The sequence below is a fragment of the Dysgonomonas sp. PF1-14 genome (genome assembly GCF_029892965.1).
Lineage (GTDB): Bacteria > Bacteroidota > Bacteroidia > Bacteroidales > Dysgonomonadaceae > Dysgonomonas.
Map to the genome: position 1 here is coordinate 115,344 of NZ_JARXWN010000007.1, position 57,671 is coordinate 173,014.

The window sequence follows — 57,671 nt, forward strand, 5'->3', positions numbered from 1 at the left end:
GGTCTGTTAGCCGCTTCATTATCGAACATGGGGGAACGCTTCGGTTTCTATATCATGATGGCTATATTAGTTTTATTTCTGATGGGTAAGTACGGTTTAGATCTTAAGACAGCCGGAGGAATCTATTCAGGATTCTATTTTGCAATATATGCATTAGCTCTTGCCGGGGGGATTATTGCAGATAAAACCAAGCAATATAAGAATACAATCGCTATAGGAATTGTACTTATGGCTGTTGGATACCTTATTATAGCCATACCAACAGACACACCAGTAACAAATTTTCCTTTGATGTTAGGGCTTACTTGTTTTGGCTTATTTGTTATTGCGTTTGGTAATGGGTTATTTAAAGGAAACTTACAAGCATTGGTGGGTCAATTATATGATCAAAATCCAGAATATGCAAACAAGCGTGATGAGGGTTTTTCTCTTTTCTATATGTTCATCAACGTGGGGGCTATTTTTGCGCCTGTTATAGCAGTATTGATAAGAAATCTTTGGTTGAAAGTGAATGGTTTTTTATACGATTCAACACTCCCTGCTCTTTGTCACCAACATCTTGGAGGTACTATTAATGCGGAAGGAGCAGAGAATTTGTCAAAATTAGCCACTGAAGTTTCTCTCAATGGCACTCCCGTAGATATGACTACTTTTGCAAACGAATATCTTAACGTATTTACTACAGGATTCCATTATGCATTTGGAATTGCTATCGTGGCAATGCTTATCTCATTGGTCATTTTCCTTGTTAACAAAAAAGGTTTTCCAGATCCTGCTCAAAAAGTGAATAAAACACAGGAAGCAAGTCAGACGGTGGTTATGGATGCTAATGAAGTAAAAAAACGCTTGTATGCTTTATTTGCTGTATTCGGTGTAGTTATCTTCTTCTGGTTTTCATTTCACCAAAACGGATTAACCCTTACTTCGTTTGCTAAAGACTTTACGGATCTGAGTGCATTTGAGATTAATTTCTTCAATATTGTCACACTTAAAGGTGCTGAATTATTCCAAATATTTAATCCTCTTTTTGTTGTGTGTCTGACGCCTGTAGTTCTTGGTTTGTTTGGATGGTTACGTGCAAGAGGAAAAGAACCATCCGCACCAAAGAAAATAGCAATAGGTATGGGGATCGCTGCTGTAGCATACCTTGTAATGACAATTGGTTCATTAGGTCTACCTTCGGATGCGGAAAGAATAGCTATGGGTGGTAATATAGAACGTGTAACCCCTACGCTTCTCATTGGCACATATCTGATACTTACCATTGCCGAATTGTTTATAAGTCCTCTTGGATTATCATTTGTGTCTAAGGTTGCACCACCTCATCTTCAGGGAGTAATGCAAGGTTGTTGGTTAGGTGCTACGGCTATTGGTAATTCCTTATTATTTATAGGAGCAATATTTTACGAGTCAATTTCCTTATCAGCTACATGGGCGATCTTTGTAGGAGCATGTCTAATTTCAATGACGATTATGCTATTCATGCTGAAATGGCTTGAGAGAATAACAAAATAAAGATATATCTCGATAATATAAAAATCCCCGATTGTGCATGACATAATCGGGGATTTCTTATTTATTATAGCTTTATAGGGTTCATTCAATTTCTTGTATATCTTCTATCACAGCTCCTTCAGGAGGTGTATCTATCAGTTCCTTTTGTCTCCTCTTATTCCGGCGTAATATGTATAGCAGATATATGACAGATAGTATAGAAGTTCCACAAAGAAGATATACGCCACTTCCTATTTTAGGTAGTTTATAGAACAGGTTGAGCGATACGATGAAAGCAAATATACTGGTTACCATTAGAATAAAGCGTGCAGCCTTGGTTTTGAGTAGTATCCACAAACACATTGCTATGATGCTGAATAATGGTACAAGGTAAACAACATAGGTAGTATAGACGGATTCTTTATTTTTGGAGAAAAACTTGAAAAAATTAGTCACCTTTGTCATGTTCTTCTGTAAACCCGGAATATCCCAGCCTACAACCTTCCATGCACCCATATCGAGCCATGGCAGGAAAAAAGCGATAATAAACAAAAGAGCAAAGAGCAGCTCGAAGGAGATATATCTGTTAACTTTTTCCATTATAATTCGATTTCATCGGCAGATATATAACCATGTGTAATGCAGTAGAATATCAGTCCCGATACAGTTTTTATACCCAGTTTGGCTGTAATGTTCTTTCGGTGCGACAGAACGGTGTTCAGGCTGATGTTGAGCTTATCGGCAACCTCTTTGTTCAGCAATCCCAGTGATACAAGGCGCAGTACATCCAGTTCGCGCTGCGACAGAGCCTGAGTCTTATTCGTCTTGATGGAATGGCTTGCAGCTATCAGTTCCTGCAAGTCTTCCATTCCCGATTCGGAAAGCTCTTCGAGCATTGGTTTCAGTATCTTTTCGCGTATGCGGTTATGCTTTTCGAGATCTTTCTGAAAACTATCGATCGTAAAGATGACAGCATAGCACATATTCTCATTGAAGTTTCCCGATATATGTTTGATTATAATACTTTTGAGGTCTGTAAGCAAAGCCAGTGGCGTATCGCCTTTCACCATACCCTGTTCTATCTGATCTATCAGTTCTTGTTTAAATTCGCGGAACAGCCTGCTGATAAGCTTTAGTTGTGCATTATTCGCATCGCTCATCGACAGGAAGGCGTTCAGATGCTTTTCGAGATTGTGCAACTGTCCGTGTATCAGATAAGCGTCTGTCTGCTTAATGTATTTTACAACGAGTTCTATATCGAACTTCTGGAGCTTCTTTTCGGGGAAATAGTCTTCATTAAGAAAAGTATTGAGTATAGCCAGAAAGAATTCTGTATTGATATTGTTAGGCTTGCAGATTTCGCCGATAGTTTTATCACCCAGCCCCAGCTTAATACCGAAGCGGTTGATAACGGGTATCAGTTGATGATTCTCTTCTACTACTTCCGATAATATAGATGAGGTGTCTAGAAAAAGCATATATGTCTATCGTTTTTAGGGAAATACAGAAGACAAAAATACGTAATCTTTTTTATTTGCCTAGTTTCTTTCGGTCTTTATCTTGAAAATAACATACCTTCCACTAATGCTTTGGCGAACACTGTCCTGTGCATTAACTCTATCACCGTCTATTGCCTTAATCCTGTCTTTATCTATGTTATACTTCAAATGTAATATCTTTGCTACCTGTTCAGCCCGAGCTTGTGACAAGCGCAGGCTTATTCGACTGGCACCTTTCTTATTTCTGTTCATGCCACTGTAACCGATAACTTCAACACTCACATGAGGAAGTTTCTCCATATAGTTTGCAACCATTTCCATTTTCTTTATCTCGGTAGAATCTATTACATATTTGTTTATCCGAAAAAAGATAGTATCAGGATATACCGATAAATCGGTTTTGGTTTCCTGACCTAATAAAAAGATTGATTGTATAAACAGAGCAGATAGCAATAGTATTTTTAGAATATAATTATTCATCGTGGTTTGTGTTAATCGTTCAAATGTAGTAATCTTTTTGAGATGTAGGTAGTTATAGTCTATTTTTTATTTTTATTTCTCAGCTTATAGATTTTAACAATAGTGCGTTAAAAACAATTTATGGTAATAATACGGATATTGTTAAACAAATATCGAATTAAGATTGTTAAATTTGTAACAACACTAAAAGACACTCATTTATGAAAAAGATGCTTTTTACATGTTTAACGTTTTCTGTACTATTAATAAGTAGTACCGTAAGCGCAGAAAATATAAGTAACAATAATAACAATAACAATAACAATCAAAAAACAAAAGCTATGAAATTTGAATTACCAAAGTTGCCATATGCAACTAACGCTTTAGAGCCGGTTATCGGTCAGCAGACAATAGAGTTACATTACGGAAAACACCTGCAAACATATATCACTAATCTGAACAATCTGATTGTAGGTACTAAATTTGAGAATGTAGATTTGGAGACTATCGTTAAAGAGAGTGATGGCGCTATTTTTAACAATGCCGGTCAGACATTGAATCACAATATATATTTCCTATCTTTCAGCCCTAATGGAGGCGGCGAACCTAAAGGTAAGCTAGCTGACGCAATTAATGCAGAGTGGGGTTCTTTCGAGAATTTTAAGAAAGAGTTCGTTGCAGCCGGAGTAGGAGTATTCGGTTCGGGATGGGTTTGGTTGTCTAAAGACAATGCAGGTAAACTATATATAACAAAAGAACCGAATGCCGGTAACCCTATCACTAAAGGAAACACTCCGCTTCTGGGATTCGACGTTTGGGAACATGCTTATTATCTCGATTATCAAAACCGCAGAGCAGATCACTTGGCTGAACTGTGGAAGATAATCGACTGGAATGCTGTTAGTGCTCGTTACTAATAAAATAGTTAATGATTTAGATATGAAAGCGGCCTTTTACAGGTCGCTTTTTTATTTTAACTTTGTAATATCAGTAATTTATAAGATATGAAGAAAGTAGCTATACTGGGTATCGACCTGCAAAATGATTTTACTCTGCCATCGGGTTCGTTGTATGTAAATGGCGCAGATGTGGACACAGTACGTATCGATGATTTTATACGAAAATATCAGGATAAAATTGACTATGTGGCTCTCACGCTCGATTCGCATCAGCCGATCCACATCGCTCATCAGATATATTGGAAAGACGCGGACGGAAATCATCCGCCTTTGTTTTCTGTCGTTACGGCAGATGATGTAAGGAGTGGTAAGTGGATTCCTCAGTATAATCGGGAGTTGGCATCGACCTATATGGAACAGCTGGAAGCCAAAGGTGATATTTGCACCATCTGGCCAATGCACTGTATATTGGGTACAGACGGATGGGCTATAAATAAGGCTGTTACCGACAGCTTGTCCGATTGGGCTATAAATAACGATAAGTCATACGAATTGTTTTATAAAGGATATTCCCAATCTACCGAGCATTACAGTATTTTCAGGGCGGCTGTAGAGTGGGAGAGTGAACCTGCAACTCACCTCAATACAGAGTTGCTATCCAAACTGAACGAATTTGATGAAGTATTACTGGTAGGAGAAGCCGCAGACTACTGTGTAGCCAATTCGTTAAACGATATTCTGGATGAATGTGACAGTCTGGCTAAGAAAACGGTAGTGCTTACCGATTGTATGTCGTGGATAAATACAGATAACGACAGAGCAAAGGAAATCTTTGATAAGGCGGCGAAACAGGGCGTGCGGTTTATGCTTTCCGGCGATTATTCGGTATAATCGCTGTATTCTGTATATTCTACATTGTCGGCATAAGGTTTTCCGGTCTTTTTATCCTTCTCTATAAAGATTTTCTTGGCTACCTTTCCCACAACGCGTGTGGTAATGGCATCGTATGAACCTCCGACTACTCCACCAAGTACAGGAACGGCTTTGCCCAAAGATGTAGCACCTTTTGTTCCCATTTTGGTTGCCAGTTTCGCGCTGACTTTTTCCAATATTTTGGTAAGCAGCTTTTCTCCGGCTTTTACACTCATATCTTTCAGTAATTCTTTGGCTCCGTTTCCGGCCATAGAGATGTACACCATCGATTTTACCCTGTCGTCGTTGATGTCGTGCCCGCCCATATAAGCAATGGCGGCTATCATGCGTATCTGAACATAAATTACACTGGCTATATTCGCAGGCACAGTCAATGGCATCACAGCAATACCACCCAGTCCGGTGACAAACCCACTGGTAGCAGCTTTAGCCACCTGCCATTTGATAAGGGAATCGACCTGTTCCTCCAATGTGCCGTTTTGGTTCAGGTAACTGTCTCCCAAACTGTATGCCGAATCTACACCTGTAAATCCACCTATTGCTTTGCTGTAAGCCCAATCCAGCGTTTTAGCTATCAACCCTTTACTTACTTGTGTATTTTGTTTTTTGTCTGCCATGCTATTCAGTATGTTAAGTACAAATATATTTAGTTTAGCGACAATAATTATGCCAATATAGCTAAAAAAGAATAAAGCGTCCCATTTACAAGAAATGAAACGCTTTAAATAATAAATAAAAATTTAATTCTCATTCATAAGCTGATCTAAATCGTTAGCTGTTAGATTCATTGCCACAATTACTCCGTTTTCATCGATTAAGTAATTCTTGAACCCTCTGTCTAAGCGAAAACGATCGAACAGGTCTTTTGAAACGTCATTGCTGGCGATGAACTGATATTCAGTGTCAATCTTGTCCATAGTCAATGTTTTCGCATAAACCGATTCATTCTTGTCAAAAGATACAGATACCATTTTTACCGGGTATTTTTTATTCTCGATCAAATGGGAGAATAGAACATTGTCCTTACGCGAATATGCGTCGTAAGCCGCCCAGAAATTTACCAATACTTTTTGACCTTTCAGATCAGATAAATTAATTTTAGTCCCCGATACGTTTTCTAGATTTTTAATATCAGGAAACTGGTTTCCCGGATAAATACCCTCCGAAAGACTAGAAGTGCTTGATGTGTTGGATGATAAGCTGATAAAAGCTATTCCAAATATCAAGAGATACTTCAAATAATTCATAAAATAATCATTAGGTTACCACTAAAGCCTATTCCAATGCCTCACAGAAAAGAATATGGCTCTCCCAACTTTTGGGAACAGAACGAAAAGACTACGCTTAGAATTTCCCATTTCTGTATTTCGGGCTCAAAGGTAATACAATTTCGTTAATTCATAGATGAAACGAATATTTTTTTACTTAATAAGTGTTGTAACTGTTTGTTTGTGCGGGTTTTGGGGTGTTTCTTTAAGGTGAGATTTTTGTTAATATATTTCTTTTGTTTTTCTGTTTATTCGAAAACTCTTGTCTGCAAAGAAGATCGGTAAATTGAATGTATGAGAAATGAAAATGCTTATCTATAATCTGTCGATATGCTAATCGGCTAATAGCCGAACGGAGTTTCGGTGATGTGCCGATATGCCGGTGAAAGCGGTCTTTAAATGGAAAAATAGGCAGAGCTGAAATCGTAAAAAAGTTGCTAAGAATTATTTATCTGTACTTGTAATGGAAATTTTCGTTCAAATTTAAACAGACTCTTAGTCTTTAAATAGGTGCTCTTTATGGGTATGTGTGTTTTTATCAGTTTTATCTATATTAAAATCGGTTTATTAGTGCGGAATCTCAGACTTTTTTTCTTTCTTTGCCTTATCATCCTGTATAGGAAAGGAATCAAACACGAAGCATGCAATGATCAAGTATTTATACATAACGTTGGGGTTGATTACTCTGAGTCTCGGGTTGTTGGGGATTGTTACGCCCGGATTGCCGACAACGCCACTTATACTGCTTACAGGGGTGCTGTTTGCGAAAAGCTCTCCTCGCCTGCATCAGAAATTATTAGATAATAAGCTGACAGGCAGGTATATCCGTCGGGTAAATGAAGGATTCAGTATAAAGGGGTTACTTATATCTATTGGCCTTATGTGGTGTATGGTTTCTTTCACTGCATTTGTTGTATTCGACTATGGCACTATGCGGTTTGTGATGCTCGGTTTAGGAGCAATAGGTACTATCGCTCAGATAATAGTATTGAGAAAAAAGCGGAAAGCGGTTGTTGTGCCATTGCAGCAAGACGATACTATGGCAGATGAAGAGGAAATGAAAATTTCGTGAATGTTGAAAAAATGTATATTTGTGTTATAGAATATATAAAAAAAACTTTGAAATTCTATGATATTTCTGTTTCTTTGTAAGAATGGGGACTGTTAGGAGAGGTTTAATCTATAATTGATCAAAAAGAAGTATGGAAAACAATAATGAACAAGAGGGTCAGATTCAGATCGAATTGCCTGAAGATGTGGCACAAGGTACATATTCCAATCTGGCAATAATAGCCCATTCATCGTCTGAATTTGTTATTGACTTTGTTCGTATCTTACCCGGATTGCCTAAGGCGAAAGTTAAATCGCGTATTATACTTACACCGGAACATGCTAAACGCCTTTTGTTTGCGTTAAATGAAAATATCAACAGATATGAGGCTCAGTACGGACAGGTATCAGCAGACAATTCTCCGGGTTTTCTTCCTCCGATAAACGGATCGATAGGTGAAGCTTAATTATTATTTAATCATAAATTAAATAAGAAAAATAATATATGAGAATCGGAATCCCTAAAGAATTGAAAGCTTTTGAAAACCGTGTGGCTGTTACGCCTGCGGGAGTTCATGAATTGGTAGCCGGAGGACATGACGTATATGTCCAGACGGGCGCAGGGGTTGGCAGCGGTTTCTCGGATGTGGATTATACAGATTCGGGAGCCAGGATATTGCCGACAATCGAAGAGACCTACGCTATTGCCGACATGATAGTAAAAGTAAAGGAACCGATACAGGAAGAATATAGTCTTATTCGCGAAAATCAAATTGTATTCACATATTTTCATTTTGCCTCCAGTCTCGAACTGACTAAGGCTATGATAAAAAGTAAGGCTGTATGTATAGCGTACGAAACTGTGGAGTTACCCGATCGTTCGTTACCGTTGCTTGTGCCTATGAGCGAGGTGGCGGGGCGTATGGCAATACAGGAAGGCGCACGCTTTCTGGAGAAACCTCATTTGGGTAAAGGTGTTTTGCTGGGAGGTGTTCCCGGAGTAAAGCCTGCTCATGTGGTTGTTATAGGCGGCGGTGTCGTTGGAGCACAGTCGGCATGGATAGCAGCCGGAATGGGAGCAAGGGTAACAGTGTTGGATAAGAGCCTGCCGCGTCTACGCTACCTTAGCGATGTGATGCCGGCAAATGTTACTACCCGCTATTCGGATACACATACCATTACCGAGCTTTGCAAAGATGTAGACCTGATAGTCGGAGCTGTACTCATAGCAGGAGATAAAGCACCACAGGTGGTGACACGCGATATGTTGAAGCTGATGCAGCCCGGAACCGTATTGGTAGATGTGGCTATAGATCAGGGCGGATGCTTTGAAACTTCGCGTCCGACTACACACCTCGATCCGGTATTCGTTATAGATGAGGTAGTGCATTATTGTGTGGCAAACATACCGGGTGCCGTACCTATGACTTCTACGCTGGCACTGACCAATGCAACATTGCCGTATGCCTTGGAGCTTGCCAATCTGGGCTGGGAAGAAGCCTGCCGCCAATATAAGGATCTGAGAAAAGGACTGAATATAATAAAAGGAGATGTTGTGTACAAAGCTGTAGCTCACACATTCGGTCTCGAGTATAAGGAATATTAAAATTACAAAAACGCAATAATTATGAATGAAACGATGCCCCGATTCAATTTCTTTACAATGTTTAGAGATGGATTTAAAAGTATGACTTTGGGTAAAACGCTATGGACTATCGTAATTATCAAGCTAATTATCATGTTCTTGATTTTACGGCCTTTCTTTTTCCCAAATTTTCTGAACTCGAAATTTGATGATGCCGAGAGTAAGTCAGATTATGTAACTGAAGAGTTGATTAATAATTCTACGGTAAACGAATAATTGGAATCCTCATATAATTACTAATATAAAACTATTATTTATGGAACTACTAAGTACATCGTTAATAGACTGGTCAAGAGCCCAGTTTGCTATGACAGCAATGTATCACTGGTTGTTTGTCCCTCTCACTCTGGGGTTAGGGATCATTATGGCAATCATGGAAACAATGTATGTGCGTACAGGTAACGAGCAGTGGAAAAAAACTGCGAAATTTTGGATGAATATCTTTGGTATCAACTTTGCTATCGGGGTTGCTACAGGACTTATCCTCGAGTTCCAGTTTGGTACCAACTGGTCAAATTATAGCTGGTTTGTAGGAGATATATTCGGTGCTCCGCTGGCTATCGAGGCTACTGTTGCCTTCTTTATGGAAGCTACGTTTATCTCCATCATGTTCTTCGGATGGAAACGTGTGAGCAAAGGATTTCACCTTGCATCTACATGGCTGACTATCACAGGGGCAACCCTTTCGGCTTTGTGGATTCTTGTTGCCAACGCATGGATGCAATATCCTGTAGGCATGGAGTTTAATCCGGATACTACACGTAACGAGATGATCGACTTCTGGGCTGTAGCATTATCGCCTGTGGCAATCAACAAATTCTTCCACACCGTTCTTGCCGGATGGGTATTGGGAGCTGTATTTGTCGCCGGTATTGCTGCATGGTATATGCTGAAGAAAAAGAATGCCGAGTTTGCCCGCCAGAGTATGAAAGTAGCTGCTATGTTCGGTCTTGTATCATCTTTGCTTATCCTGTGGACAGGTCACGGTTCGGCTCAGCAGGTAGCTGAAAAACAACCGATGAAACTGGCTGTTATGGAAGGCTTGTATGAAGGAGGAGAAGGAGTGGGGCTTATCGCTTTTGCCATCCCTAATCCTGCAAAAGAATCATACAACGACAATGTAGATCCTTATATCCTAAATATAAATATCCCGAAAGGCCTTTCATGGCTTAGCTTTGGTGAACTGGATGCCTATGTGCCGGGTATAAAAGATATTATAGATGGAGGCTATAAAGAGCCGGATGGTTCTACAGCCCTGTCTTTCGTCGAAAAGCAATCGAAAGGAAAGCTGGCTATTCAGGCACTGGCAGACTATAAGAAAGCTAAAAAAGACGGAAATGAAGCTGCTGCTACCGAATATAAAAATGTGTTGAAAGCAAATTATGCTTATTTCGGTTACGGTTATCTTGAAACACCTGATCAGCTGATACCAAACATTCCGTTGGTATTCTGGCCGTTCCACATTATGGTGTATCTTGGCGGATATTTTATCCTGTTATTTATAGTTTTATCTTTCTTGGTGTATCGCAACAAGGATATTGAAAATAAGAAATGGCTGTTGTGGGCATGTGTATGGACTATTCCATTGGCATATGTTGCCGGACAGGCAGGATGGATGGTTGCAGAGATCGGACGTCAGCCTTGGGCTATTCAGGATGTATTGCCATTGCAGGCGGCGGTGTCGGCTCTTTCGGCAAAATCTGTGATTATAACTTTCTGTTTATTCCTTGCATTATTTACAGGATTGCTTATTGCAGAGATCCGTATCATGCTGAATCAGATAAAGAAAGGTCCGGAGGACTCTCACTAATTTGTCAAGTATACTAGACACTAGTTTACTAGTCTATTAAATTTTCATATTAACAACTAGAATTCTAGAAATCTTTATACTAGAAATCTAAAAAAAGATATAACTATGGATTATTCATTTTTACAACATTATTGGTGGTTCCTTATGTGCCTGATCGGGGGGATTTTTGCATTCCTTCTGTTTGTTCAGGGCGGACAATCGATGCTATTTTCGTTAGCGAAAGATGAGAAGGAGCGCATGATCCTTGTTAACGCGTTAGGACGTAAATGGGAATATACATTTACTACTCTTGTAACATTTGGTGGTGCATTTTTTGCTTCCTTCCCATTATTCTATTCTACCAGCTTCGGTGGTGCATACTGGGTATGGATGGCTATATTATTCTGTTTCGTATTGCAGGCAGTATCTTATGAGTTCCAGTCGAAACCGGGTAACCTTTTCGGACGCAATACATACAGATGGTTCCTGTTTGTTAACGGTTTGCTGGGTACATTCCTTGTAGGTGCGGCGTTAGCTACATTCTTCACCGGTTCTGATTTTACAGTGAACAAAGGTAACATGACAGATGTATTAAGCCCTGTTATCAGCCGTTGGGGGTCTGAGTGGCATGGTTTGGAAGCGTTGGCCGAGCCACGTTGCTGGCTTCTTGGCCTTACTGTTTTCTTCCTTGCGCGTACACTTGCCTGCTTGTTCTTTATCAACCGTTTGCAGGATGAGACATTGGTAAGCCGTTCACGTAAATTCTTACTTTATAATGCTCTACCTTTTGTGGTATTTTTCCTTGCATTCGTTATCTGGACTTGTCTGGCTAAAGGTTATGCTGTAGATCCGGTATCGAAAGTGGTAAGCCTTGTTGAGTATAAATATTTCCTCAATCTGGTGGAAATGCCGATTGTATTTGCCGTATTTGTAGTAGGGGTGCTTCTGGTACTGTTTGGTATTGGTAAGTCGCTGCTATCTAAGGAATATCGTTCGGGAATATGGTTTACAGGTGTAGGTACGGTACTTACAGTATGTATGTTGTTGCTTATCACAGGATTCAACAACACAGCTTACTATCCGTCTGCTACAGACCTGCAAAGCTCACTGACTATCGAGAACTCTTCGTCCAGTGAATTTACACTGACAGTGATGTCTGTTGTGTCTCTTCTTATTCCTTTTGTTCTTGCATATATAGTATATGCTTGGAACTCTCTGGAAAAGAAACATTTCGATGTGAAAGACCTGAAAGACGACGGGCACGTTTATTAATATATCTATAATAATATGAAAGCAGGAAGGCTGAAGAGCCTTCCTGCTTTTTTTCTTAAACAGTTACTTAAAACAAAAAGGGAACAGATCATTCTGCTCCCTTTATATTTTGTAGCCCTGATAAATTATGCAGGGTGAATTGCTTCAGTTGGACATGCATCAGCGCAAGTACCACAATCTGTGCAAGTGTCAGGATCTATAACATAGATATCTCCTTCCGAAATTGCGTTTACAGGACACTCGTCTATACAAGTACCACAAGCAATGCAATCTTCATTAATTACGTAAGCCATGATTTTCGTTTTTTAATATTATTACTAACTTTGATGCACAAATATAGTTAGTTTTTTTATTCATCCAAAATTCAGGCTATTAGATATTATAAATATAGTTATTGGTTATATCTATAATTTATTTGAGAAAATTTTCTAATTATTTATACATTAGTTTGTTATGTTGAGTTTGCAATTTGGGGTGAAATAAATAATTAACGCTTATTTTTAATCTTTCTAAGTTATTATGTTCCGATTCAGGTATAATAACAGGAAAGGATAATCGTTTATAATGTAAATGAAACACAAATCAGGATATATCAGATTATCTATACTGCTGCTTATGTGCAGCTTTGTATCGGTGGTGTACGGTCAGGTTCAGTACCGTAAGCCACTCAATCAGCCGTTTGGCGATCAGAAATTGTATCATCTCGGTTTTTCGATAGGGATCAACGGACAGGATATGCTGTTTAACCATACCGGATATGTTGGTGAAAATGGCGAAGCATGGTTTGCCGAGATACCTTCCTACTCGGTAGGGTTCAGTGTTGGGATCATTGGTGACCGTTATCTCAACCAATACTTTAATCTTCGTTTGTCGCCCAGCCTGCATTTGGGAGAGAGACGCTTTGTGTTTAAAGAACAAACTTCAGGAAAAGAATATGAGCGCTCACTACGGGCTAATTATCTGACAATACCACTGCATCTCAAATTCAGTGTGCCACGTATGCAAAACTATCGCCCTTATGTCATAGGCGGAGTCTATGCAGCTATGGATCTTGGGACGAAGAAAAATGATGCCCTGTATTTCAAGAAAATGGATTATGGTCTGGAGTTCGGGGTAGGTTGTAACATATATTTGCCATTATTTAAGCTTTGTCCCGAATTGCGATTTTCGTTCGGTCTTGCCGATCTGGTGAATAAAGACCGTTCGGGACTGGATGAACAGGAATTGCTCAAATATAGTCAGGCAATCGCTTCCGGCAAATCGCGTATGATCTCGCTTATATTCAACTTTGAATAAACAAAATCTCTTCTTATGAATCTCAGATATCAGGATAATTGTAATAATATATCGTGGGAAAGGGTTGTGGAAATACTGAAACAAGTAGGTATGTCATATACTGATCCCGAAAAGCATAAAATATCTTTTGAGGTAAGTCATGCTGTTGTGTTTGTTTTCGATGGAGATAATTTAATTGGCATTGGACGTGTTATCTCTGACGGTGTACGCCAGTCTGCTATGTACGATATAGCAGTAGACCCTGCATATCAGGGGCACCGGATAGGGCAGGAGATAGTGAGTCGGTTGCTTACAGCTACTTCCGGTTGTAATTGTATCTTGTACGCATCACCCGGTAAAGAGGGCTTTTATAAGCGGCTGGGATTTAAAAAAATGAAGACTGGGATGGCTTTCTTCACCAATCCTCAAAGAATGGTGGACGGGGGCTTTGTCGAAGAGTAATGAATAATGCCGAGAAAAAGACAGTCGCGAAGATGATTCGCATATACTGTGCTGCTAAACATGGAGGAAAGGACGGTTTATGCCTCGAGTGTACGGCTTTGAACGAGTATGCAGAAAAACGACTCGAGCGTTGTACTTATGGCGAAGATAAGCCTAGTTGTCAGAAATGCCCTATTCACTGCTACAAGCCTGATATGAAAGCCCGAATACAGGAGGTGATGCGTTTTTCGGGGCCTCGAATGCTGTTTCGAAGTCCGTTGATGGCATTGCACCATTTGTGGAAGAACTTCAGGTCGTAACGAATAATCAGAAGTTTTATCAATAGATTGTACAGTTAGCTGAGGGTGGCTGACTGTAAATTATGTTGTCTAAAAAAACAGAAAATGGTCTTTGAAATAATAATGTAAAAACTGTAATCTTTGTCAGCTTTTAGTTAAAATGTAGTATACAGCCTTGTAGGGGGGACCCATGTGTTTGCCCGAAGATCGGATAAACGAGCAGGATGTGCGCACCAGCGAGGTTTAGTTAAGAGATTTCTCACGCAAAGACGCAAAGGAATAACACTTGTAACTAGCGTTAGTTTTGTCAGTTTTTAGTTAAAATTATTTTCAAATACTTGTTAGTACTTATAATCCTTGTCAGATGAAAGCCTTGTTTATCTTACTAAGTAGATAATAGTCTAAGATAGTCATGGCTGCCATTGCTTCCACGATAGGTACTGCACGTGGTAATACACAGGCATCGTGGCGTCCGCGAGCCTTTAAATCGGTGTTTTCACCGTCTTTATTCACGGTGTCCTGGTGTATAAGGATTGTTGCTACAGGTTTGAATGCTACCCGGAAGTATATGTCTTGTCCGTTGGATATTCCGCCTTGTATTCCGCCCGAGTGATTGGTGCGGGTATTTATTTTGCCATTGTCGTTATAGAATACATCGTTTGCTTCCGATCCACGATGGCTAACATCGAATCCATCGCCATATTCGAATCCTTTTACTGCATTAATGCTTAGCATAGCACTGCCAAGAGAGGCATGCAATTTGCCGAATACGGGCTCACCCAGACCGACAGGAGTACCTTTTATTACGCATGTGATAACTCCTCCGATGGTATCGCCTTTTGCTTTCACTTCTTCTATCAGGCTTATCATTTCGGCAGCCTTTTCGGGGTCGGGGCAACGCACAGGCGTAGATTCTATCAGAGAAAGATTGTACTCTGTATATGGTTTCTCCAGTCTGATATTTGCTACCTGCGATGTAAAGGCTGTAACTTCTATAGACAGTTGTTTCAATGCCAGTTTTGCAATAGCACCGCCTACACATCGGGCTATGGTTTCCCTTGCCGAAGAGCGTCCTCCCCCTCTGTGGTCGCGGATACGGTATTTTTGGCTATAGGTATAATCGGCATGAGACGGACGATAGATGTCTTTCATATTGTCGTAGTCCGATGAATGCTGATTGTTATTCCGTATAATGAATCCGATAGGAGTGCCTGTGGTGCGGTTTTCATATATTCCCGAAAGGAATTCGACCTCATCGGCTTCCTTGCGGGGTGTGGTTATCTTCGATTGTCCCGGTCGGCGGCGGTTGAGCTCACTTTGTATAAAGTCCATATCAATAGTGATTCCTGCGGGGCAGCCGTCTATGACGCCACCAATAGCAGCACCGTGCGATTCGCCGTATGATGTAAGCCTGAAAATGGTTCCGAATGTATTCATCTGAAGTTTTTCTGAAATATGATTTACAAATTTACACCAAAATATTCAAATGGCACACAAAAGGATAAAAATAGGCTCAGATTCATCCGTAATGTGACGATGGAAAGGCTTTTAATATAAATTAAACGAATAAATTAAGATTTAATTGCTAAATTTGCAGATTATTATTACTACGAAAATTCTGACATTGAAAAGAATAAGTGAAATGAGGGTAAGTAAAATCTATTTCAGCCTTATTATATTTTTATTTATTAGTTTATCTGTATATGCCCAGACAGATCGAAACAGTGGGGTAAAGAAAGATAGTTTGTTGAATAAGATAACAGATATTGAATCGAGGGTTCGTGAAGTTTCTACCAAAGATACAATGCGGGGATTTTCAGCGCCATTGAAGATAGATACAGCTTATGCCAATCAGATACAGGAGGCTAGTCTGCAACCGGCAAGGGATAAGAACGGACTGATTGTGATGATTCCCGACTGGGTTCCGTTTTCTAACAATGTGTCGTTTCGCGATACTGTAATTTTTGAGCCGGCGTACTTGCCTGTCATATTTGAAGGTAAGATATTGCCGCGTAATATTGATTTCAGGTCGAAAGATACTACTACGTCAGGCGTAGAACCTTTTCATCTTATATCTCCTGATAGTACATTTGCACCACTATTAGAGCGTGTAAACCATATAGAAGATATGAGAAAACTGTATTATACAAGTAATCCTCAGAAAATACAGCTGAATGCTTTAGCATTTAAAGGAAGTCCTGTGATTAAAGAAACTGTAGTGGAGCAAAGGAATCCGTTTAAGGATTTAATAACAGCCGAGAATCCATTCGAATTCAGTACACCTGAAATAGAAAAGATAAAGATAAAGCCTGTATATTGGATCATCAATGGAAAGCATGAATTACAGGCTTCTCAAAATAGTTTCTCGGAGAAATGGGGCAGTGATAATAACTTTAACCTATATAGTAATCAGGTTGTAAATGCAAATTACAAGAAAAAGAAAATAGCATTCAATAATCTGTTTGAGTGGCGTCTGAATCTTCAGCAAATAACGGGATCGAAAAAAGACGACAACGATGGTATAAATATTATAGATGATTATCTCAGAACATACAGTACTTTTAGTATTGAGGCTTTCAAGAAATGGTCTTATTCTACTAATCTTGAAATGAAAACTCCACTATTTGAAAAGAAAAAGGTTGGTGACCGTACTGTTGTTCAACGTGCTATACTATCTCCTTTCGAACTTAATCTGGGTCTCGGTATGCGTTATAAGACTGAGACAGTGTCGAAACAGGATAAGTACCGTAAATTTAATGTCGCAGCAGACCTTTCTGTGCTCTCACTCAATTATAAGTTTGTAGGAGACAACAGGGTGGATGAAAAGCAGTTTGGTATCGAAGAAGGTAATAAGTCGAAAACAGAATATGGTTCTACATTCAATGTGAATCTCTCTTATAGCCGTAACAGATATACAAGTTTTACTTCACGTCTGAAATATTTTACCAACTATGAGAAGGTATATGTAGAGTTCGAGAACTCATTGAATTTTGCTCTGAACAGGTATTTGTCTACCACGTTGTATTTGTATGTGAAGTATGACGACTCCCTTGCACCTGAGAATAGAGACCCGAAATTTAAATTTTTTAATTATAACGAAATGCTCCGCTTTGGTCTTACCTATACATGGTAAAAAAGTTTTGCAGGTAACCTCTTCGTTATTTATAACTTAAGCCGACTCATAGAATAAAATTATTTATTAATGCCATTTTTATTTGGAGCATTAGGTTTATTTGCATACTTTTGCACTCACAATATCGCGGGGTGGAGCAGTGGTAGCTCGCCAGGCTCATAACCTGGAGGTCATCGGTTCGAATCCGGTCTCCGCAACTGAAAGAGACGGAAACTGTTTATTACAAACAGTTTCCGTTGTTTTTATACATACTTGTCGGGGCAGATACGGGGCAGTAGTCAAGGAAATTATCCTCCATATATGCTATATGATTTCTCGAGATATATTTGCTCCTCTTTGTAAAAATAATCTAGCAATGCCCAATCATTTCCTAATTGTTCAATATTGATCCAGTCATCTAAAGTGTAGCTTTTTTGCCTATTTTTATTGTCTCTAAATGGATATCTGAATGCGAATGTAAAACGTCCGATTTGGAATGCAAAAATAAGACCATTTTCACTATTTAGATATAAGTTATGTATTGAGAACGAGTATTTACAATCGTTAGGTATATTTTGACCATATTTATCAAAGAATACCCTTGCTCCCTCGTCAAATCCGAAATCATCCCATAATTGTAATCTATCGCTTTTTTCTAAAGATAAAAATGATAAAATTCTTTCATTTTGAGGATTAGAGAATATCCTTTCTTTAAGATTTTCCATAAGATTTTTTATAAAAAGTAATAATTCCTCACCCAATTCTGTAGCAAATCTATCTGGTACCTAAACATTTGTCCAGCCTTCATAATATATATACTCATTATCTGTTGCCAAGATATAATGTTGAGAATTCCATTTATCTTTTGCCAGAAAGCATTCCCTTATTTTGTAGTTTTTGAGAGGGTCAAATCCGTTTAGCTCAGAAGCTTCCATTATATGATTATTTACGGACACTTGACAGTAACTTTTACCGCTTTGGACATGTTCTCTTGAAGAATCGATGAGAAGAGGGTAATTAGACCATCTCATAAAATAATCAACAGAGGTCTGTTTTATAATATCTTCATCACCATAATAGCCAATAGCGATACCATAATTAGATCTTAATTGTTCTTCAGGGAATGTATCATCAATATCCCATTCTTCGAACAGGCAGAGGGTACGGAATGCAAAAAGAGCAAACACTTTCTCTATCGGTATATCTTCTTTCTGCATTATAAGGAGATGTCCTGTCCATGCTTCTCCACCATTCCAAAAGGAGATAAACTCCATTGGTATGGTGTTTCTGTATTGTAATACAGCATCAATATTCTCTTTTAAAACAGTATTAGAATGTTTTCCTATCATTGTTCTATTTTTGCTTACAATGTAAGTATACTTTTTCGATCTTCGATTAAATTGTTTGTAAGAGTTTAACCATTCTGAAATTTGTGAGATATGAATTGTTACTCTTCCTTGATTGTTGTTTCTTTACTCTGTACCCACATAATTCAAAAAACGGGCGTGCAGTAATACTTACATCCGAATATATAAAATGATTGTTCTGCAAAACTGCCTTTTTTTCAATCGCTTCTAATAATCGTCTTGCGATCCCTAGCCTCTGGCAATCCTTATGCACATACATGAAATCCAGATAACCATCAGGAGCTAAAGAACTAAAGCCTACAATTTGTTCTTTATATTCGGCTACAATAAAGTATTGTGAATCGATTCGTTCTTTCCATTTATCCGTATTATTATAAGATGAAGACCAATCATTTATTTGCTCTTTAGAATAATCATCATTACTGATGTTCTGAACCGTATCATAAAATAATTGTGCAATTTCTTCTATATCCGAGTCATTTGCAGGTCTTATTGTCAAATCCTTCATCATAATTAATGATTTTATAATTCTTCTTCAGAGCAGTAATTGCATTTTGAAAGTTCTCTTTTTTCACTAGTATATAATCAGTGTTATAAGTAGAGATGGCAAAAATGCTGATATTATTTTCAGCCAGTAGCGTTGCTATTTTAGCCAGAATACCGACCAGAGAGAAATCAAGGGTTCCTTTAATCTTAAAGGCTTTCCATCCCTTTTCACATTCTATACGATCCGACGGTATAGATGATTCTTCACATACTAACGAGATTTCCTCATTTGTTTTCCCTATAAAAAAATATTCATCCTTTAGATTGATGTTTTCGGTTCCTTGCAGTTTACATACTGCAAATTTTTTGTTTAGTATCTCTAATTCCATATATTCATGATTGTTTTGATTAGATTTAATGCCAATCGTAGCCACAGAATCGGCATTGCTTTGCCTGTGGCGTTCTTGCCAGACCATTGCATTTAGAGCAATAGTTTAGAAAAACTTTGTGGGGAGATTCAGCCATAATTCTTTTTGCTACATTTATATAAAAGACATCCTCTCCGTCTTTTAGAAGGTCTAAAGCCGGTTGCCAATCTGATAACCATCCCTTCTCTTTATATAATTCTGTCACTTTAATATGATTATCCTCTTCTCTGTCTGATAATTTGATCGTAGAATGTTGATGCCTTAATGCTAACTTTTCCTCGTCAGAAAACAGATGATAATAATATGTAGTTATATACCTTGCTGTTTCTATATCCATATTTATATATGTATTAGTTTTTATCAAATATAGGCAAATCTCCACCAACATCTCCTCCTTTCTTTCGTAATCTTTGAGGGTCTAAAGCATTATAACATCTCGCTGGTGTTAAGATCTACTGTTCAAATATTAATCTATCTTTTTACTACACAGCACACAGACTGGAATTGGGGCGCATCCGCTCCTCGAACGTTATTTTTGCATGGGTAAGAAGAAAAATTTTAACTAAAACCTGACAAAACTAACGCTAGTTACAAGTGTTATTCTTTTGCGCCTCCGCGTCTTTGCGTGAGAAATCTTTTAACTAAATCTCGCTGGTGCGCACACCCTGCCCGTTTATCCGATCTTCGGACGAACACATGGATCCCGCCCTACAAGGCAGCACACTGCATTTTAACTAAAACCTTACAAAGCTTACTCGAAAATATTAGTTTTTAATTACACGTGTTTCGATTCTAGAATCTTAATTCTTAAAAGAACGCTTTTCTATATAGATAAACTTTTCTATTTTTCATACTTCTGTATATATTATCTTTGACGACACAAAATAGAATGATTGTATAAATAACAGGTGTCCGTATACGGACACCTGTTGCTGTAATAAATTAATATTGAACACAAAACGAATGTAGGAAACTTATCTGCTTCTACCTGATCCGCTACGTTCGGTTGCTTCTCTACGGCTACGTTCCTGTTTTTCCTGCTCCTCACGCTGTCTTCTGCTCTCGGCTTCGCGTCTTTCAGTAGCTTGTCTCTCTTGAGCTTCCCGCTGTCGGCGGCTTTCTGCTTCCTGCTTTTCCCTTGCTTGTTTTTCTTGTCCCTCTCGTTGCCTTCTGTTCTCGGTTTCTCTTCTTTCAGCTTCTTGTCTTTGTTGAGTTTCTCTTTGTCGGCGGCTTTCTGCTTCCTGTCTTTCGCGGGCTTGTTTTTCCTGTTCCTCACGCTGTCTTCTACTCTCGGTTTCGCGTCTTTCAGTAGCTTGTCTCTCTTGAGCTTCCCGCTGACGGCGGCTTTCTGCTTCCTGCTTTTCCCTTGCTTGTTTTTCTTGTTCCTCTCGTTGCCTTTTGCTCTCGGCTTCTCTTCTTTCAGCTTCTTGCCTTTGTTGAGTTTCTCTTTGACGACGACTTTCCGCTTCCTGCTTTTCCCTTGCTTGTTTTTCCTGTTCTTCGCGTTGTCTTCTGTTCTCGGCTTCTCTTCTTTCAGTCGTTTGTTTCTCTTGGGCTTCCTGCTGGCGGCGGCTTTCAGTTTCTTGTCTCTCTCGTTCTTGTCTGTCCTGATTAGGTACAATATATGTTGGTCGTTGTGCCGGAGTTTCAGGTTTGCTCGGATTTTCGATAATAGGCCTTCTGTCAGGTCTTAATCCTGTTGAACCCTCAGGTGTAGGCACTGGTCTTACACTTGGTCTGTCATTATCTGTAGGCCTTGTACTTGTTGGAGGTACAGGTCTTACAGTTGGCCTGTCGTTTTCGGTAGGTCTTGTATTCTCAGGCCTGTTTGGTCTGGAAGTCGGTCTTTTAGATATATCCGGATTCGGTCTTTCTATCGGTCTGATACTAGTCGGAGGTATAGGTCTAACGGAAGGTACAGACGGGTATTCCGGTTTAGGCTGAATTGGTTTAGGCCTGTTTGGCAGATGAGGTCTGTTTGGCCTATTGGGGCTTACCGGTTTTGTATAAGACGGATATGTATAATCATAATAGTCATCGTAATAATAATCATTGTAATAGTAGCTCGAACTATTGTCGTAATAATAATAGTCTGAATAATAGTTATTATCGGGCAGAGGATAATAATAACCTCCATAGTAATTATTATTGTTGTCATAATACGGAGTATAATCCTGATAATAATAATTGTCTATCGGTTGACTATTATAATCATAATACGGTTCATTATTATACGGTATGGACGGAATTACATTCTCCGCGCTTATGGCGTCGGTAGGTGTTGCCAGAATATAGAAGCCGGAGCTGTAATTATTCTTGTAGGCTTCGCTATTCCCACTATACTTTGCCTGAGGTTGTTTGTTATAAGTTGGCTCATCATTCAAATATGAAGTGCTGATATTTTCATTCCAAATATCTTCTGTATAGAAGGTCGTATCGGATATTGCATCGGTTTGGCTGTTAGTTACTTCAATACGTTCCGTATTGTTCTCATTATTGTCCTTTTCGGTATTCTTACCGTCGTTACAACTTTGTTGTAGCAGCGTCAGACTAATTATCCATATAAAAACCAAAATCCGTTTCATAGCAATAAGTATTAGTCGTTTATATTATAGTGCTTTCTTCTATCCGCAGTGTGTTGAAAATCCCGCGAATAAGATGTTTCTTTTCCAAAATACAACCACTGTCATATTTATATAATATAGACTGATTTTATGACAATAAGTTTAATTCTGGAATTTTTTAAATAAGAAATAATGTGAAGTGCTGCTCAGCTTTCCTGTAAGCAAACGTTTGCGGAGTAATTTTAGCAGATTTATACAATGAGCTATAAATTGTTAATAGTAAGTGATTTAATTTTGCTGTTAATTAGTCTGTAGTCTAACAGAACAAATCATTACCATGAAAATTAAACATTTATTCCTGTTCTTTCTTACTATTATTTGGCTGTCGTGTAGCGATGACGATTCCAATCCTGTGCCAGTCGATCCCGAAGTCCCTGCTACCCCTGTCGTTGTAGGTATGCGTGATGGGATAAATCTCATAAGCGATGATTCATTGGGATTTGTTCTTTTTGCTCCGGGTAAAGAATCCGTTTATCTGATAGGCGACTTCAATAATTGGGAAGTTTCCGAGAAATACAAGATGAAGAAGGACAGTGAGACTAACCGTTTCTGGATACGTATCGGCGATCTGCAAAAGGATAAAGAATACATTTGCCAATATCTTATAGATAATGCAATAAGGGTAGCAGACCCTTATGCCAACAAGATATCCGATCCTTGGAACGATTCTAAAATATTGAGTACTATTTACCCTAATCTGATAGCTTACCCTACAGGTAAAACCGAAGAGATAGCAATGGTAGTGAATACATCTCCTGATAGCTATTCGTGGAAAGTATCTAATTTCAAGGTGTCGAACCCCGATAATATGGTTATCTATGAAATACTTATCCGCGACTTTACCGAAGAGGGTAGTATTAAAGGTGTTCAGGGAAAACTCGACTATTTGCAAAATCTGGGAGTAAATGCCATCGAACTGATGCCTTTTAACGAGTTTGAAGCAAATAACAGCTGGGGCTACAATCCGTCTTTTTACTTTGCACCCGATAAGGCTTATGGTACATCCAACGATTATAAAGCATTCATCGATGCCTGCCATCAGAGAGGTATAGCCGTTATTATGGATATTGTACTTAATCATAGCTACGGACAAAGCCCTATGGTGCGGATGTATCACGATGGCAAATACAATCCTACGGCAGATAATCCTTGGTACAATCAGAAATCAAACTTTGCCAATCCCGATGCACAATGGGGATGCGATTTCAATCACGAAAGCCAGTACACCAAAGTATTTGTCGACAGTGTTTTTTCATACTGGATGAAAGAGTATAAGATAGACGGCTTCCGTCTCGATTTTACTAAAGGTTTCTCAAATACGCCATATCCTGCCGATTCGTGGGGCAGCCCTTACGATGCAGCCCGCATAAAGAATCTGAAACGTATCTATGACGAAATAAAGAAGAGAAATTCTGACGCCATCGTTATTTTCGAACATTTATCAGATAATGACGAAGAAAAAGAGCTTGCCGAATATGGTATAAAATTGTGGGGCAACATAAATTACAACTTTAACGAAGCCACTATGGGGTGGGGTGCCGGTCAGGGAGAGTATGGTCCTAAAGGAGATGTGAAATGGGCATCCTATAAGGAGAGAGGGTGGACTAAACCCAATCTTGTGGCCTATATGGAGAGCCACGATGAAGAGCGGATTATGTTCAAAAATAACTCATACGGAAACGATGAGCATCCACCATACAATGTTCAGGAATTAGCAACCGGACTACAGCGCACTGAGGCGGCAGCAGTAATACTAATGACATTGCCCGGTCCTAAGATGATATGGCAATTCGGTGAAGTAGGTTACGACTTCGAATTGAATAATGACCGTCTGGGGAAAAAGCCTGTACGCTGGGACTATTATGATGTGCCGGAGAGAAAAGCCTTGTATGATGTATATGTCAAAATGAATAAGCTTCGCAATGCAAATAGTGCGTTCTCTACTGCCGATTACACAATAGATCTGGCAGGGCAATATAAGCAGATATTACTCAAATCGGGCAATGATTATGTTTGTGCTATAGCCAATTTTGATTTAGAACCTTTGTCGGCTGAGGTCGATTTGGGTAAGGCAGGCCAGTGGCAGGAATATTTTACGAATACAACAACAGATTTCCCAACCGGAAAACAAACGATAGAATTACAACAGGGAGAATACAGATTATATATAAGTAAATAATCTGGTATTCCCTACATACTACGATCATGGTTTTACTTAGTTACCCCGAATCAACCTTCGGGGTAATTTTTATAGTACAAACAGAAAGAAATAATTGTCAAAGCAACAATATTTAGCCCGAGAATCCGTTTTATTATTAATATAGATGAGAACAATTACAAAGCTGCACAAAAATAAAAGAACTCAATTCTGATCTTTCCATTATTTTTTGCTGTATTTTTGTGATAATAAGTTTATAGAACGAACTTTCTATAGAGGTGTGTTGTTTACTAATTAATAAAAATAATTATATTATGAAAAAATTACTTTTCACACTATTTATGGCTTTGGCGCTTACAGCTTGTGGTACAGCTTATAATACACAGTTAAAGCAAGTGCAGTTGGGTATGACTCCTGACCAGATTGTAAATCTGATGGGTGAAAAATATACTGTAGTAGAGCAAAGAGACTACAATAATCAGACACTGATGTATGTAGACAAATTTAAAAATCAATGGTATTTCCAGTTTGTAGACGGACATCTTTACAAATGGTATAAAGAAAAAGAATAATTCAGACAAATAAAAGATAAGAGAAGGGTTGTACGATATGTGCAACCCTTTTTTCATGGATATTTGAGGCTGAATTACTTGCCTGTCACAATTATTTTTCTCTAAGACGATATAGGTATAATCTATCAATAATAATTTTTATATAAATAAAAACTATATATATTTGCGTCATAATTATAAATTTTATTTATCTAAAAACTCGAAATTATTATGGAACCAATTATCAACTCCAAACTACCGGAATTTAAAGTCCAAGCTTATCACAATGGTGCATTCAAAACAGTTTCAAGCGAAGATGTAAAAGGAAAATGGGCTATTTTCTTTTTCTATCCTGCCGATTTTACATTCGTATGTCCTACCGAACTGGTAGACGTTGCCGATAAATACGATCAGCTTCAGGCAATGGGTGTAGAAGTATATTCTGTAAGCACAGATTCACACTTCGTACACAAAGCATGGCACGATGCATCAGAAAGCATCCGTAAAATCAAATACCCGATGTTGGCAGACCCTACAGGTGTATTGAGCCGTTCATTCGGTGTAATGATCGAAGAAGAAGGAATGGCTTACAGAGGAACTTTCCTTGTTAATCCGGAAGGACAAATCAAAATTGCGGAAATCCATGATAACGGAATCGGACGTAATGCTGATGAACTGTTACGCAAAGTAGAAGCAGCTCAGTTTGTTGCTACTCACGATGGTGAAGTTTGTCCTGCAAAATGGAAAAAAGGAGAGGAAACACTGAAACCAAGCATCGACCTGGTTGGTAAGATCTAATCAAACAAATATAGTGAGACCGGCTGACAAACGCCGGTCTTATTTTTTCATTACTTTAATTCAAAGCTAAAATATGCTAGACTCATCGTTGAAAGATCAATTGAAAGGACTCTTTGCTGATCTGAAAAATCAATATACATTCGATGTATCGGTATCGGCCGCACACGATAGCCGCAGCGAACTAGTAGAGCTCCTGAGCGATGTTGCTGCCTGTTCGGGCAATAATATATCATTGCAGGAGAAGAGCGGAGATGCTTTAGAGTTTTCATTGCTGAAAAACGGACAACCGACAGGAATAAAGTTCAGAGGAGTACCCAACGGACACGAATTTACCTCACTGCTACTGGCTATACTCAATAGTGATGGCAAGGGAAAGAATATTCCTGACGATTTTATCGCAGGCAGGGTAAAAGTGCTTAAAGGCCCCATCCGCCTTACTACCTATGTATCGCTTACATGTACCAACTGCCCTGATATAGTGCAGGCATTGAATGTGATGGCCGTTCTCAATCCCGAAATATCACACGAGATGGTTGACGGTGCTATCAATCAACAGGAAGTAGATGCCCTTAAATTGCAGGGAGTACCAGCTGTATTTGCTGACGGACAGCTATTACACGTTGGTCGGGGCGATTTCGGCGAACTGCTTACAAAGCTCGAGAATCAATACGGTTCCGATCGTCAGGCAGTAGATTCATCTGCACCAAAAGAATATGATGTAGCCGTTGTAGGTGGAGGTCCTGCCGGATCGGCAGCAGCAATCTATTCGGCACGTAAAGGACTAAAGGTGGCTTTACTGGCGGAGCGTATCGGCGGACAGGTGAAAGAAACAGTTGGTATAGAAAACCTGATTTCCGTACCTAAAACAACAGGAGAGCAGCTTGCCAACAATATAAAACTTCATATACAGGATTATCCGGTAGACATCATGGAACACCGCTCTGTGGAAAAGGTTGAGATCGAAAATTCGGGTAAAGTAATTTATCTGAGCGGAGGCGAAAAAATTATTGCTCCGGCATTGATCATTGCTACCGGCGCCAGTTGGAGAAAACTTAATGTACAGGGCGAGTCCGAATATATCGGAAAAGGCGTGGCATTCTGTCCGCACTGTGACGGACCTTTCTACAAGGGTAAGCATGTGGCTGTAGTAGGAGGGGGTAACTCTGGTATAGAAGCTGCTATCGACTTGGCTGGAATTTGTTCCAAAGTGACTGTTTTTGAGTTTCTTGACGAACTGAAAGCTGATAAAGTATTACAAGAGAAAGCTGCAAGCCTTCCGAATGTGGAAATAATAGTCAGCGCACAGACTACAGAAGTAGTAGGAAACGGTGAGAAAGTTACAGGCATCCGTATAAAAGACCGTAAAACAGAACAGGAAAAAGTGTACGATCTGGATGGTATCTTTGTGCAGATCGGGCTTGCGCCGAACAGTGCAGCCTTTAAAGGTCTGGTAAATATGAACCGCTTTGGTGAAATAGAAGTAGACAGTCATTGCCGTACATCCGAAGCAGGAATCTATGCGGCAGGAGACGTATCTACTGTTCCGTATAAGCAAATAATAATCGCTATGGGAGAGGGTGCAAAAGCCTCACTTTCGGCATTCGAAGACCGCATACGCGGTGTTCTGAATTAAGCGAAGACAATACTACACACAAGGTAGCCGTATAATTTTTTTATACGGCTTTTTTTATGATACTCTCATCATACGTTATAAAAAAGCATTATCTTCGTCGGATTAATATTTAACATAATGAAAACACATTACTTCACACTACTGCTTATTATTATTGTTATTACAGCTTGCAGCAATGAGAAGAAGCAAACTCAAATTATTGGAAAATGGGATCTGGAGTTTGCCGACCTTAAATCAGTATTAGACTTGAATTCAGACAAAACACCGAATGCTAAAAACAGAAAAGAGGTATTGCCGGATAACCAGATTATATTGAATGCTGATAGTACATACTTTCTTGTGTTAAGTAAACTGCAAAATATATCATTTGGAAAATGGAGCTTTAATAATGATCAAATAATATTAAAACCAACAGATCCAAGTCAGGATAAATTAATATTTATAATAGATGAAATAGGATCGGACAAGATGAAGTCCAGACTTGATTTTGCAGAAAAACCTCTTTCAGACAATTACTTGTATATTTATAACTATTTTGAATACAGGAAACAAGATCCGGATTTCTTTAAGTCATCTTTTAGCAATTATGGCAATATCGATAAAAATCGATGGCGTATCAAAGCAAGCCAACCGGAAAGTGAGGCACAAATAAGAGATCGGGTTCGGGGAGCACTAGACTTTACCTTATCATATCTTAAATACAATCAAGAATATATCTCCGGACAGAAGAAAAATTCTATAAGCTTAAAAATACTAAGAAATGTTCCTTTGTTTTTCGCAAGTAATGGGATACAGTTGGAACCGAATGACGATTGGGCAGAAATATTCTATGACGACAATGATCTTCAATTGAGCTATTCTATATGGGAAAAAGCTTTTCAAGGCATAAAGGATGTGTATATATCTGATGAATATAAAGGTAAACCTTTAGAACTCAATTTATATATCTTGGAACATCTTCGGGATGCTCTCAATTAATGCTTTTTTCTTAAAGCGATGCAAATAGCTTTTCTCAACTTCTGAAAAATAGGTATATTTGCAAGAAACAAAAACGAAACAAGATATGAAGCGTATTTTAGGATTGTTGGCTGTTGCCCTCTTATTTACTACAGTAAACGCACAGCGTTTAGACCTGAGAGATATAACTTCCGGTAAATATTATGCACGCGGTGTGTCGCCGGTGACTTCGTCAGCAGATGGAGAATCGTATTATCAGGCAGACGGCGAATATAAAATGATCATTAAGTATTCATACAAAACGGGCTTACCGACAGATACGATATTTAATGTGAAGAAAGCTCGTGATTGTACATTCGATTCGTTTCAGGGATTTCTTATCAGTCCCGATGAAAAACGCCTGGTGGTGTATAACGATGCTGAATCTATCTACCGTCACTCATTCAAAGCTAATTATTACTATTACGATGTACGCCGCAATCTTGTGCGTAAACTGACCGAGAACAAAGAAAAGCAGTCGATCCCTGTGTTCTCGCGCGATGGGCGTATGCTGGCATATATGATAGATAATAATATATGGCTTGCCAAGTTCGATTACGATACCGAATCGCAGGTAACAAAAGATGGTGCATTCGGTAAAATTATCAATGGTGGTACCGACTGGGTATATGAAGAGGAATTCGGTACAACAACCTTGATGGACTTCTCTGCCGATGGTCAGTTACTGGCTTTTGTCCGTTTCGACGAAACCAATGTACCACAATATTCTATGCAGATATATGAAAATCAACTGTATCCATCGCTGTTTTCATTCAAATATCCGAAAGCAGGAGAACCGAACTCAAAGGTAACATGTAATGTATTCGATATAGATTCCAAGACAATACGCAAAATGAATATTCCTGCCAATACGGAATATATCCCTCGTATAGAATTTCTTCCGAGTGGCGATGAATTGGCTATATTTACGCTGAACCGTGAGCAAAATAAGTTTGATCTGTACTTTGCCAATGCACGTTCGGCTGTTGCACGTTCGGTTATACATGAAGAAAATGACCGGTACATAGATTCGGAACTATTCAATACTGTTCATTTCTTCGACAATCAGTTTACCTATGTCAGCGAGAAGAGTGGTTATGCACATATCTATCTGTACGACAATACCGGAGTTCAGCAGAAACAGCTTACAACAGGTGACTATGACGTGACGGAACTACTTGCTGTAGACCCTGTGTCTAAAACAGTATTTTATGAATCGGCAGAAGAAAGTTCTATGCGACGTGCCATTTATAAAATAGACATGGTGAAAGGCGTAAAGACAAAATTGTCGGCAAAACAAGGTGTAAACAGTGCTACATTCAGCGAGAACGGTAAGTATTATATCAACAACTATAGCAATGCTACTACTCCGCGCATAGTGACCGTACATGACGCTACAGGTAAAGAACTTCGTGTGTTGGAAGACAATGCAGCTCTGACACGTACCCTTGCCGGAATGAAACTGCCAACGAAAGAGTTTATCACGGTGAAATCCGCCGATGGCAGAGATATGAATGCTTATATAATGAAACCGGCAGATTTTAACGCGTCGCGCAAATATCCATTGGTAATGATTCAGTATAGCGGTCCTAATTCGCAACAAGTAAAAGATAGCTATGGCATGGACTGGACAGATTATCTGACTACGCAGGGATTCATAGTTGCCTGTGTAGACGGACGAGGTACGGGAGCGAAAGGCGAAGAATTCCGCAAATGTACCTATATGAATCTGGGGATTTACGAATCGGAAGATCAGGTAGCTGCCGCTAAGCATTTTGCAACACTGCCTTATATAGATGGTAGCAAGATAGCTATTTGGGGATGGAGCTATGGCGGGTACAATGTGCTGATGAGTATGAGTCGAGGAAACGGCGTATTCAAGGCAGGAGTGGCTATAGCCCCTGTTACCGATTGGAAATTCTACGATTCGGTATATGCAGAACGGTTTATGCGTACACCTCAGCAAAATGCTTCGGGATATGAAGCCGGATCAGCTATCAAATTAGCAAATAAGCTTGAAGGTAATCTGCTGTTGATACATGGTTCGGCTGATGATAATGTCCATTTTCAGAATACGATGGATTATGCCGCTGCCCTTGTACAAGCTAATAAGCAGTTCGATATGTTCGTATTCACCGATAAAGACCATTCTATACGCGGTGCTGCTAACAGGGCTTATCTGTACGAAAAGGTGATCAAGTTTTTGAAAACGAATATGTAGAAATGCAGATATTATTATAGCAAAGCCTTTCAGTTTGATATTGGAAGGCTTTTCGATTTCATATCCGAACGTAAATCTTATAAAATCTTTTCCTCGAGCGGGATTAATTAGCCTCAGAATTGTTCATCTATCAGTTATAATTTAATTAAATGACATTTTAACCCCTCTCGTTTTTTTCAAAACTTTCTATAGGTTATCTTTGTTCTTATTTCTTATTTCACAAGTTATATAAATCAATAGAATAGATTATAATAGTCATGGAGCACGTAAAAAAACCTGAATGGTTAAAGATCAGATTAGGAGGAAGCGATCACTTCTCCGAAACCCAAAATATAGTAGAATCTCATGGATTGCACACTATTTGTTCGAGTGGACGCTGTCCGAATATGGGTGAGTGTTGGGGCAGGGGAACAGCCACTTTTATGATCGGGGGCGATATATGTACGCGCTCATGCAAGTTCTGTAATACAAAAACAGGGCGTCCGATGCCATTGAACAGGAACGAACCGTCGAATGTGGCAAAATCCATTCAGCTGATGGGGCTAAAACATGCGGTAATAACATCGGTGGACAGGGACGATTTGCCCGATCAGGGAGCGCAGCACTGGGTAGATACCATCAACAAAGTACGTGATGTGAATCCGACCACTACTATAGAGGTGCTTATCCCTGACTTTCAGGGAAAGATGGAGCTTGTAGATCTGGTTTGCAATGCTGCACCGAATGTAATCTCTCACAATATGGAGACAGTAAGAAGCCTTACGCCTAAAGTGCGTAGTGCAGCTAAGTATGATGTCAGCCTGTCAGTATTGGGGCGTATTGCCGCTAACGGACTGAAAGCTAAGTCGGGTATAATGCTGGGCTTAGGCGAGACTACCGAAGAGATAGAACAGCTGATGGACGACCTGCTTGCTGTAAACTGCTCTGTTCTTACTATCGGACAATATCTGCAACCATCGCGCAAACACCTTCCGGTAATGCGGTATGTTCATCCTGATGAATTTAAAAGGCTGAAAGATGTTGCGATGAATAAAGGGTTTAGCTATGTAGAAAGCGGACCGTTAGTACGCTCTTCTTACCATGCTGAGAATTGTTTGTAATCTTTCAGAAATATAATGATCGAACAGATAGAATTTTCGTTACAGCCCCGTAAAAGGGGCTTTCATCTTGTTACAAACGAAGTGTTGCAAAATCTGCCTGCATTACCGCAGAAAGGGCTGCTGAACTTGTTCATAAAGCATACATCAGCAGCGCTTACTATCAATGAAAATGCCGATCCCGATGTGCGCGATGACATGGAAGCTATTTTCAACAGATTGGTTCGCGAACGTGAGCCGTATTATACACATACTTCGGAAGGTGATGACGATATGCCTGCCCATGCCAAATCGACTATTGCCGGAGTCAGTCTGACAATACCAATCACCAATGGCAAGTTGAATATGGGAATATGGCAGGGAATCTATTTATGTGAGTTTCGCGATTATGGCGGGAAGCGTAGTATTGTAGCTACCGTTATCGGATAGAATTGTTAAGTGCATTAAGTTACCACGCCTTTTAAGTAGTGGATAAAAGATTATAATAAAAGAGACTTTAGTCTAACCATTTTGGCTAAAGCAGCAGCTGCCCATAGTCCATAATCCTCCACTTGAAAGTGGAGGCTATTAATAATCATAATATAGAAGGAAAAGAGTTGGAAATTTAATCTATATACATCATATCGCTCATGATGCCGTCTGAAATAAATATACCTTCTCTGGTGAGTTTCAATACATTGTCGTTGTTACTAACAAAGCCTTCGTCTATATATTTCTGCACGTTGCTGAGTGCATAGGCTTTCATCTTCTGTCCAAACTGTTTTTCCAGTTCATAGATGTTCACTCCCCACATAGTGCGCATTCCGGTAAGGATAAAATCATTGTACCGCGTGTTTTCATCAAGGTATTCCACTTCGGTACTTGGTACAGATTTATCAATAGCTTCGATATATTTTGAGATAGATGCAATGTTCCATCCCCTGTTTTTGCCGTCGTATGAATGTGCGGCAGGCCCCAATCCAAGATACTTTGCTCCCAGCCAGTAAGAACTGTTGTGCTTGGAATATAGCTCGTTACGGGCAAAATTGGATATTTCGTATTGGCTAAACCCAGCAGCAGAAAGCCTGTCTATCATTTCTGAAAACATATCTACACTGGTATCTTCGTCCACAGGCATCACGTCACCCTGTTTAAATAGGCGGAAGAGACGTGTTCCCTGTTCATAGATGAGGTGATAGGATGAGATATGCTGTATGTCGAGTGCAATGGCTTCTTCGAGGTTTTGCCGCCATATCTCCATTGTCTGATTGGGTAGCCCGTACATCAGGTCGATACTGATATTATCATAGCCGGACGCTTTACAAAGCATAACGGCTTCTTTTGCCTTTTGGGCAGAATGCCTCCGTTTCAGGAATTGAAGTTCCTCATCGTTAAAGCTCTGGATGCCTATACTCAAACGGTTGAAAGGTAGTTTTTGGAGGGTTTCGAGATATTTGGGACTCAGATCGTCAGGATTGGCTTCCATTGTTATCTCAGCATCCCCAACTATGTCGAAGTTATTAGCGATAGCTTCAAATATAGCGTTGAAATCGTCGTAAGTAAGCTGCGATGGTGTACCTCCGCCAAAGTATATGGTTTTTATTTCCTCTCCCGACAGATAAGCTTTCCGCAACTCTATCTCTTTGCATACAGCAGATACATACGCCTTTTTGGGCGATATATCGGTACGGGTGTAGAAATCACAATAGATACACCGTGTCTTGCAAAAGGGAACATGAATATAAATGCCTGCCATGCGGGATGTGTATTGTTCGGGCTTGCTTATTCTTTGTACATGTTGTCGATAATATCTTTGTATTTCTCGGCTACAAATTTACGCTTGACCTTCAATGTATTGGTCAACTCGCCTGTTTCCATCGAGAAAGGTTCACGCATAAGCCAGTATTTCTTGATCTTCTCGTATGGGGCAAAATTAGCCTGAAGCAACTCGATCCGTCCGTCCAGCATACGCAGGATATCTACATTCGATAGCAGGTCGTCAATTTGGTTATAAGAGATATTGTGGGCTTCGGCATATTCTATAAGCGCCTTGTAATCGGGTACGATCAGTGCACTCACAAATTTGCGCTCATCGGCTATAATAGCAATCATGTCGATGAATTTATCTTCTGCAACTCTGGTCTCGATAGCTTGTGGTGCGATATATTTGCCATTAGCTGTTTTGAAGAGGTCTTTGATACGTTCTGTCAGATACAGCACGTTGCCTTCCAATCTTCCGGCGTCTCCTGTACGGAAAAAACCGTCCTCGGTAAAGGATTTGGCAGTTTCTTCAGGTTTGTTATAATATTCCCGCATCACAGTTTTGCCTTTTACCAGTATTTCATTGTTGCTTTCGTCTATTCTAACATCCACTTCGGGCATTAATGTTCCGATAGAACCAATTGTAAAGTTTTTTTCGGGATAGAAACTGACTGTTGCAGACGTTTCGGTCAGACCATATCCGACAATAATCGGAATATTTACTGATAACAGAAATTCTATGATAGCGTCAGAGAGCGGTGCTCCGGCACAAGGAAATATATTTCCCCTTTCTATACCTACAACCATTTTGAGGACGCGGAATACGGTATTGTTATAAAAAGAGAACTTAATACGTGTTCCGAGTGGTGGGCGTATGCCGTTATTTTTGTAGTCCAGATTATATTTCCGCCCCGTTTTCATCGAGTCGGTATATATCCACTTCATGATACCTTTCGAATCCGCTATTTTTTCGTTAACACCTGCATATACCTTTTCCCAGAAACGGGGAACACTACACATAATAGTGGGGCGTATTTGTTTTATCGATTTCTGTATCTCTTTGGCATCCTGATTGATGGCTATCGTCATACCCTTATGGAGGGCATAGTATGTCCATGCTCTTTCAAAAATATGTGCCAACGGCAGGAAATTCATGGATACATCTTTGTTGGAAGTCATGGTAAGCCGCATATCGTGGATACGGAATACCTGTAAGAAACAGGTGTGTGGCAGCACAACACCTTTGGGCTCTCCGGTAGTTCCCGAAGTGTATATGATACATGCAATATCGTCATCTTGTCTCGATTTCATGCGTACACGCACGATAACCTCTGCATTTGAATTCTCACCCGAAGCGATAAAGTCATCAAAATAAACGGACGTTTTATCTTCGGGATGAAATTTGATATTAGGATCGAATACGATGATTTTTTTCAGAGGGGATGATTCTTTTTGCTGTACTTTATAGGCATTGTTATACTGGAATTGCTCACCGGCAAAAAGCACCTCCACATTGGCATCGTTGACGATGTATTCTACCTGTGTAGGCGATGATGTAGCGTATATGGGTATAGATACACACCTGTTGGCATACGATGCAAAGTCGGTATATATATACTGCGGCATATTCTGTGAATATACAGCTATTTTATCACCTTCGTTGATACCGATTTCTGCCATTGCCCAAGCTGTTTTCATGACATAGTCCGAGAACTTTCGCCACGAAATGCTTTTCCATTTTTTCTCGTAAGGATTTCTGTATTTGAGGGCAGTCTTTTTTCCGTATCTGATAGCTTGGCGGTGTACCAGTATTGACAGATGATAATAATTCATGGGAATTTCTTTTTGATTCAGTTATTGGCACAAAGTTAACTTTTTAATATGATATAGTGCCATCAAATGGAGTTTTTTATGGTTGCAGGAACATCTATTGTCGTGGTAATTAAGAAGGGAGTGTGGAGTTGTCAAAATTTTATCTATATGGAAAAGCGTTCTTTGAAGAATTAAGAGCTTGTTTAAATTTTATTCGTTTAGGTTTTCAGCACTATTTTTGGAATGATTTTTTCTTATCTGAAGCGCGAATAGCGGGCTATTCAAGCTGAAGAAAGGGGAAAATCGGATAAAAAGAGACTGAAAATGAACGAAAAAAGAACGATAACAAAATGTTTTGGTAAAATTTAAACAGGCTCTAAGATTCTAGAATCCAAACATGTGTAATTAAAAACTGATGTTTTTGAGTAAGCTTTGTAAGGTTTTAGTTAAAATGCAGTGTGCAGCCTTGTAGGGGCGAACCCATGTGTTCGCCCGAAGATCGGATAAACGGGCAGGATGTGCGCACCAGCGAGATTTAGTTAAAAGATTTCTCACGCAAAGACGCGGAGGCGCAAAGAAAATATATAGCTTTGTAGTAGGGGCAGTAGCTTGTCTATGCCCGTTTATTATCAGGGTGGGTACCCACAAGGGATGCTCCTACAGAAGAAAAGGTAATATATAACTTGGTATCTTTGTCAGGTTTTAGTTAAAAAATTCTATATACAACTTTTGTGTTAATTAGACATAATGTGGTGTGTACACCTTTTGACAATGGATAAAAACATGTGGCTTATCTTATAACTCAGAACTTATTTTGCTACTTTTGTAGTCTAATCGATTTATATGGCCGGTAGTGGAATGAAAAGTTTAGCGAAAGATACTGCAATCTACGGATTGAGCAGTATCGTAGGACGCATACTAAACTATTGCCTTGTTCCGCTGCATGTATATGTTTTCACCAATCCGTCGGAGTACGGTCAGGTTAGTTATATACAGGGGATTGTCGCTGTTCTGCTTATTTTGCTTACTTACGGTATGGAAACGGGGTTCTTCCGTTTCATGAACAAGCAGGAAGAGAATCCCGATAAGGTGTATTCTACATCTCTGATATCGCTGGGTACTACTTCGCTCTTGTTTATCTTGTTATGTATATGCTTTATAAACCCTATTTCGGAATTGATGAATTACCCGAATAAGGAGCATATACTGATGATGGCTATTGTAGTAGCTATAGACGCATTTATAGCAATACCTTTCGCCTATCTGAGGTATCAGAAAAGACCTATACGATTTGTGACATTGAAGCTGGCATTTATATTCATTTATATAATACTGAACCTTATCTTCCTGCTATTGTGTCCTTGGATTTATGAGAACTATCCGGATTTTCCGTTGATAAAGTTTTATCATCCGGGTATAGGTATCGGCTACATCTTCCTTGCTAACCTTATAGCGACTATAACAATATTATTACTGCTGGTGCCGACAACAATGAAGCACTTGAAGTTTGACTTTGACGGGGCTTTGTTGAAGCGGATACTGAAATATTCATATCCGTTATTGATACTGGGGCTTGCCGGTGTTATCAATCAGGCTATAGCGCCGTTGACTTACCCTTTTATTTTTGCTCCTGATTCGGACAGGGCTTTCACCGAACTGGGTATCTATAGTGCCTGCCTGAAGATTACGGTAATCATAACCATGTTTACTCAGGCATTCAGGTATGCATATGAGCCTTTCTTCTTCGGAAAAGGGAAAGATGGTGGCAGCACAAAACCCTATGCCGATGCGATGAAGTTCTTTATAATATTTGCCCTGCTTGTTTTTCTGGGGGTAATGTTTTATCTCGATATTATAAAGTATATCATAAGTGAGAATTATACGGTAGGGCTTGGTATAGTGCCTATTGCCATGCTGGGTGAAATATGTTTTGGTATCTATTTTAATCTGTCGGTATGGTATAAGCTGACCGATCAGACAAAATACGGGGCATACTTCTCGGTATTCGGCTGTCTGATACAGATAGCGATAAATATAATATTTGTCCCTATCTATGGCTACATCGCCAGTGCATGGGCTACACTGATCTGCAATCTGCTGATAATGACCATCTCTTATTTTATAGGACAGAAGTATTTCCCTATAAAGTATGAATTGAAGAGTATTTTCCTTTATTTCGTTCTGGCTGCTGTCTTTTACGTTGCAGCAATGTATCCGCAGATAGATAACGAGGTATTACGTCTGGCATATCGTACATTGTTCATTATTGCCTATGTTGTTGTTATAGTGAGGAAGGATCTGCCACTATCTGAGATTCCTATTATTAGCAAATATGTAAAGAAGAAATGAAGCTTCATTTTTCCCATAACCTTAAATTATTTCTCAGCAGCACAGTACAGGCTGTTATTGTCTATCTGTTCCTGTTATTGCTGTTTGCTGCCTTCCGAATTGTTATATTGTTGTTTTTCAACAATTCGCCGGAGATATACAATGAGACATCAGATCTGCTAAAAGCATTCTTTACAGGCTTTCGGTTCGATACGATGGTTATTTTCTATGGACTGTTGCCAGTGATGGTGCTGAACCTTATCGGAGTCTTTACCTCATCAAAAGGAGAAAAGTATTATGCCCGCTTGACGGGTATTTACCATGTATATTACACAGTACTGATAATGCTGATGCTTATTATATCTGTTATCGACCTTTACTTTTATAACTTCTTTATGACACGTATCAGCGTATTGATCTTCGGTTTTGTAGAAGACGATACTTTGGCTGTATTAAAAGCTATCTGGGTCGACTATCCTGTAATTCCGATATTAATAGGCTTGATTGTTGCCGGATGGTGTGCATACAAGTTAGTTGGATTTATACAGAAAGTAAGTTTGGATAAGTTGAACACATCTGTAGCCGTCAACCTGATATTGCTTGTTGTAGTCGGGTTCTTCTTTGTATTCGGCATACGCGGTACGTTTGCTTTCTATCCGTTGAAGATAAACGATGCTATTGTTTCGCAATATGTATTTATCAATAATCTGGTTCCAAACGGTGTATTTGCCCTGAAAACAGCCTTTAAAGACCGGAAAGAACAGGATGTGAATGTAAACACAGAAAAGACAATAAAAAAATGGGGATTCGCCTCTGCGGATGAGGCTATATCATTATATACAGGGAGGCAGATACCCGATAACGCCGATTCATTGAAAATGGCATTGATGGATCGCACTCCTGTCAACGATTTCTTAGCTCAGAATAAACCGAATGTGGTGTTTGTACAGATGGAGAGTATGAGCGAACATTTTATTTCTATGCACGACAGGGAAAACTTCAATCTACTTGGTGCGCTCGAAGATGTATTACCCGATTGCATTCATTTCACACATTGCCTTTCAGCTACTGATGCAACGATACATACACTGGAAGGAATCATGCTGAATAGCCCGATGACTCCTGTTTCGCAGTCGATATATATGAATAAGACACTGGAGACATCTGTCGCCAAACCATTCAAGGGACAAGGTTATCATACTGCGTTCGTTACCGGAAGTAAGTTGGGATGGCGCAATCTCGATAAATTCATTCCTCATCAGTATTTCGATACAACGGAAGGTTCGGCGCACATAGAAAAGAATATCCCTCATACGCTTTCCAATGAGTGGGGGTGTTATGATGAGTTTATGTTCGACCGTATGTACGATATATTACAGAGCGGCAATGGTCAGCCACAATTCATATTCGGTATGTCTATTACCAACCATACTCCGTATTCGTTACCAAAGACTTACAAGCCTTATCCGGTAAATATACCGGATGCTATCAAGCCGAAGTTCTCATCGGGTGAGGCCTATGCACAGACACACTTTTCTACCTATCAGTATGCGAACGACTGTCTGGGACGCTTTATAAAGAAAGTGAAAGAATCTCCGTTAGGTGAAAATACAATCATTGTGGCTACAGGCGATCATACGGCGCGTCGCATATTCGATTATAACGATTCCGAGATGCTGCAAAAGTATGCTGTTCCACTGATTATATATATTCCCGAAAAATACAGGGCGTTGGTCGATATGCCTGATGTGAACGGATTCACATCTCATAAAGATATCTTTCCTACTATATATCATCTGTCTTTGTCAGATGCCATTTATGTGAAATCAGGTATTAATCTGTTCGATAAGGATAAGCTTGCATCCAATTTTGCCATTACGGGCTATAAGCTGCTGATGACCGGTGAGGGATGTGTGTTCTTCGATAACAAACCGGTCTACTATACATGGAAAGATGGAGAAAAAACACAGTTGCAACCGGCGTCTGGCGATATAAAACAATTGGAGGACGATATGAAGTATGCTAAATCTTATACAGCATCTATGACATATCTTATACAACGCTGTTTATCAGGTAAATAATATTATTAATACTATATACTATAAAAATTGAAAGAATGAAAAGACTATTATTATTATCAACTCTGTTCCTAGCAGTGCTGCTGGCAAATGCAGACGAAGGGATGTGGTTGCTTAAAGAACTGAACCGGCAGAGTGCTGCCCGGATGAAAGAACTGGGATTTACATTCCCAATAGATAGTGTTTACAGCGAGACGAATCCGTCGCTGAAAGATGCGGTTGTCATATTTGGTGGCGGCTGTACAGGTGTGGCTGTATCAGATCAGGGATTGATCTTCACCAACCATCACTGTGGATATGGTAATATACAAAAGCTTAGCTCAGTTGAACATGACTACCTGAAAGACGGTTTTGTGAGTCAGACATTCAGTGAAGAATTACCTGCCGAAGGGCTGATGGTGGCTTTCCTGCAAAAGACTGAGGATATCACCAGTTATGTTACAGTAGCGCTTTCTCCGGATGATACAGAAGACATGCGCGATCAGAAGATAGATTCGCTATCGCAGAAATATCTGGAGCAATATAAGGGTAACGATTTTATACGTGCACAGGTAGTGCCTTTCTATTCTCACAACAAATATTATGCTGTAATATATGAAGTATTCAGAGACGTAAGGCTTGTATTCACCCCACCATCATCGGTTGGTAAATTTGGCGGAGAAACCGATAACTGGATGTGGCCGCGCCATACAGGAGACTTCTCTGTTTTCCGCGTGTATGCCAATAAGGATAACAAAGCTGCCCGCTATAGCGATGACAATGTCCCTTACAAGCCTAAATATTCGGTTCCTGTTTCCATTCAGGGATTCAAGGATAAAGATTATGCAATGACTATCGGTTATCCGGGTAGTACTGAGCGTTATATGTCTTCATGGGGAATCAACCAAATGGTAGAATCGGAACACAAACCACGTATCGAGGTGCGTGGAGCAAAGCAGGACATCTGGAAAAAAGCAATGAATGCCAGTGATGCTGTACGTATCAAGTATGCTTCTAAATATGCAGGTAGCTCTAACTACTGGAAGAATGCGATGGGGATGAATGAAGCCATTGCCAAACTGGGTGTAATAAACGACAAAGAAGAGCTTGAGAATAAGTTCTCTAAATGGGTTTCGTCATCTAATAATACATCGAAGTACGGAAATGTATTATCCGATCTGAAAGAGGGCTATACCTCTACTATGGATGCAGCCAAAATACAGACTTATCTGTATGAGACATTCTACAATGGTATAGAGATCACCCGCTTTGCCAATACAGCATTGTTTGTAAACAAGATGGAAGAAGGCAATAAAGAGGATGAACTCAGAGGCAGAATGATAAATGCTTATAAAGATTATGAGCCTTCACTCGATCGTCAGGTGATGCCGGTATTGCTGAAGCTATATGCAGAACGTGTTCCTGCCGAATATCTTCCGTCTGTTTATGAGACAATCAATAAGAAGTTTAAAGGCGACTACGACAAATATGCCGATTGGTTCTATGCTAATACTAAGTTCACCAGTCTTGATGATCTTGTATCGCTTATCACAAGCGGCAAAGAGAAAGATTTGGAAAAAGATCCTGCTATCGAGCTTTCAAGATCATTGGAGCCTTGTCTGAAATTGCTACAAGCCGGAACAGCTCCTTACTATCCACAGATAGAAAAAGGAGAGCGCCTGTTCATGGCCGGACTGATGGAGATGGAACCGGGTAAGACATTCTATCCCGATGCCAATTTCACACAACGCCTCAGCTACGGTTCTATCGGAGGATACAAGCCTGCCGATGCTGTGATCTATAACTACTATACAACTTCGCAAGGAGTGTTGGCTAAACAAGTTCCCGGAGATCCTGAGTTCGGAGTACAGCAATATATCCTTGATGATCTGGCTAAAGGCGACTTCGGACAATATGCCAACGAGAACGGTGAAATGTCCGTAGCATTCCTTTCTAATAATGATATCACAGGAGGTAACTCGGGTAGCCCTGTATTCGATGGTAAAGCTCAACTGATAGGTCTGGCTTTCGATGGCAACTGGGAATCGTTGAGTGGGGACATCCTGTTTGAGCCGGAACTTCAACGTTGTATCAGTGTTGACATTCGCTATGTACTTTATATGATAGATAAGGTAATGAAATGTCCAAGATTGATAGATGAACTGAAAGTGGTTAAGTAAGGTAATCCTTATAATAAAGCAAGAACAGCTGTCTGATTATATTTTCAGGCAGCTGTTTTGTTATAAAATAAATAGCGGAAAAGTACCCTTATTTCCAAAATTTAAGATAATATTGTAGCTGCAAACTATATTATCCCGCTTTATGAAAAAGATATTATTCTTCCTACCATTAATTATTATGTTCGTTACTTTGTCCTGTAATCCAAACAAAACGGGCGGAGAAGGAGAGTCTAAACAGACTAAAAGTCGTATGACATATTTCGAGTATGGAGGTTATACAGATACTATCTATGCCCATATATCGGGAGAAGTGTACGAAGTAGGAGAGGATGGTAAATTACAACCCTTGTCTGATGCTACTGTTGAAATAGAACAGATAAAAAGGACTACGCAAACCAACGAGATCGGCATATTTGGTTTCTGGCTCGAAAAAGGAGTTTATACGATTGTCGTAGCCAAAGACGGTTATCAGCCGTTGACACTGACCAATTATGTTTCTATTCCCGATCAGCTGTCTTCCACAAAGATCATTCTGGAAAAAGGAACGGAGATGCAGACGGTAAACGTTCCCGATAGGAAATAAAAAAGAAGATGTTCTTAAAGAGTTCATCTACTTCATTGCCAGCCTCATCTGTCGTAGGTCACATACTTTAGTGTGCTCCCGTCCTCCAGAGAATCGGCGACTTCGTATCTAAACACTTAAAAAACACTTCTAATTGAAAATACAAGAGGCTGCCTTATGGGACAGCCTCTCTGCTTATATAAAAGTATGTAAATATTACTTCACTTCTTCAAAGTCTACATCAGTCACATCATTGTCACCACTATTAGACTGGCTTCCTCCTTGTTGTTCGTTCGGGTTTGCGCCGGCTTGTTGTTGGTTGTACATGTTTTGACTCATTTCGTGCAACAGTTTGTTCATTTCTTCCATTGCAGCATCTATAGCAGCAATATCCTGAGCCTTATGAGCATCTTTCAGTTTTGTCAGAGCTGCTTCGATAGGAGCTTTCTGTTCTGCCGGAACTTTGTCTCCAAGCTCGCTTAACTGTTTTTCGGTCTGGAAGATCATAGAGTCGGCCTGATTCAACTTGTCGATTCTCTCTTTTTCTTTCTGATCCGATTCAGCATTAGCGGCAGCTTCGTCTTTCATGCGTTGTATTTCAGCATCGCTCAGTCCCGAAGAAGCTTCGATACGGATTGATTGTTCTTTTCCTGTTGCTTTATCTTTAGCCGATACGCTAAGGATACCGTTAGCATCAATGTCGAATGTTACTTCGATCTGAGGTACTCCACGCGGAGCAGCAGGTATGCCATCAAGATTGAACACTCCGATCTGTTTGTTATCCCTTGCCATCGGACGCTCACCCTGTAATACATTGATTTGTACAGATGGCTGATTGTCGGCAGCAGTAGAAAATGTTTCACTTTTCTTAGTTGGGATAGTTGTGTTAGACTCTATCAGTCTGGTCATCACACCTCCCATAGTCTCTATACCAAGTGAAAGCGGAGTAACATCGAGTAACAATACATCTTTTACTTCACCTGTCAATACACCTCCCTGTATAGCAGCACCTACGGCAACTACTTCGTCCGGGTTAACACCTTTTGAAGGAGCTTTTCCGAAGAATTTTTCTACTTCAGCCTGTACAGCAGGTATACGTGTCGAACCACCAACGAGAATAACTTCGTCAATATCGCTTGGTGAATAATTAGCATCTTTCAACGACTGACGGCAAGGTTCGATACATTTGCGGATCAGGTCGTCTGCCAGTTGTTCAAATTTAGCGCGGGTAAGCGTTTTTACCAAGTGTTTTGGAATTCCGTTAACCGGCATTATATATGGCAGGTTGATCTCAGTAGAAGTTGTGCTCGAAAGTTCTATTTTAGCTTTTTCTGCAGCTTCTTTCAGGCGCTGAAGAGCCATCGGGTCTTTGCGAAGGTCAAGTCCTTCTTCTTTCTGGAACTCTTCGGCTAGCCAGTTGATAATCACGTTATCAAAGTCGTCACCACCAAGGTGAGTATCACCATTTGTAGATTTTACCTCAAATACGCCGTCACCCAACTCAAGGATAGAAATATCGAATGTACCGCCACCAAGGTCGAATACTGCGATTTTCATGTCTTTGTTTGTCTTGTCAAGACCGTAAGCAAGAGCAGCAGCAGTAGGTTCGTTCACTATACGTTGAACTTTCAGACCTGCGATTTCGCCTGCTTCTTTTGTAGCCTGACGCTGAGCATCGTTGAAGTATGCAGGAACTGTAATGACAGCATCGGTAACTTCCTGTCCCAGATAATCTTCAGCTGTTTTCTTCATTTTCTGAAGTATCATAGCTGATATTTCTTGCGGAGTGTAAAGACGTCCGTCGATGTCTACTCGAGGCGTATTGTTATCTCCTTTTACTACTTTATAAGGTACGCGTGGTACTTCAGGTTGAGCCTGATCCCATGTTTCGCCCATAAAACGTTTGATCGAATATATTGTTTTTTCAGGATTTGTGATAGCCTGGCGTTTTGCAGGATCACCTACTTTACGCTCGTTTCCTTCAATGAAAGCAACTACAGATGGAGTAGTTCTTTTTCCTTCGTTGTTTGCGATAACGATAGGTTCGTTACCTTCAAGTACAGCCACGCAAGAGTTGGTTGTACCTAAGTCAATTCCTATAATTTTTCCCATTTTAGTTTGTATATTTATTTGTTATTATTTCTGATTACTTATATTTTTTCGCTTTTCAGCGACACTATCCATTATTCAAATGCTGTGCCAAAATGATCGTTTCTCCCAAAAAAAATAAAATATGACGATTTGGCAGAATAACTTCGATTCATAATCAGAAAGAGACATACAAAAGATTTAACAGCAAAGGGCACAAAGATTCAGCTACTGATTTGCACAATTGTCAGAGATCGTAGTCATAGCTATTTTATACGACGGAAACTTTTTGTAAATTTGAAATATAATATTTTCACAATACTATTTATATGAGCCAGCCATTAGCAGAACGATTGCGCCCGCGCACATTAGACGAATATATAGGACAAAAGCACCTCGTGGGAGAAGGTGCTGTACTTCGCAAGATGATAGAGTCGGGCAGGGTGCCGTCTTTTCTACTTTGGGGGCCACCGGGAGTGGGTAAGACAACATTGGCTCAGATTATAGCCAATACGCTCGATACCCCCTTTTATACATTAAGTGCTATCAATTCGGGAGTAAAAGATGTACGTGAGGTTATTGAACAAGCCAAAAAGAGCCGTTTTTTCGATACACGCAGCCCTATTTTGTTCATAGATGAAATACACCGTTTTTCTAAGTCGCAGCAGGATTCGCTTCTTGGGGCGGTCGAGACGGGAGTTATCACACTGATTGGTGCTACTACAGAGAATCCTTCATTTGAGGTCATACGCCCGTTACTGTCGCGTTGTCAGGTGTATGTGCTGCAATCACTGGGTAAAGAGGATCTTATAGAATTGGCAAACAGAGCTATTACAGAAGATGTTATTCTCAAAGAAAAAGGCATTACACTCAAGGAAACCAATGCTTTGTTGCGCTTCTCGGGAGGGGATGCCCGTAAACTATTGAATATATTGGATTTGGTAATAAATGCTGATGCTGAAGATAAGATAGAGATAACCGATCAGCTTGTTACCGAACGGTTGCAGGAAAACCCTGCTGCATACGATAAGGGCGGAGAGATGCACTATGACATTATTTCTGCTTTTATCAAATCTATACGGGGAAGTGATCCCGATGCGGCGATATACTGGCTTGCACGTATGGTTGCCGGAGGGGAAGATCCGAAATTTATAGCCCGCCGCCTTGTAATTTCGGCAGCCGAAGATATTGGTCTTGCAAACCCGAATGCACTATTGCTTGCAAATGCCTGTTTCGATACGTTGCAAAAAATTGGCTGGCCAGAAGGACGAATTGTACTGGCAGAAGCTACTATCTATCTGGCAACGTCACCGAAGAGCAACTCCGCCTATATGTCGATAGATGAAGCAATAGGTCTTGTAAATGAAACAGGAAACCTTCCTGTACCTTTGCATCTGCGTAATGCTCCGACCAAACTGATGAAAGAGCTTGATTACGGAAAAGAATATAAATACGCGCACAGCTTCGAAAATAACTTTGTAGTGCAGGACTATGTGCCCGAAGAGATAAAGGGACGGCAATTCTGGAAACCACAGCAGAATGCCTCGGAAATGAAGATTGTAGAATGGTTGAAGAAGCTGTGGAAAAACAGATATTAAGTTGGTATGAAAAAGATCATAGTTCGTATATTGATAATTCTGTTATCGCTTCATATCCTTTTCTGCGTATTCTTTTATGTCATGCAGAGGCGGTTTATCTTTTACCCTACCAAACTGGAAGCATCTTATAATTTCTCGTTCGGGCAGAAGTACGAGGAGGTAAACATTAAAACACAGGATAATTGTATATTGAACGGGCTTCTGTTTAAAGTGGAAAACCCGAAAGGGCTGATTTTCTATCTGCATGGTAATGCCGGTGCATTGGATTCGTGGGGACGATTGGCTCCGGTATATACAGATTTAGGATATGATGTTTTCTTTCTCGATTACAGGGGATTTGGGAAGAGTGAGGGAGAGATTGATGGTCAAGCCCAGTTATTGGGTGATGTGCAGGCTGCATATAACGAACTAAAGAAACATTATGAAGAGGATAAGATTATCGTTCTCGGCTATTCTATTGGTACAGGGCCTGCCGCTTATCTAGCTTCTGTGAATAAGCCATTGATGCTGATTCTGCAAGCACCCTATTACAGTCTGACAGATGTTATTCAAGGTTATTGCCCTGTCGTTCCGGAATTCCTTGTAAAGTATAAACTGGAGACGTATAAATATATTGAGAAATGTACCCTGCCGATCGTTATATTTCATGGTGATGAGGACAAGACAATCCCTTATAAAAACTCGGTACGGCTGAGCGATTTGCTGAAAGATACAGACCGTTTTGTTACACTCAGTGGCGAAGGGCATAATCATATAACATATAATAATCTGTACAAGGAAACTTTAACTGAAATATTAAACAAACAGCAGGAATGACGGATAAACCATTGAAAAATATGACAAATGAGGAGCTCTGGAAACTATTTCCCATAGTGATCAGCGAATATAAGCCATATTGGAAAGATTATTACGCGTCTGAGAGAACATCATTGAAAAAAGCACTGGGTAAAGATATGCTGCGCATACACCATATCGGGAGTACGGCTATACCTAACCTACCCGCCAAGCCTACGATAGATATATTGATAGAGATAAGGGATGAGACGGATACTCAGCAGCTTATAGAGCGAATGGAGAAGGAGGGATATATCTATTCGTCCCAACCGAAGAAGCCTTCGCCTCACATGATGTTTATGAAAGGTTATACACCACAAGGCTTTGCCGAAAAGGTATTTCACGTACATGTGAGGTATTCCGGTAATTGGGACGAAATATATTTCAGGGATTACTTGCTTACCCATCCCGAAACTGTCAGAGAATACGGAGAACTGAAACTAAAACTGAAAACAGAATTTGAGCACGACCGTGATGCTTATACAGCAGCAAAGACCGACTTTATAAGAAGAATTACTAACTTGGCAAAGCGGGACAGGTAACCGATTTCCATATAATACTATGTAAATATGTACAACACACGACAGGATATAGAGAATGAGTTAAATAAACATCTGGATACTAATGAAAAATTATATTGGGTAGGCCAACCTAAACAGGGTTTTAACTTAAAGGGTGGAGATTGGTTCATAGTCATTTTTGGAATTTTTTGGTGTGGGTTTGCTGTTGTCTGGATAATATTGGCATACCTTATAGCCGGATCGACTTTCTTTCCTGTGTTTGGGATAATTCTCTTTTTTTGGGGATTATTTATTTTTATTGGACGTTTCATACTTGATATAAGAAGACGGAGAAATACAATCTATGGACTAACTGATAGTCGTGTCATTATAAAATCGGGAATTTTTAGTCAGGAAGTTAAATCATACGATCTGCATTCTATGTCTGATATAAAATTGACCGAAAGTGCTGATGGCAGTGGTTATATAACCTTAGGCGCTGATAACTCAACCAGATATACAGGGCGTTCGATAAATATAGTAGGCTACATCTGGTTACCGGGTATGCCTTATCCTCCTATGATAGAGTCAGTAGATAACACGAGAACGATTTATAATCAGATAATAGAATTGAAAAGAAAAAGAACTGATTACTTAGAAGGATTATTTCATGTACAAAAATAATCGGCACAAATCTTCATCTGTGCCGATCGGTATTGCCCAAGGGTATTACGAATAGAAACTTAATAATTAATAACAAACTATTTATGAGAAAAATTCTATATATTTTATTTGCTCTTTGTTTATGTATAGGGTCTTCCGGATGTGGAAATCGTAGTGAATTTAGAGTTAAAGGGTTTGAAGAGGACAAATATAGTCCAATTATAAATATATATCTGGAATATGATGTAACGATGACAACCTTAAATATTGAGTCTGAAATAAAAGATTGGAATTTAATAAAAAAGGAAATTAGAGAGGATTATTGGTCTTTCAGTGAGGATATATCTAAACCCAATGAAATTATTAGAGTAGATGGTAGTTACGATAAAAGTATAAATATATACTTAGAGCAAAACTCCAGTGAAAATGTACGAGCATCTCACATCACAGTATATTATGCTGGAAAACATAGAAAAATAATACAAATAATACAAAACTACAAGCCGTATTAAGTGCAAAAGTCTAGAATTATAAAGGATAAACCGTAGTGTATTTAAACACTACGGTTTTAATATATATTCCTATTTTACTCCCATTCAGGGAACTGAGTAGTATTCAAGTCCAGTGCAGCTATCTCTTTCATATCCGCATCATTGAGTTCGAAATCGAATATGCTTATATTTTCGAGCATATGCTTTTCATTGTCTGTACGTGGAATAGTAACTATTCCCCTTTGTACGATCCATCTCAAAGCTACCTGTGCATTTGTCTTGTTGTACTTTTTACCGATAGCAGCAAGTACCGGATTGTCGAAGATGGCGTTTCGCCCTCCTGCAAAAGGAGACCATGCTTCCATCTGTATATCGAGCTTCTTCAACATATCCTGAGCTTCAAATTGTTGGAAGAACGGATGAGTCTCAATCTGATTGACTGCCGGTTTAATTTTTGCATACGATAGTAAATCGTTAAGCTGTACAGAATCAAAATTACTTACTCCGATGGCTTTTATCTTACCTGCTTCGTAAAGTTCTTCCATTGCTTGCCACGAACCTTTCACATCTCCGCGCGGACGATGGATAAGGTAAAGGTCTATATAGTCGACACCCAGTTTCTGCAAAGAAGATTCGAGTGCTTTTTTTGCACTCTCATATCCCATGTCATCTACCCAAAGCTTAGTGGTGATGAAGAGTTCTTTGCGGTCTATTCCGCTCCTTTTGATTCCTGCACCTACTTCCGTTTCATTTCCATAAATAGGGGCTGTATCTATCAGACGGTAACCAGAAGCAATCGCTTTAGCGACACTGTTGATACCTACAGAGTCTTTTAACTCAAGTGTACCGAAGCCGAGTACAGGCATTTTTACACCATTGTTAAGTGTAACGGTCGGAATAGAAATAGAATCAGATTGTTGACCATCGGTCGTAGCAGACTTCTTCGGCTGGTTGCAAGAAACCAGTGAGAATGTCAACAATGCACACAGAATAATTGCACCTAGTTTTTTCATATTGTTTTATAGAATTAAAGAATAATCGGGGAAGATACAGATTTTTTATTGAAGTCACTCTTAATCACCTTCTTTGCAGCAGTCGCATCCTTCGTGTTTTTCCAATACACGATGAGGAAAATCGCCATGACCGATGATTTCGATAGGGCAGGAGGAATATGATTTTTCGAGCCAGTCGGTAGTGATATTCGTTCCCGAATGATAGTGTAGACCTTCATTCACGCAGGCTATGTTTTTCACCAGAGAGACCACAGTCCCCACATCGTGAGACACCAGAATAATGGCAGTTTCTTTGTTTATTTCTTCCAGTATTTTGTAGAAATCACTTTCGAAGCGTTTGTCGACATATGAATTAGGTTCATCTAGTACCAACAGATCGGGATCATCTATAATAGCCCTTCCGAGTAATGTGCGTTGCAGCTGTCCGCCTGATAAAGCGCCTATCGGTCTGTCGATCAGTTTGTCCAAACCCATTTGATGGGCTATTTTCTTAACTTTCTCTTTCTGTTCTTTTGTGTATGGCGACAGGATATGCCGTTTTATCGTAAGCCCCGACAAAATGACATCGTGTACCGAAATCGGAAACTTTTTATCTATCTGGTTTATCTGTGGCAGATAGCCGATGTTGATTTTATCGGTCACTACATTATGCTTGAAAAAAGAAATGTGCCCATGAGTTGGTTTAACTAAGCCCAATATTGTTTTTAATAGGGTTGTTTTACCTCCACCATTAGGTCCGATAATACCCAGAAAGTCATTCTTGAAAACAGTCAGATTGACGTTTTTCAGTACATGGGGATTATCTTCGTATCCTACCGACAAATCTTTTATTTCGAGAATCTTACTCATTATCTACAGCAAGAGCTTTGGCTATTTTTATCATTTCTTTGCTCCACTCAAAGGAGAGCAGGTTCAAAGGTACTGCTTTTCCGCCGATAGCCTCAGCTATTGTTTCAGCATTTTTAGTATCGAATTCCTGTTGTATAAAAACAACTCTTATCCCTTCAGTTTTGGCAGTGTCTATCAAAGCCTTTAGTTGCGACGGTGAAGGATTTTTGCCTTCATATTCAATAGAATATTGAGTGAGGCCGTATTCTTTTGCAAAGTAGCTGAGAGCCGGATGGTAAATAATAAAAGCCTTGCTCGGTGCTTTGTCCAGATACGATTTTATAATGCTGTCGGTCTGATTAAATTCGGCAACCAGTTTGTCGTAATTAGCTGTGTAGTCAGCTTCATTCGCTTTGTCAAGCTCTACCATTGCTTTATACATGTTCTCTGCAATTATTCTGGCAGATGTTATCGAACTCCATGTATGAGGATCGCCACCTATGTGTCCATGACTATGTTCGTCTCCATCGTGATCGTGATGTTCGCATGACTCCTTCACTGGTGTTATTCCTTCCGAGCAGTTTATGACTTTCAGACTGCTGTTGTTTTTAGTAGCTTTATCTATCAGTGAGTTCTCGATGCCCAGATACCCTATTTTAAAGTAGGCTTCACTTTTATCGAGGTTCATCATTTGCGACGGGGTAAAGTCTGCACTTTCGGGATTCGAGCCCGGTGGGACAATACAGTTTACTTTGTAATGATCGCCTACTATTGTTTCCAGAAAATATTTCTGAGGTTCAATAGTTACAGCCAGTGTTTTTTGCTTCTCATTCTTGGGGGAAGTGCAGCTATTGAGTACAGCGAATCCTAGTACAATAAATATAAATAGTTTGTATTTCATTCTTTTCAGTCTCTATTTCTCTTTTGTCAGGTCGTAAATCTTACGTATGCGGTTCAGTTCTTTTTCGAAGTCTATATTCAGGTCTTTCAATATACCTTCGTTCAGGTCATATACCCAGCCTGCTACACGAGGATAGCCTTTTTCATAATATGATTTTTGTACCTCTGCCGTTTTTATCACATTCAGGCATTGCTCATATACATTGATCTCTACCAGACGGTTGTATCTTTCGTCGGGGGAGGCTATGTTGTCCAGTTCCTTTTCGTGCAGACGGTACACATCGCGTACGTTTCGCAACCAGGGGTTTAGTATCCCCAGATCTTTGGGTTGCATGGCGGCTTTTATCCCTCCGCAGTTATAATGCCCGCATACGATAATAAACTTTACATTGAGATGCTCTACTGCATAGTTTATGACAGACAATACATTCAGGTCATTGTTTACCACCATATTGGCAATATTGCGGTGTACAAACACTTCGCCGGGTTGAAGTCCCATTATTTCATTTGCATGTACGCGGCTGTCCGAGCAGCCTATATACAGGTAGTCGGGATTCTGCTCTTTGGCAAGATGGGCGAAGAAATCAGGATTTTCCCCGTTCATCTTCTCTACCCATTTTTTGTTGGCTTCAAATATCTTTTTGTAAGAATTTTCCATTTACGTACTTAGTTGTTGCAGTGTGTTTAGCACTTGCTCTATTAATGATTTTGTACCATCATTAACAATTACAAAGTCTGAAAGTTCGGCTTTCTTCTCATCCGGCATCTGATTTTGGATGCGCTCCATTACTTTATCGCGTGTGGCATTGTCCCTTTTCTGTGTACGTTCTATTTTCATCTCCAGAGGGGTATATACCATCACTACTTTGTCTACAAAACGGTTGAACCCTGATTCGAACAGAATTGCTGCTTCGTGTGCCACTATGTTGTATTCCTTGTGTGCTATAACCCATTCTTTAAAGTCTTTTTCAACCTCAGGGTGGATAATTGCATTTACGGTTTCCAGTTTCTCTTTGTCGTTGAATATGTGAGAGGCGAGCAGGGGCTTATTCAAAACTTCTCCGGCAAATAGTTCTTCACCGAATAGCTTTATCAGTTTTTCCCTTATTACAGGAGAGGTAGCTACCAGTCGTTTACTCTCGGTATCAGCTATATAAACAGGTATTCCACACATAGAGAAAATCTGTGATACAGTAGATTTACCGCTACCTATACCTCCGGTTATACCTAATATTGTCATATAATGCCGTATATATTGAAGAATTTATTTACAGTTGTAATCCGTTATTGTACAGTTCGGATAATCGAAATCCTATTTCTGTTCCAGAACGAATTCCACTTCGGAAGGAACCGGTATTTTCGTTTGTATATAATCCGGACTTTTTGTGATCCGTACAGGTACGGAGGCATCTTTGAATTCCTTGATGTCGTTATAGTCTATTGTAACCTGAAAGCCATCGGATGTAATTTCGTTAAACCGTTTTAACCCTACGAATATCGGTATCTTCACCGAAGACGGGAAAATCCGGATATTGAGGTTTTCAGGTAGATTAACACATGTGACAGGGACTTCTATCTCTTTTTCATTAAATTCATCTACCGGAATAGATAATTCTACAGTACTTGGTATGAATTTAACTCCTTTGATGGAGCGTATGGCTACCAGCATTTTTTTGTCATTGGTAACGTTTGTCAATGTATCATTTACCGTATGCGCATAGAATAGGGTATCCAGTGCGGCTTTACTGCCATATACTATGACCGAATCGGGCTTAACGGTCAGTTCCCCGTCGAGCAGATAACCCGGAGCAAGATTGACATAACCGTCATATATCACAGGTAGTTTTTTCTGACGCAGTACGGCATAGGCATACGATACGCGGGTAGGAGAGTAGCTTATAAGTTCGGAAGTAACAAATAGTTTGCCTCTGATGAGCTGCTCGAAATTGCGTCCCTGAATAACTTTCTCCTGTGTGCCTTTTACGATGTCCCTCACATCTACCACGAGGGAATCTTTCCGGCGGGTAAAGTAGTATCTGAACAGGGCTGCCCCATCATCTTTTATGCGTACATAAACATCGTCGGGCAACTCGTTCTCGAATACAATGCTGTCGGGCACATTTACATATTTAACGGGTATAGTAAGGGTTGACTCAAACTTCTGACGATAGACCTGCATCATCCAGAAGATTGAGGAAAGCAATACGAAAAACAAAAAAGTCAGAATCTTTTTCCATGAAATTCTTTTGAAAAATGATCTGACTTCCTGCAATATTTTATCTCTAGTATCGCTCATAAGCTATACCTTACTTATTTTCATTGACCGCAATTATTGGTTTGTCTGATTGTCTGCGGCAGAAACGTAAACAGACGATTTTTCTATTTTAATTCTTGTACCTTCGGCAATCTCTACAATGAAATACGAATCGCCTACTTCTTTTACTTTTCCGTGAATACCTCCGGCAGTAACAACTTTATCGCCGGTCTTGATGGCATTGCGTTGCTCCTGTAATTGTTTTTGTTTCTTTTGCTGTGGTCTGATCATAAAGAAATACATGATGGCAAACAACAGAACCATCATTATGATCATAGTAGTACTACTGTTCATAAATCCACCCGGAGCTGCACCATCAGCTGCCTGTAACAATACATTTAATAAAGTCATAATTAGTATTTAATATTGGGTTTACACTATTTTTGTTTTCCTTCCCGTAATACGAGATACAAATATAAGCTAATATTTTGAAATAGGCTTAAAGACGAAAAGCGATAAATATTATTATTTCTTAATTATCTTTTTGTCCTCTTTCAGTTCTTTCACAATGGCATCCAGTATTCCGTTTATAAACGAAGCACTTTTTGCCGTACTGTATGATTTGGCTATGTCGATATATTCATTCAGCGTTACACTGATCGGAATAGATGGGAATGTCATAATTTCGGTAATCGCTATCTGCATGATTACCATATCCATGAGGGCGATACGCTCCGACTCCCAGTTTTTGGTATATTTGTCTATAAGTTCCTTGTATTCCTTACCATTGAGTAACGATTCTCTTAGCAGTTTAACAGCAAATTCCCTGTCTGTTTCATCTTTAAACATCGGTAGCATTTCCTGTGCAGAGCCATTTGTGCCGTCGAAGCGTTTGATTGTTTTCAGTACAAAAGATTCGATGATTTCGATGTCGTCGTTCCAGTAAAGGCTTTCGTCTTCCAGTATCTGGTACAGGTCTTCGTTGACACATACAATATGTTTAAATATCTTGCGCCAGAATTCGCGGTCGTTGTCATAGCTCTGAGGCTGTTCTATGTATTCTTTATATATGTCCGAATTGAGGATATTGTCTAACAGATTGCGGATAAAGGCATCGTGTTCCATCCACGAGAAAGGCCTGTCTTTGAGATATTTTGCAAGAGTGCTGTTTGTCCGTAGTTGATTGATGAATTTGTTGTCCAGTAGTCTTGTATTGGGTTTTTTGTCTTCCTCAGTAGGCAGCAACTTCGACTTTCGGGCATCTACTCTTTGTGCATAAGCATCGGTGAGCTCCACCATGAGCGACAGGAGATAGAAGTACAGATCGTATGATTTTTGGAGACTGAAAATAAGCTCGTTTTCAGCTTTTCTCAAATCGGTAGTTTCGCTATGACTACAAGAGAATAATATCTGAACAACTCTGATACGGATAAGAACGCGGTTTATCATTACCTAAATAAAATGTTTAAGGCTGCAAAAATAAGCATTTTTTTGTAATAGCATACCCTAATATCCATTATTGTTTATACAATGTGTGAAAAGTGAAGAAGTTTATCTATAGGATGAGGTGAATTATAAATTATGAGTTATAAATTATGAATTAACTCGAAAAACGGTCTTTGAAGAAGTAAGGAAAGAGTCAGGTTTGTAAGGTTTTAGTTAAAAGCTAGTGTACAGCCTTGTAGGGGCGAACGCAAGGGATTCCCATACATACGACAAAAAGAGAATATATGTCAACTTTACATGCGCTACGCTCCTGTGACGGTTGGTTGTTTCCTTTTGCATTTTGTTAACTGATAACTGTTCACTGCTAACTGAAAAGTCAATATCTGCAAAATGTTGTGGTCGGGCTGTTATCGGTCGGTTGTTTTAGATTATCTTTGTCTGTCCTCATTATTTATATTATCTATGACTAATAGGATAAACATTTATCATTATCGAACGTTTAAACTGTAAATATGAAGAAGATCGTTATTGCAATCGATGGCTTTTCATCAAATGGTAAGAGTACTATGGCAAAAAGCCTCGCAAAACAGATAGGCTATATCTATATAGATAGCGGAGCAATGTACAGGGCGGTAACGCTATATTGTATCGAGCACCGGTTATTCGACGGAGATAAACTGGATGAGGACAGATTACATGACGATATAAAGGATATAAAGATAGAGTTCTTCCTGAATAAAGATACCGGTACGCCCGATACTTACCTTAACGGAGAAAATGTGGAAAAGCAAATTCGTACGATGGAAGTTTCTTCAAAAGTAAGTATTGTAAGTGCTATTCCGTTTGTGCGCCATGCTATGGTTGCTATGCAGCAAGAGATGGGAAAAGCCAAAGGAATAGTCATGGATGGACGCGATATAGGAACTGTTGTTTTTCCTGATGCCGAACTGAAAGTATTCGTTACTGCCGATGCTGAAATAAGGGCGCAAAGGCGTTTTGATGAATTACGGTCGAAGGGAGATGATAAAACGACATTCGAAGAAGTGCTTGAAAACTTAAAGACCAGAGACCATTTGGATCAGACGCGGGCCGAAAGTCCCCTGAAAAAAGCGGATGATGCGATTCTTCTGGATAATTCATATATGACCATTGACGAACAGATGCAATGGCTACTAGATAAGTTTAAACAAATAACAACAAACTAAATGAGTAATATAGAGATAGATGCTAAGTCGGGCTTTTGTTTTGGAGTAGTAAATGCCATAAAAAAAGCTGAAGAAGAACTTGCAAAGGGCGGAGTGCTGTACTGTCTGGGCGATATTGTTCACAACAATCTGGAAGTAGACAGACTCGAAAAGCTCGGACTGAAAACTATAAATCATGAAGAGTTTGCCCGCCTGAAAGATGTCAGAGTGCTGTTGCGCGCGCATGGCGAACCACCTTCCACATATCAGATAGCTAAAGAAAATAATATTGAAATTATCGATGCATCGTGCCCTGTGGTACTTCGTTTGCAGAAGAAAATACACGACAAGTATGACAATGAGAAGGATAACAATACTCAGATCGTTATTTACGGCAAGAACGGCCATGCCGAAGTAAACGGCCTTTTGGGGCAGACAGATTCCAGTGCTATCGTTATTGAGAAGAAAGAAGATCTCGAAAAACTTGACTTTTCCCGTAATATTTGTCTTTTCTCACAGACAACAAAACCACTCGACGGATTTCAGGAGATTATAGATATCATACAGAGCAGGATGATCGGCGATGCACGTTTCGAGTTCTTTGATACTATTTGCCGTCAGGTATCGAACCGCATACCAAATATTAAGGAATTTGCGATGAAGCATGATATAATCTTTTTCGTTGCCGGAGAGAAAAGCTCGAACGGAAAGGTGCTGTATGCCGAATGTAAGAAATACAATCCCGATTCATACTTTATAACCACCCCATCCGATATAGATCCTTCGGTGGTGAGCAAAACCGCTACAATAGGTATCTGTGGAGCTACTTCTACACCTAAGTGGCAGATGGAAGAGATAGAGGCAAAAATCAATGAGATAAGATTAGGGTTAAATTAACCAAAATGCTTACATTAATTAACAGAGTCTTTAATTTTATTCGTACTTTTGCACTGGATTTCACAAAGAGCAAAGTAAAAGAATAAAATAACTAGAATTATGGCTAATGTTAAGTGTATTGGGATTTTAACCTCAGGAGGTGATGCTCCCGGTATGAATGCTGCGATACGTGCCGTTACCCGTGCTGCTATTTTCAACGGTATGGAGGTAAAAGGTATCATGCGTGGTTATAAAGGATTGATATTCGATGAAATTGTTCCATTTAAAACCAATAGTGTGAGTAACATCATACAACAGGGTGGAACAATCCTTAAAACAGCGCGCAGTAAAGAATTTCAGACTCCCGAAGGAAGACAGATTGCATACGAAGCACTGCAAAGGGAAGGTATTGATGCACTGGTAGTTATAGGCGGTGACGGCTCTCTTACAGGTGCCCGCATATTTGCACAGGAATTTAACTATCCTATCGTAGGACTTCCGGGTACTATCGACAACGACCTTT

Annotated in this window: 57 protein-coding genes and 1 tRNA gene (2 of these 58 cut by a window edge); 34 read left to right on the forward strand and 24 right to left on the reverse strand. The window is 39.6% G+C overall.

All coding sequences use genetic code 11. The features are described 5' to 3' along the window. Window positions 1–1,515, forward strand: partial view of a peptide MFS transporter gene (locus M2448_RS10235; RefSeq protein WP_280646073.1) — the 3' portion only. It extends 21 nt beyond the left edge of the window; 1,515 of the gene's 1,536 nt are visible here — the last part of the coding sequence; its start codon lies beyond the left edge, outside the window; its stop codon occupies window positions 1,513–1,515. A gap of 81 nt (window positions 1,516–1,596) precedes the next feature. Here M2448_RS10235 and M2448_RS10240 read toward each other — a convergent pair whose 3' ends face one another. Genes M2448_RS10240 through M2448_RS10250 form a run of 3 tightly spaced genes read right to left on the reverse strand, consistent with a single transcriptional unit; the run spans window position 1,597 to window position 3,473 of the window. Then, window positions 1,597–2,094 carry a hypothetical protein gene (locus M2448_RS10240; RefSeq protein WP_280646072.1) on the reverse strand — a complete coding sequence of 166 codons (498 nt, stop codon included), beginning with the start codon at window positions 2,092–2,094 and terminating at the stop codon, window positions 1,597–1,599. Next, on the reverse strand, window positions 2,094–2,972 hold the full coding sequence (locus M2448_RS10245; protein ID WP_280646071.1) for a helix-turn-helix transcriptional regulator: 879 nt from the start codon (window positions 2,970–2,972) through the stop codon (window positions 2,094–2,096). Before M2448_RS10245 ends, M2448_RS10240 begins: the two co-directional genes overlap by 1 nt. Window positions 2,973–3,032: 60 nt before the next feature. Next, on the reverse strand, window positions 3,033–3,473 hold the full coding sequence (locus M2448_RS10250) for an OmpA family protein (RefSeq protein WP_280646070.1): 441 nt from the start codon (window positions 3,471–3,473) through the stop codon (window positions 3,033–3,035). Between the two features lie 320 nt (window positions 3,474–3,793). Between M2448_RS10250 and M2448_RS10255 the strand changes: the two genes are divergently transcribed. After that, the gene (locus M2448_RS10255; RefSeq protein WP_280646069.1) at window positions 3,794–4,369 is read left to right on the forward strand and encodes a superoxide dismutase; all 576 of its coding nucleotides are present in this window, start codon (window positions 3,794–3,796) and stop codon (window positions 4,367–4,369) included. 87 nt (window positions 4,370–4,456) lie between these two features. Continuing rightward, window positions 4,457–5,242 (forward strand): isochorismatase family protein, encoded by a 786-nt coding sequence (locus M2448_RS10260; RefSeq protein WP_280646068.1) that lies wholly within the window; start codon window positions 4,457–4,459, stop codon window positions 5,240–5,242. On the opposite strand, the gene M2448_RS10265 is transcribed toward M2448_RS10260, so the two are convergent. Both M2448_RS10265 and M2448_RS10270 read right to left on the reverse strand, forming a co-directional pair. Then, window positions 5,230–5,901 carry an EcsC family protein gene (locus tag M2448_RS10265; RefSeq protein WP_280646067.1) on the reverse strand — a complete coding sequence of 224 codons (672 nt, stop codon included), beginning with the start codon at window positions 5,899–5,901 and terminating at the stop codon, window positions 5,230–5,232. The genes M2448_RS10260 and M2448_RS10265 overlap by 13 nt on opposite strands. A 123-nt stretch (window positions 5,902–6,024) precedes the next feature. Then, window positions 6,025–6,531, reverse strand: coding sequence for a TlpA disulfide reductase family protein (locus tag M2448_RS10270; RefSeq protein ID WP_280646066.1), 507 nt, complete (start codon window positions 6,529–6,531; stop codon window positions 6,025–6,027). 667 nt (window positions 6,532–7,198) lie between these two features. Between M2448_RS10270 and M2448_RS10275 the strand changes: the two genes are divergently transcribed. From M2448_RS10275 to cydB, 6 genes are all read left to right on the forward strand, one after another. Then, window positions 7,199–7,624, forward strand: coding sequence for a YbaN family protein (locus M2448_RS10275; RefSeq protein WP_280646065.1), 426 nt, complete (start codon window positions 7,199–7,201; stop codon window positions 7,622–7,624). Window positions 7,625–7,754: 130 nt separating this feature from the next. Then, a complete protein-coding gene (locus M2448_RS10280; protein ID WP_280646064.1) occupies window positions 7,755–8,069 on the forward strand; it encodes a DUF3467 domain-containing protein in 315 nt (104 codons plus the stop codon). A gap of 38 nt (window positions 8,070–8,107) precedes the next feature. Next, entirely contained in the window at window positions 8,108–9,208 is a 1,101-nt protein-coding gene (ald, locus tag M2448_RS10285) for an alanine dehydrogenase (RefSeq protein ID WP_280646063.1), read from the forward strand. Between the two features lie 21 nt (window positions 9,209–9,229). Next, window positions 9,230–9,463, forward strand: coding sequence for a DUF4492 domain-containing protein (locus tag M2448_RS10290; protein WP_280646062.1), 234 nt, complete (start codon window positions 9,230–9,232; stop codon window positions 9,461–9,463). Window positions 9,464–9,503: 40 nt separating this feature from the next. Then, the gene (locus M2448_RS10295; protein ID WP_280646061.1) at window positions 9,504–11,057 is read left to right on the forward strand and encodes a cytochrome ubiquinol oxidase subunit I; all 1,554 of its coding nucleotides are present in this window, start codon (window positions 9,504–9,506) and stop codon (window positions 11,055–11,057) included. A gap of 105 nt (window positions 11,058–11,162) precedes the next feature. Further along, window positions 11,163–12,308, forward strand: a complete 1,146-nt coding sequence (cydB, locus tag M2448_RS10300) for a cytochrome d ubiquinol oxidase subunit II (RefSeq protein ID WP_280646060.1) — start codon at window positions 11,163–11,165, stop codon at window positions 12,306–12,308. A gap of 125 nt (window positions 12,309–12,433) precedes the next feature. Here cydB and M2448_RS10305 read toward each other — a convergent pair whose 3' ends face one another. Beyond that, window positions 12,434–12,601, reverse strand: a complete 168-nt coding sequence (locus tag M2448_RS10305; RefSeq protein ID WP_201114232.1) for a 4Fe-4S binding protein — start codon at window positions 12,599–12,601, stop codon at window positions 12,434–12,436. Window positions 12,602–12,878: 277 nt separating this feature from the next. Here M2448_RS10305 and M2448_RS10310 point away from each other — a divergent pair, with 277 nt between their 5' ends. The 3 genes from M2448_RS10310 to M2448_RS10320 are packed head-to-tail and all read left to right on the forward strand — an operon-like array spanning window position 12,879 to window position 14,344. Further along, window positions 12,879–13,604, forward strand: coding sequence for a porin family protein (locus tag M2448_RS10310; RefSeq protein WP_280646059.1), 726 nt, complete (start codon window positions 12,879–12,881; stop codon window positions 13,602–13,604). 15 nt (window positions 13,605–13,619) lie between these two features. After that, window positions 13,620–14,045, forward strand: a complete 426-nt coding sequence (locus M2448_RS10315) for a GNAT family N-acetyltransferase (protein ID WP_280646058.1) — start codon at window positions 13,620–13,622, stop codon at window positions 14,043–14,045. Beyond that, window positions 14,045–14,344, forward strand: a complete 300-nt coding sequence (locus M2448_RS10320) for a nitrous oxide-stimulated promoter family protein (protein WP_280646057.1) — start codon at window positions 14,045–14,047, stop codon at window positions 14,342–14,344. The genes M2448_RS10315 and M2448_RS10320 overlap by 1 nt, the downstream gene beginning before the upstream one ends. A 339-nt stretch (window positions 14,345–14,683) precedes the next feature. Here M2448_RS10320 and aroC read toward each other — a convergent pair whose 3' ends face one another. Further along, window positions 14,684–15,760 (reverse strand): chorismate synthase, encoded by a 1,077-nt coding sequence (gene aroC / locus M2448_RS10325; RefSeq protein ID WP_280646056.1) that lies wholly within the window; start codon window positions 15,758–15,760, stop codon window positions 14,684–14,686. Between the two features lie 205 nt (window positions 15,761–15,965). On the opposite strand from aroC, the gene M2448_RS10330 reads away from it, so the two are divergent. Further along, the gene (locus M2448_RS10330) at window positions 15,966–17,456 is read left to right on the forward strand and encodes a DUF3078 domain-containing protein (RefSeq protein WP_280646055.1); all 1,491 of its coding nucleotides are present in this window, start codon (window positions 15,966–15,968) and stop codon (window positions 17,454–17,456) included. A 125-nt stretch (window positions 17,457–17,581) separates the two neighbouring features. Next, a tRNA-Met gene (locus tag M2448_RS10335) sits at window positions 17,582–17,653 on the forward strand. 90 nt (window positions 17,654–17,743) lie between these two features. Here M2448_RS10335 and M2448_RS10340 read toward each other — a convergent pair. The 6 genes from M2448_RS10340 to M2448_RS10365 form a co-directional block, all read right to left on the reverse strand. After that, on the reverse strand, window positions 17,744–18,160 hold the full coding sequence (locus M2448_RS10340; RefSeq protein WP_280646054.1) for a hypothetical protein: 417 nt from the start codon (window positions 18,158–18,160) through the stop codon (window positions 17,744–17,746). Between the two features lie 60 nt (window positions 18,161–18,220). Next, window positions 18,221–18,784: a hypothetical protein gene (locus tag M2448_RS10345; protein WP_280646053.1), complete on the reverse strand. Its 564-nt coding sequence runs from the start codon at window positions 18,782–18,784 to the stop codon at window positions 18,221–18,223. A gap of 46 nt (window positions 18,785–18,830) precedes the next feature. After that, on the reverse strand, window positions 18,831–19,313 hold the full coding sequence (locus tag M2448_RS10350; protein WP_280646052.1) for a GNAT family N-acetyltransferase: 483 nt from the start codon (window positions 19,311–19,313) through the stop codon (window positions 18,831–18,833). Beyond that, on the reverse strand, window positions 19,279–19,677 hold the full coding sequence (locus M2448_RS10355) for an ACT domain-containing protein (RefSeq protein ID WP_280646051.1): 399 nt from the start codon (window positions 19,675–19,677) through the stop codon (window positions 19,279–19,281). Before M2448_RS10355 ends, M2448_RS10350 begins: the two co-directional genes overlap by 35 nt. Window positions 19,678–19,702: 25 nt before the next feature. Beyond that, on the reverse strand, window positions 19,703–20,053 hold the full coding sequence (locus M2448_RS10360) for a hypothetical protein (protein WP_280646050.1): 351 nt from the start codon (window positions 20,051–20,053) through the stop codon (window positions 19,703–19,705). A 637-nt stretch (window positions 20,054–20,690) separates the two neighbouring features. Continuing rightward, window positions 20,691–22,301, reverse strand: a complete 1,611-nt coding sequence (locus tag M2448_RS10365) for a hypothetical protein (protein WP_280646049.1) — start codon at window positions 22,299–22,301, stop codon at window positions 20,691–20,693. A 316-nt stretch (window positions 22,302–22,617) separates the two neighbouring features. Here M2448_RS10365 and M2448_RS10370 point away from each other — a divergent pair, with 316 nt between their 5' ends. The 8 genes from M2448_RS10370 to M2448_RS10405 all read left to right on the forward strand — a co-directional run bounded on the left by M2448_RS10370 (window position 22,618) and on the right by M2448_RS10405 (window position 32,223). Beyond that, window positions 22,618–24,519, forward strand: a complete 1,902-nt coding sequence (locus M2448_RS10370; RefSeq protein WP_280646048.1) for an alpha-amylase family glycosyl hydrolase — start codon at window positions 22,618–22,620, stop codon at window positions 24,517–24,519. Between the two features lie 293 nt (window positions 24,520–24,812). Further along, the gene (locus tag M2448_RS10375; RefSeq protein WP_280646047.1) at window positions 24,813–25,070 is read left to right on the forward strand and encodes a hypothetical protein; all 258 of its coding nucleotides are present in this window, start codon (window positions 24,813–24,815) and stop codon (window positions 25,068–25,070) included. Between the two features lie 210 nt (window positions 25,071–25,280). Beyond that, window positions 25,281–25,847 carry an alkyl hydroperoxide reductase subunit C gene (gene ahpC / locus M2448_RS10380; RefSeq protein ID WP_280646046.1) on the forward strand — a complete coding sequence of 189 codons (567 nt, stop codon included), beginning with the start codon at window positions 25,281–25,283 and terminating at the stop codon, window positions 25,845–25,847. Between the two features lie 73 nt (window positions 25,848–25,920). After that, the gene (ahpF, locus tag M2448_RS10385) at window positions 25,921–27,480 is read left to right on the forward strand and encodes an alkyl hydroperoxide reductase subunit F (RefSeq protein ID WP_280646045.1); all 1,560 of its coding nucleotides are present in this window, start codon (window positions 25,921–25,923) and stop codon (window positions 27,478–27,480) included. 117 nt (window positions 27,481–27,597) lie between these two features. Beyond that, window positions 27,598–28,458, forward strand: coding sequence for a hypothetical protein (locus M2448_RS10390; RefSeq protein ID WP_280646044.1), 861 nt, complete (start codon window positions 27,598–27,600; stop codon window positions 28,456–28,458). Window positions 28,459–28,543: 85 nt separating this feature from the next. Beyond that, a complete protein-coding gene (locus tag M2448_RS10395; RefSeq protein ID WP_280646043.1) occupies window positions 28,544–30,697 on the forward strand; it encodes a S9 family peptidase in 2,154 nt (717 codons plus the stop codon). Between the two features lie 257 nt (window positions 30,698–30,954). Further along, entirely contained in the window at window positions 30,955–31,797 is an 843-nt protein-coding gene (gene lipA / locus M2448_RS10400) for a lipoyl synthase (RefSeq protein ID WP_280646042.1), read from the forward strand. 15 nt (window positions 31,798–31,812) lie between these two features. Continuing rightward, window positions 31,813–32,223 carry a secondary thiamine-phosphate synthase enzyme YjbQ gene (locus M2448_RS10405; RefSeq protein ID WP_280646041.1) on the forward strand — a complete coding sequence of 137 codons (411 nt, stop codon included), beginning with the start codon at window positions 31,813–31,815 and terminating at the stop codon, window positions 32,221–32,223. 175 nt (window positions 32,224–32,398) lie between these two features. On the opposite strand, the gene hemW is transcribed toward M2448_RS10405, so the two are convergent. Both hemW and M2448_RS10415 read right to left on the reverse strand, forming a co-directional pair. Next, the gene (hemW, locus tag M2448_RS10410) at window positions 32,399–33,529 is read right to left on the reverse strand and encodes a radical SAM family heme chaperone HemW (RefSeq protein ID WP_280646040.1); all 1,131 of its coding nucleotides are present in this window, start codon (window positions 33,527–33,529) and stop codon (window positions 32,399–32,401) included. A gap of 26 nt (window positions 33,530–33,555) precedes the next feature. Continuing rightward, a complete protein-coding gene (locus tag M2448_RS10415; RefSeq protein ID WP_280646039.1) occupies window positions 33,556–35,367 on the reverse strand; it encodes a long-chain fatty acid--CoA ligase in 1,812 nt (603 codons plus the stop codon). An 822-nt stretch (window positions 35,368–36,189) separates the two neighbouring features. Here M2448_RS10415 and M2448_RS10420 point away from each other — a divergent pair. From M2448_RS10420 to M2448_RS10435, 4 genes are all read left to right on the forward strand, one after another. Further along, window positions 36,190–37,695: an oligosaccharide flippase family protein gene (locus M2448_RS10420; protein ID WP_280646038.1), complete on the forward strand. Its 1,506-nt coding sequence runs from the start codon at window positions 36,190–36,192 to the stop codon at window positions 37,693–37,695. Then, entirely contained in the window at window positions 37,692–39,755 is a 2,064-nt protein-coding gene (locus tag M2448_RS10425; protein ID WP_280646037.1) for an LTA synthase family protein, read from the forward strand. The genes M2448_RS10420 and M2448_RS10425 overlap by 4 nt, the downstream gene beginning before the upstream one ends. Before the next feature lie 35 nt (window positions 39,756–39,790). Then, a complete protein-coding gene (locus M2448_RS10430) occupies window positions 39,791–41,911 on the forward strand; it encodes a S46 family peptidase (RefSeq protein ID WP_280646036.1) in 2,121 nt (706 codons plus the stop codon). A gap of 142 nt (window positions 41,912–42,053) precedes the next feature. Beyond that, the gene (locus tag M2448_RS10435) at window positions 42,054–42,494 is read left to right on the forward strand and encodes a carboxypeptidase-like regulatory domain-containing protein (protein ID WP_280646035.1); all 441 of its coding nucleotides are present in this window, start codon (window positions 42,054–42,056) and stop codon (window positions 42,492–42,494) included. 195 nt (window positions 42,495–42,689) lie between these two features. Here the strand turns inward: M2448_RS10435 and dnaK are convergent, their stop codons facing one another. Further along, on the reverse strand, window positions 42,690–44,585 hold the full coding sequence (gene dnaK / locus M2448_RS10440; RefSeq protein ID WP_280646034.1) for a molecular chaperone DnaK: 1,896 nt from the start codon (window positions 44,583–44,585) through the stop codon (window positions 42,690–42,692). Between the two features lie 305 nt (window positions 44,586–44,890). Between dnaK and M2448_RS10445 the strand changes: the two genes are divergently transcribed. From M2448_RS10445 to M2448_RS10465, 5 genes are all read left to right on the forward strand, one after another. After that, on the forward strand, window positions 44,891–46,159 hold the full coding sequence (locus tag M2448_RS10445) for a replication-associated recombination protein A (protein ID WP_280646033.1): 1,269 nt from the start codon (window positions 44,891–44,893) through the stop codon (window positions 46,157–46,159). 6 nt (window positions 46,160–46,165) lie between these two features. After that, the gene (locus M2448_RS10450) at window positions 46,166–46,975 is read left to right on the forward strand and encodes an alpha/beta fold hydrolase (RefSeq protein ID WP_280646032.1); all 810 of its coding nucleotides are present in this window, start codon (window positions 46,166–46,168) and stop codon (window positions 46,973–46,975) included. Then, complete coding sequence (locus tag M2448_RS10455) at window positions 46,972–47,535, forward strand: GrpB family protein (protein WP_280646031.1); 564 nt, start codon at window positions 46,972–46,974, stop codon at window positions 47,533–47,535. The genes M2448_RS10450 and M2448_RS10455 overlap by 4 nt, the downstream gene beginning before the upstream one ends. 27 nt (window positions 47,536–47,562) lie before the next feature. Beyond that, a complete protein-coding gene (locus M2448_RS10460; RefSeq protein WP_280646030.1) occupies window positions 47,563–48,177 on the forward strand; it encodes a PH domain-containing protein in 615 nt (204 codons plus the stop codon). Between the two features lie 83 nt (window positions 48,178–48,260). Beyond that, the gene (locus M2448_RS10465) at window positions 48,261–48,668 is read left to right on the forward strand and encodes a hypothetical protein (protein WP_280646029.1); all 408 of its coding nucleotides are present in this window, start codon (window positions 48,261–48,263) and stop codon (window positions 48,666–48,668) included. A 74-nt stretch (window positions 48,669–48,742) separates the two neighbouring features. Here the strand turns inward: M2448_RS10465 and M2448_RS10470 are convergent, their stop codons facing one another. From M2448_RS10470 to nusB, 8 genes are all read right to left on the reverse strand, one after another. Then, window positions 48,743–49,660: an aldo/keto reductase gene (locus M2448_RS10470; RefSeq protein ID WP_280646028.1), complete on the reverse strand. Its 918-nt coding sequence runs from the start codon at window positions 49,658–49,660 to the stop codon at window positions 48,743–48,745. Between the two features lie 60 nt (window positions 49,661–49,720). Further along, a complete protein-coding gene (locus tag M2448_RS10475) occupies window positions 49,721–50,509 on the reverse strand; it encodes an ABC transporter ATP-binding protein (protein WP_280646027.1) in 789 nt (262 codons plus the stop codon). After that, window positions 50,502–51,389 carry a zinc ABC transporter substrate-binding protein gene (locus tag M2448_RS10480; RefSeq protein WP_280646026.1) on the reverse strand — a complete coding sequence of 296 codons (888 nt, stop codon included), beginning with the start codon at window positions 51,387–51,389 and terminating at the stop codon, window positions 50,502–50,504. Before M2448_RS10480 ends, M2448_RS10475 begins: the two co-directional genes overlap by 8 nt. Window positions 51,390–51,401: 12 nt before the next feature. After that, on the reverse strand, window positions 51,402–52,046 hold the full coding sequence (locus M2448_RS10485; RefSeq protein ID WP_280646025.1) for a carbonic anhydrase: 645 nt from the start codon (window positions 52,044–52,046) through the stop codon (window positions 51,402–51,404). Then, window positions 52,047–52,628, reverse strand: a complete 582-nt coding sequence (coaE, locus tag M2448_RS10490) for a dephospho-CoA kinase (protein WP_280646024.1) — start codon at window positions 52,626–52,628, stop codon at window positions 52,047–52,049. A 72-nt stretch (window positions 52,629–52,700) separates the two neighbouring features. Next, window positions 52,701–53,684 carry a YbbR-like domain-containing protein gene (locus M2448_RS10495; RefSeq protein ID WP_280646023.1) on the reverse strand — a complete coding sequence of 328 codons (984 nt, stop codon included), beginning with the start codon at window positions 53,682–53,684 and terminating at the stop codon, window positions 52,701–52,703. Between the two features lie 33 nt (window positions 53,685–53,717). After that, the gene (gene yajC, locus M2448_RS10500) at window positions 53,718–54,053 is read right to left on the reverse strand and encodes a preprotein translocase subunit YajC (protein WP_280646022.1); all 336 of its coding nucleotides are present in this window, start codon (window positions 54,051–54,053) and stop codon (window positions 53,718–53,720) included. A 114-nt stretch (window positions 54,054–54,167) separates the two neighbouring features. Then, window positions 54,168–55,091 carry a transcription antitermination factor NusB gene (gene nusB, locus M2448_RS10505; protein ID WP_280646021.1) on the reverse strand — a complete coding sequence of 308 codons (924 nt, stop codon included), beginning with the start codon at window positions 55,089–55,091 and terminating at the stop codon, window positions 54,168–54,170. 509 nt (window positions 55,092–55,600) lie between these two features. On the opposite strand from nusB, the gene cmk reads away from it, so the two are divergent. From cmk to pfkA, 3 genes are all read left to right on the forward strand, one after another. Further along, window positions 55,601–56,293 carry a (d)CMP kinase gene (cmk, locus tag M2448_RS10510; protein ID WP_280646020.1) on the forward strand — a complete coding sequence of 231 codons (693 nt, stop codon included), beginning with the start codon at window positions 55,601–55,603 and terminating at the stop codon, window positions 56,291–56,293. After that, complete coding sequence (locus M2448_RS10515) at window positions 56,294–57,169, forward strand: 4-hydroxy-3-methylbut-2-enyl diphosphate reductase (RefSeq protein WP_280646019.1); 876 nt, start codon at window positions 56,294–56,296, stop codon at window positions 57,167–57,169. Window positions 57,170–57,268: 99 nt separating this feature from the next. Continuing rightward, window positions 57,269–57,671, forward strand: partial view of a 6-phosphofructokinase gene (pfkA, locus tag M2448_RS10520; RefSeq protein ID WP_280646018.1) — the start only. The gene runs 578 nt beyond the window's last position; 403 of the gene's 981 nt are visible here — the first part of the coding sequence; the start codon lies at window positions 57,269–57,271; the stop codon falls past the right edge of the window.

Excerpts from the sequence above, each read along its gene's own strand:
- M2448_RS10240 (WP_280646072.1), bottom strand. The coding sequence starts at position 2,094 with ATGGAAAAAGTTAACAGATATATCTCCTTCGAGCTGCTCTTTGCTCTT.
- M2448_RS10245 (WP_280646071.1), bottom strand. The coding sequence starts at position 2,972 with ATGCTTTTTCTAGACACCTCATCTATATTATCGGAAGTAGTAGAAGAG.
- M2448_RS10250 (WP_280646070.1), bottom strand. The coding sequence starts at position 3,473 with ATGAATAATTATATTCTAAAAATACTATTGCTATCTGCTCTGTTTATA.
- M2448_RS10255 (WP_280646069.1), top strand. The coding sequence starts at position 3,794 with ATGAAATTTGAATTACCAAAGTTGCCATATGCAACTAACGCTTTAGAG.
- M2448_RS10260 (WP_280646068.1), top strand. The coding sequence starts at position 4,457 with ATGAAGAAAGTAGCTATACTGGGTATCGACCTGCAAAATGATTTTACT.
- M2448_RS10265 (WP_280646067.1), bottom strand. The coding sequence starts at position 5,901 with ATGGCAGACAAAAAACAAAATACACAAGTAAGTAAAGGGTTGATAGCT.
- M2448_RS10270 (WP_280646066.1), bottom strand. The coding sequence starts at position 6,531 with ATGAATTATTTGAAGTATCTCTTGATATTTGGAATAGCTTTTATCAGC.
- M2448_RS10275 (WP_280646065.1), top strand. The coding sequence starts at position 7,199 with ATGATCAAGTATTTATACATAACGTTGGGGTTGATTACTCTGAGTCTC.
- M2448_RS10280 (WP_280646064.1), top strand. The coding sequence starts at position 7,755 with ATGGAAAACAATAATGAACAAGAGGGTCAGATTCAGATCGAATTGCCT.
- ald (WP_280646063.1), top strand. The coding sequence starts at position 8,108 with ATGAGAATCGGAATCCCTAAAGAATTGAAAGCTTTTGAAAACCGTGTG.
- M2448_RS10290 (WP_280646062.1), top strand. The coding sequence starts at position 9,230 with ATGAATGAAACGATGCCCCGATTCAATTTCTTTACAATGTTTAGAGAT.
- M2448_RS10295 (WP_280646061.1), top strand. The coding sequence starts at position 9,504 with ATGGAACTACTAAGTACATCGTTAATAGACTGGTCAAGAGCCCAGTTT.
- cydB (WP_280646060.1), top strand. The coding sequence starts at position 11,163 with ATGGATTATTCATTTTTACAACATTATTGGTGGTTCCTTATGTGCCTG.
- M2448_RS10305 (WP_201114232.1), bottom strand. The coding sequence starts at position 12,601 with ATGGCTTACGTAATTAATGAAGATTGCATTGCTTGTGGTACTTGTATA.
- M2448_RS10310 (WP_280646059.1), top strand. The coding sequence starts at position 12,879 with ATGAAACACAAATCAGGATATATCAGATTATCTATACTGCTGCTTATG.
- M2448_RS10315 (WP_280646058.1), top strand. The coding sequence starts at position 13,620 with ATGAATCTCAGATATCAGGATAATTGTAATAATATATCGTGGGAAAGG.
- M2448_RS10320 (WP_280646057.1), top strand. The coding sequence starts at position 14,045 with ATGAATAATGCCGAGAAAAAGACAGTCGCGAAGATGATTCGCATATAC.
- aroC (WP_280646056.1), bottom strand. The coding sequence starts at position 15,760 with ATGAATACATTCGGAACCATTTTCAGGCTTACATCATACGGCGAATCG.
- M2448_RS10330 (WP_280646055.1), top strand. The coding sequence starts at position 15,966 with ATGAGGGTAAGTAAAATCTATTTCAGCCTTATTATATTTTTATTTATT.
- M2448_RS10340 (WP_280646054.1), bottom strand. The coding sequence starts at position 18,160 with ATGGAAAATCTTAAAGAAAGGATATTCTCTAATCCTCAAAATGAAAGA.
- M2448_RS10345 (WP_280646053.1), bottom strand. The coding sequence starts at position 18,784 with ATGATAGGAAAACATTCTAATACTGTTTTAAAAGAGAATATTGATGCT.
- M2448_RS10350 (WP_280646052.1), bottom strand. The coding sequence starts at position 19,313 with ATGATGAAGGATTTGACAATAAGACCTGCAAATGACTCGGATATAGAA.
- M2448_RS10355 (WP_280646051.1), bottom strand. The coding sequence starts at position 19,677 with ATGGAATTAGAGATACTAAACAAAAAATTTGCAGTATGTAAACTGCAA.
- M2448_RS10360 (WP_280646050.1), bottom strand. The coding sequence starts at position 20,053 with ATGGATATAGAAACAGCAAGGTATATAACTACATATTATTATCATCTG.
- M2448_RS10365 (WP_280646049.1), bottom strand. The coding sequence starts at position 22,301 with ATGAAACGGATTTTGGTTTTTATATGGATAATTAGTCTGACGCTGCTA.
- M2448_RS10370 (WP_280646048.1), top strand. The coding sequence starts at position 22,618 with ATGAAAATTAAACATTTATTCCTGTTCTTTCTTACTATTATTTGGCTG.
- M2448_RS10375 (WP_280646047.1), top strand. The coding sequence starts at position 24,813 with ATGAAAAAATTACTTTTCACACTATTTATGGCTTTGGCGCTTACAGCT.
- ahpC (WP_280646046.1), top strand. The coding sequence starts at position 25,281 with ATGGAACCAATTATCAACTCCAAACTACCGGAATTTAAAGTCCAAGCT.
- ahpF (WP_280646045.1), top strand. The coding sequence starts at position 25,921 with ATGCTAGACTCATCGTTGAAAGATCAATTGAAAGGACTCTTTGCTGAT.
- M2448_RS10390 (WP_280646044.1), top strand. The coding sequence starts at position 27,598 with ATGAAAACACATTACTTCACACTACTGCTTATTATTATTGTTATTACA.
- M2448_RS10395 (WP_280646043.1), top strand. The coding sequence starts at position 28,544 with ATGAAGCGTATTTTAGGATTGTTGGCTGTTGCCCTCTTATTTACTACA.
- lipA (WP_280646042.1), top strand. The coding sequence starts at position 30,955 with ATGGAGCACGTAAAAAAACCTGAATGGTTAAAGATCAGATTAGGAGGA.
- M2448_RS10405 (WP_280646041.1), top strand. The coding sequence starts at position 31,813 with ATGATCGAACAGATAGAATTTTCGTTACAGCCCCGTAAAAGGGGCTTT.
- hemW (WP_280646040.1), bottom strand. The coding sequence starts at position 33,529 with ATGGCAGGCATTTATATTCATGTTCCCTTTTGCAAGACACGGTGTATC.
- M2448_RS10415 (WP_280646039.1), bottom strand. The coding sequence starts at position 35,367 with ATGAATTATTATCATCTGTCAATACTGGTACACCGCCAAGCTATCAGA.
- M2448_RS10420 (WP_280646038.1), top strand. The coding sequence starts at position 36,190 with ATGGCCGGTAGTGGAATGAAAAGTTTAGCGAAAGATACTGCAATCTAC.
- M2448_RS10425 (WP_280646037.1), top strand. The coding sequence starts at position 37,692 with ATGAAGCTTCATTTTTCCCATAACCTTAAATTATTTCTCAGCAGCACA.
- M2448_RS10430 (WP_280646036.1), top strand. The coding sequence starts at position 39,791 with ATGAAAAGACTATTATTATTATCAACTCTGTTCCTAGCAGTGCTGCTG.
- M2448_RS10435 (WP_280646035.1), top strand. The coding sequence starts at position 42,054 with ATGAAAAAGATATTATTCTTCCTACCATTAATTATTATGTTCGTTACT.
- dnaK (WP_280646034.1), bottom strand. The coding sequence starts at position 44,585 with ATGGGAAAAATTATAGGAATTGACTTAGGTACAACCAACTCTTGCGTG.
- M2448_RS10445 (WP_280646033.1), top strand. The coding sequence starts at position 44,891 with ATGAGCCAGCCATTAGCAGAACGATTGCGCCCGCGCACATTAGACGAA.
- M2448_RS10450 (WP_280646032.1), top strand. The coding sequence starts at position 46,166 with ATGAAAAAGATCATAGTTCGTATATTGATAATTCTGTTATCGCTTCAT.
- M2448_RS10455 (WP_280646031.1), top strand. The coding sequence starts at position 46,972 with ATGACGGATAAACCATTGAAAAATATGACAAATGAGGAGCTCTGGAAA.
- M2448_RS10460 (WP_280646030.1), top strand. The coding sequence starts at position 47,563 with ATGTACAACACACGACAGGATATAGAGAATGAGTTAAATAAACATCTG.
- M2448_RS10465 (WP_280646029.1), top strand. The coding sequence starts at position 48,261 with ATGAGAAAAATTCTATATATTTTATTTGCTCTTTGTTTATGTATAGGG.
- M2448_RS10470 (WP_280646028.1), bottom strand. The coding sequence starts at position 49,660 with ATGAAAAAACTAGGTGCAATTATTCTGTGTGCATTGTTGACATTCTCA.
- M2448_RS10475 (WP_280646027.1), bottom strand. The coding sequence starts at position 50,509 with ATGAGTAAGATTCTCGAAATAAAAGATTTGTCGGTAGGATACGAAGAT.
- M2448_RS10480 (WP_280646026.1), bottom strand. The coding sequence starts at position 51,389 with ATGAAATACAAACTATTTATATTTATTGTACTAGGATTCGCTGTACTC.
- M2448_RS10485 (WP_280646025.1), bottom strand. The coding sequence starts at position 52,046 with ATGGAAAATTCTTACAAAAAGATATTTGAAGCCAACAAAAAATGGGTA.
- coaE (WP_280646024.1), bottom strand. The coding sequence starts at position 52,628 with ATGACAATATTAGGTATAACCGGAGGTATAGGTAGCGGTAAATCTACT.
- M2448_RS10495 (WP_280646023.1), bottom strand. The coding sequence starts at position 53,684 with ATGAGCGATACTAGAGATAAAATATTGCAGGAAGTCAGATCATTTTTC.
- yajC (WP_280646022.1), bottom strand. The coding sequence starts at position 54,053 with ATGACTTTATTAAATGTATTGTTACAGGCAGCTGATGGTGCAGCTCCG.
- nusB (WP_280646021.1), bottom strand. The coding sequence starts at position 55,091 with ATGATAAACCGCGTTCTTATCCGTATCAGAGTTGTTCAGATATTATTC.
- cmk (WP_280646020.1), top strand. The coding sequence starts at position 55,601 with ATGAAGAAGATCGTTATTGCAATCGATGGCTTTTCATCAAATGGTAAG.
- M2448_RS10515 (WP_280646019.1), top strand. The coding sequence starts at position 56,294 with ATGAGTAATATAGAGATAGATGCTAAGTCGGGCTTTTGTTTTGGAGTA.